This window comes from Pseudomonas sp. TREG-RG-20F-10-E-6-01 (genome assembly GCF_022662455.1).
Classification (GTDB): domain Bacteria; phylum Pseudomonadota; class Gammaproteobacteria; order Pseudomonadales; family Pseudomonadaceae; genus Aquipseudomonas.
The window spans coordinates 339994-396145 of the sequence record NZ_JAKNQP010000002.1 but is presented as its reverse complement, the minus strand read 5'-3'; the positions used below and the strand labels follow the sequence as shown (position 1 = coordinate 396145).

Genomic DNA, 56152 nt, shown 5'->3' with positions numbered 1-56152 from the left:
CCAGCCCGCGCCAGTTCCAGCCATGGCTGAACCAGTAGCGCCCGCCGGTTTCACCGCGAGTGAATACCTGCAAGTCGTCCGGGCAGTAGAAGCCGCGGCGCACAATCAGGCCGATGATCATCATCACCATCCAGGGCGTGGTGCAGGTGATGATCAGCACGGCGAAAGTCGACACGCTCTGCACCAGGTTGGCGGCGAAACGTCCGATAAAGATGAAGGCAATCGACATCACGCCGATCAGCAGCGTGGCCTTGACCCGTGACAGCAGGCGCGGAAACACGCTGGACATGTCCAGGCCGGTGCCATACAGCGAGGTGGTGCCAGTGGACATGCCGCCGATCACCGCGATCAGGCACACCGGCAGGAAGAACCAGGTGGGCGCCACCGCCAGCAAACCGCCGACGTAGTTGTTCGCCGCAATGTAGTCCGGTGCCTTGATCGCCACGATGGTCGCGGTGGCCAGGCCGAACAGAAACGGGATCAACGTAGCGATCTGAGCCAGCACGACCGCCAGCATGATGCGCATTTTCGGCGTCTCACGCGGGATGTAGCGCGACCAGTCACCGAGGAATGCACCGAAGGAAATCGGATTGCTCATGGCCACCAGCGCAGCACCGATAAAGGCCGCCCAAAAGCCGGTCTGGCCGAGGGCGACGGTGCCGGCGAAGTGGCTGTCGAAGGCCGGCGCAAACGCGAAGATGCCCAGCAGGAACAGCAGGCTCGCCGCCCACACCGCGATGCGGTTGACCCACAGCATGAAGCGAAATCCATAGATGCACACGGTGAGCACAAGCAAGGCGAACAGGCCGTAGGCCAGGCCCAGCGTCAGGTCGGTTTCCGGCAGGCCGATCAGCCGTTTCGCACCGCCGACCAACGCATCGCCTGAACTCCACACCGACAGTGAGAAGAAGGCAATCGCCGTCAGCAGCGACAGAAACGAGCCGACAATGCGCCCGTGCACACCAAAGTGCGCACCGGACGACACGGCATTGTTGGTGCCATTGATCGGCCCGAACAGGCCCATCGGCGCCAGGATCAGCGCGCCCACCAGCACGCCCAGCACAATCGCCCAGACGCCGGCCTGGAACGACAAGCCGAACAGCACCGGAAACGAACCCAGCACGGCGGTGGCAAAGGTGTTGGCACCGCCAAAGATCAGTCGGAACAGATCCTTGGGCCCGGCAGTACGTTCGTGGTCCGGGATCTGCTCGACCCCGTTGGTTTCTATCGTTCGAATACTTTTATCGTTGTTTTTATTATTCATGATCAGCTCCGATCACATTGGCTAAGGGGGCGGCAGCCCTTCCGGCATAGCGGACAAATGTTCGTGACAGGCCAGCCACAGGCCTTGTTTTTGTTGTGTGCCAGACCTTTGTCGTGTGAAGACAATGGTCTCGCGCTCCTGGCTAAAAAATTGCTCCCCGTTCATGCGCAGCTCGGTGGCCACGTCATGCATAAAAATCGCCACATCACCTTGCAGGCTGACAAAGGCGTTGCTTGAAGTGCAGGACAGCACCTCAAACCCCTCGTCCTGGCGCCAGCTGTCCCACAACGCCTGGTAGGCATCGCGGCTGAGCAGCGGCTGGGGGAGGGTGTAGAACACAAAGCTGGCATCGGCCGTGAACGCGCCGAAGTAGGCGGCGCGGTCATTGCGGGCGAAGGCCGAGACCAGGTCGGCCGCGGCTTGCAGCACCTCGTGCGTGCTCATCAGCGATGCGCCACGCCGGGCAGTACACACAGCATCTCGTACAGCAGGTTGGCGCCGAGCAGCGAGGTGTTGCCGGTGGTGTCGTAAGGCGGCGAAACTTCTACCAGATCGCAACCAATCAGGTCGAGGCCCTGGCAACCACGGATGATCTCGATCGCCTGGATGGTGGTCAGCCCGCCGATTTCCGGCGTGCCGGTGCCCGGTGCCCAGGCCGGGTCGATGCCGTCGATGTCGAAGCTCAGGTACACCGGGCCGCCGCCGACTTTTTCACGCACTTCGGCCATCAATGGCGCGAGCGAGTGGTGCCAGCATTCTTCAGCCTGGACCACGCGGAAGCCCTGTTTGCGGCTCCAGTTGAAGTCTTCGGCGGTGTAGCCCTGGGCGCGCAGGCCGATTTGTACGACGCGATCGCAATCGAGCAGGCCTTCTTCCACCGCGCGGCGGAAGGTGGTGCCGTGGGCGATTTTCTCGCCGAACATGTGATCGTTGACGTCGGCGTGGGCATCGATGTGCACCAGCCCGACCTTGCCGTGTTTCTTGTGGATCGCCCGCAGGATCGGCAGGGTGATGGTGTGGTCGCCGCCCAGGGTCATCGGGATCACGTTGTGCTCGAGGATCTCATCGTAGGCTTCTTCGATGATGCGCACGGCGTCGAGCAGGTTGAAGGTGTTAATCGCCACGTCGCCGATGTCGGCAACCGACAGGGAGTCGAACGGTGCGGCGCCGGTGGCCATGTTGTAAGGGCGGATCATCACCGATTCGGCGCGGATTTCCCGCGGCCCGAAACGGGTGCCGGCGCGCAGCGAGGTGCCGATGTCCAGGGGCACGCCGACAAAGGCGGCATCCAGGCCTTTGGCCGTTTGCAGGTGGGGAAGTCGCATCATGGTGGCGATGCCGGCGAAGCGCGGCATTTCGTTGCCGCCCAGTGGTTGGTGAAAAATCTTGTCCACGGGATTGCCTCATCGTTGTTTTGTTTATTAGGGGCCGATTCTGCGAAAAGCCCAGGGCGGGAAGAATCGGCAGGGGCAAATACTTAGTTCAGATTTTTCTAAACTAATGCCTGGGGTAAACTCGGTTCAAATGTGGGAGCGGGCTTGCTCGCGAATACGGTGTGTCAGTCACGGATGGTTCGACTGATCCACCGCATTCGCGAGCAAGCCCGCTCCCACAGGTTTATGTTTGCTTCTGGAGAACCCATGGCCAACGCCTTGCCCGACCTGAAACTCCTGCGCATCTTCGTCAGCGTCGTGCGCCACCAGGGGTTTGCCAACGCCCAGCACGAACTCAACCTGTCAACGTCGGCCATCAGCACTTATATGAGCCAGCTGGAGTCGGCGTTGGGCCTGGTGCTGTGCCATCGCGGGCGCGGCGGGTTCAGCCTGACCAGCAAGGGCGAGCTGTTCCATCAGGAAACCCTGCGCCTCTTGGGCGAATTGGAAGGCTTCGAGCAATACGCAGCAGCGCTCAAAGGCGAGTTGCGCGGCACACTGAAGCTGGGCGTGCTCGACTCCACCGTCAGCGACAAGGCGCTGCCGTTCGCTGAGGTGATCGGCGCCTACAGCCAGGAACACCCGGCCGTGCATTTGCACCTCTCGGTGATGAGCCCTTACGAACTGCAACTGGGTGTGCAGGACAATCGTCTGGATGTGGCCATTGGCGCCTTTCCCAACCGCATGAGCGGGCTGATCTACATGCCGCTGTACCGCGAGCAACACTGGTTGTATTGCAGCACCCGCCATACGTTGTTCAACGAACGGCGCATCCCCGAACAAGTGATCACCCAACAGCGCATGGTCGGGCGCGGCTACTGGAGCCAGGCTGAACTGGCGCGCCACGGCTTCAAACACAGCGCGGCAACGGTGGAAAGTATGGAAGCTCAGTTGATTCTGGTGCTGTCCGGCGCCTACATCGGCTACCTGCCCGAGCATTACGCCCAGGCCTGGGCCGACAAGGGCGACCTGCGCGTATTGTTGCCGGCGACCTTCGGCTATCAGGCGCCATTTTCGATGATCATGCGCCGGGGCCGTAGCCGCGAGCCGCTGATCCAGACCTTCCGCGATTTACTCAAAGCACAGCTCAACCAGGCCTGAAACCATGTCCCGACCCCAATGCTCCCGCTGCCTGCGGCCTGTCACCCATTGCCTGTGCGCGCTGATCCCCAGCCTCGACAGCCGCACCCGCGTGTTGCTGTTGCAGCACCCGAGTGAGGTCAACCATGCGCTCAATACCGCGCGGCTGGCAGCGTTGGGGTTGAACAATGCGCAATTGGTGGTGGGCGAGGTGTTTGAGGATTTGCCGACCTTATTGAACCCGCCCGGCTACCAGGCGCGGTTGTTGTTTCCCGCTGAGGATGCGCAGCCTTTACAGGCCTATACCCCGACTGACGAACCTATGCTGCTGGTGGTGCCTGACGGTACCTGGCGCAAGGCGCGCAAATTGTTGCACCTCAATCCGTTACTGGCGGCCTTGCCTCGAGTGACCCTGGCCGAGGGTGCGGTGTCCCGCTACCGGCTGCGCAAGGCGCCCGGGCCAGGTGCGTTGTCGACGGTGGAGGCGATTGTGCAGGCATTGCAGGTGCTGGAGGCTCCGGCGTCTTTTGATGCATTGCTCAAACCGTTTGAGGCGCTTATTGAGGGGCAGATTGCTGCGATGGGAGAAGAGGTGTTTCGTAAAAATCATGGCGACGGGCAGTTGGGGTAGCCGGTTCACCGAGGTGCGGCCTTTGCAGGCAAGCCCGCTCCCACAATGATCGCGGATACCTGTGGGAGCGGGCTTGCCCGCGATAGCGCCGTTGCAGGCCACACACCACTCGCTTATTCCTATAAGCCATAAGCACCATACTTTGCGTGATATGGCCCGCCAGCCTTTCCCGGTATGATGTTCGCCCCCGCAGTCTGGATTGCGAATACGCCATGACCTTGCAGTACCCTACAATCGCCGATTGCGTCGGCAACACGCCCCTGGTCCGCTTGCAACGCATGGCGGGTGAAACCAGCAATACCCTGTTGCTCAAGCTCGAAGGAAACAACCCGGCCGGGTCCGTCAAGGACCGCCCGGCGCTGTCGATGATTGCCCGCGCTGAACTGCGCGGGCAGATCAAGCCCGGCGACACCCTGATCGAAGCCACCTCGGGTAACACCGGCATCGCCCTGGCCATGGCCGCGGCCATCAAGGGTTACAAGATGGTATTGATCATGCCCGACAACGGCAGCGCCGAACGCAAGGCGGCAATGACCGCCTACGGCGCCCAGCTGATCCTGGTCACCCAGGAAGAAGGCATGGAAGGCGCCCGCGACCTCGCCGAGCGCATGGCCGCCGAAGGCCGTGGCGTGGTGCTCGACCAATTTGCCAATGGTGATAACCCGGAGGCGCACTACACCACCACCGGTCCGGAAATCTGGCGTCAGACCCAGGGCACCATCACCCATTTCGTCAGCTCGATGGGCACCACCGGCACCATCATGGGCAACTCGCGCTACCTCAAGGAGCAGAACCCGGCGATCCAGATCGTTGGCCTGCAACCGATGGAAGGCGCGGCTATCCCCGGCATTCGCCGTTGGCCCGAAGAGTACCTGCCGAAGATCTACAACGCGACGCGTGTGGACCGCATCATCGATATGGCCCAGCGCGAAGCCGAAGACACCACCCGCCGCCTGGCGCGTGAAGAAGGCATTTTCTGCGGCGTGTCCTCCGGTGGCGCCGTGGCCGGTATGTTGCGTTTGTCCAAGGAAGTGGAAAACGCAGTGATCGTCGCGATCATCTGTGACCGAGGCGACCGTTACTTGTCGACCGGCATTTTCGACGAACCCAACTGATGGCCAAGCACGAGAGAGGCCTGCGCTTTCAACCGACGGGCGGCAGCCGGGCCCCGCAAATTCCGGTAGGCAAGAAGCAGCGCCTGACCATCGAGCGCCTGGCCAATGACGGCCGCGGCATTGTGTTCTTTGAAGGCCGCACCTGGTTTGTAAATGGCGCGCTCGCCGGCGAAGAGGTCGAAGCACGTGTATTGGGCGCCCACGGCAAAGTGGTCGAAGCCCGCACCGAGCGCGTGTTCACGGCCAGCGAACTGCGCCGTCCGGCACCCTGCGCACATTTTGGCCGCTGCGGCGGTTGCAGCGTGCAGCACTTGCCCCACGCCGAACAACTTGCCCTGAAACAGCGCATGCTCGCCGAACAACTGTCTCGCGTCGCCGGTGTCGAACCGCAGGTATGGGCCGCACCTTTGAGTGGCCCGGAGTTCGGCTACCGCCGACGCGCCCGCGTGGCGGTACGCTGGGATGCCAAGGCGAAAAAACTTGAAGTGGGTTTTCGCGCCGTGGCCAGCCAGGACATCGTCGCCATCGATGATTGCCCAGTGCTGGTACAAGCCTTGCAACCGATCATGCAGCGTTTGCCGAACATGCTGCGCCGCCTGAGCAAACCGCAGGCGCTGGGGCATGTGGAGTTGTTCAGCGGCTCGTCGATTGCCGTGCTGCTGCGGCATATGGCGCCGTTGTCCGAGGCAGACCTGCTGATCCTGCAGGAATTTTGCACCTTCCATGACGCGCAGTTGTGGCTGCATGGCGAGGGCCAGCCGGAGCCGGTCGAGACGGATTCGGCGTTGGGTTATCGGTTGGAACAATGGGATTTGGAGTTGGCTTATCGGCCCGGGGATTTTGTGCAGGTCAACGCCGGCGTCAACGCCGCGATGGTCGCCCAGGCCCTGGAATGGCTGGCGCCTCAGCCCGACGAGCGGGTACTGGATTTGTTCTGCGGGCTGGGCAACTTCGCTTTGCCACTGGCCCGGCAAGTGCGTGAAGTGGTCGCGGTAGAAGGCGTGCAGACCATGGTGGACCGGGCGGCGCAGAATGCCGTCAGCAACAATTTGCATAATGTGCAGTTTTTTCAGGCCGATTTATCCCAGCCTTTGACTGACGCGGAGTGGGCCAAACAGGGCTTTTCTGCGGTACTCTTGGACCCACCCCGTGATGGTGCCCTGGAGGTTGTGCGCAAGCTCGCGACCCTTAAGGCCAAGCGTCTGGTGTATGTGTCCTGCAACCCGGCCACGCTGGCGCGGGACACGGTTGAGTTGGTCAAGCAGGGCTACCGGCTAAAACGTGCCGGGATCCTCGACATGTTTCCGCAAACCGCGCATGTCGAGGCCATGGCGTTATTTGAAGCGGGCTAGGATGCCCGTTTAATCCGACTGGCCTGCATTCTCCAAGGCCGTGACCTGCCAGGGAGTGTGTGTAAGCTTTATTCAGGTAAAGCAGGTCAGCGATGATTTTTGGCGCATTAAAGGTGCGTCGTAGGGAAGGTAAGCAAGATGGTACAGGTGAGAGCACACCAGCCGATCAACACCGACGGCAGTATCAATCTCGAGGCATGGCTGGATCATGCCGTCAGTGTCGACCCGGCACTGGACCGTGAAGCCTTGAAAGCAGCCTGCGAGTTCGCTCGTGAGTCTGAACAACAAGACAATGCGGCCAAAAACCTCTGGGCGGAGGGCACGTCAAGCTTTCGCACCGGGTTGGAAATCGCCGAGATCCTCGCCGATCTCAAGCTCGACCAGGATTCGCTGATCGCCGCCGTGCTCTATCGCGGCGTGCGTGAAGGGCACATCCCGTTGCCGACGGTCAGCCAGCGTTTCGGCGCGGTCGTGGCCAAACTGATCGACGGCGTGCTGCGCATGGCGGCTATCAGTGCCAGCCTCAGCCCGCGCCAGTCGATGGTGCTGGGCACCCAGGGCCAGGTCGAGAACCTGCGCAAAATGCTGGTGGCGATGGTCGACGACGTGCGCGTTGCGCTGATCAAGCTGGCTGAACGCACCTGCGCGATCCGTGCGGTGAAGACCGCCGACGACGAAAAGCGCAACCGGGTGGCCCGCGAAGTCTTCGACATCTACGCGCCGCTGGCGCATCGCTTGGGCATCGGCCATATCAAGTGGGAGCTGGAGGACTTGTCCTTTCGCTACCTCGAGCCCGATCAATACAAACAGATTGCGACGCTGCTGCATGAGCGGCGGCTCGACCGTGAGCGCTTTATCACCGACGTGATGGGCCAGCTGCGTTCCGAGTTGCAGGCCACCGGCGTTGACGCCGACATCAGCGGCCGCGCCAAACACATCTATTCGATCTGGCGCAAAATGCAGCGCAAGGGCCTGGCCTTCAGCCAGATCTACGACGTGCGCGCCGTGCGTGTGCTGGTGCCGGAAATGCGCGACTGCTACACCGCGCTGGGCATCGTCCACACCTTGTGGCGGCACATTCCGAAGGAGTTCGACGACTACATCGCCAACCCCAAGGAAAACGGCTATCGCTCGCTGCACACTGCGGTGATCGGCCCTGAGGGCAAGGTGCTGGAGGTGCAGATCCGCACCCACGCCATGCACGAAGAGGCTGAACTTGGGGTGTGCGCGCACTGGCGCTACAAGGGCACCGACGTCAAGGCCGGGTCCAACCAGTACGAAGAGAAAATCTCCTGGCTGCGCCAAGTGCTCGAGTGGCACGAAGAACTCGGCGACATCGGCGGCCTTGCCGAACAGCTGCGGGTGGATATCGAGCCCGACCGCGTTTATATCTTCACCCCCGACGGCCACGCCATCGACTTGCCCAAGGGCGCCACGCCGTTGGACTTTGCCTACCGCGTGCACACCGAAATCGGTCACAACTGCCGGGGCGCCAAGATCAACGGGCGCATCGTGCCGCTCAACTACAGCCTGCAGACCGGTGAACAGGTCGAGATCATCACCAGCAAGCACGGCACGCCGAGCCGCGACTGGTTGAACCCGAACCTGGGCTACATCACCACATCGCGGGCACGGGCGAAGATTGTTCACTGGTTCAAATTGCAGGCGCGCGACCAGAACGTCGCGGCCGGTAAAACCTTGCTCGAACGCGAGCTGGCGCGCCTGGGCCTGCCGCAGGTGGACTTCGACAAGTTGGCCGAAAAAGCCAACATGAAGATTGCCGAGGACATGTTCGCAGCCCTTGGCGCCGGCGACTTGCGCCTGGCGCAACTGGTCAACCTGGCGCAGCAACTGGTCGAGCCAGAGCGCGGCAGCGAGCAGCTGGAGCTGATCCCGCGCAAAGCCACCGGCTACAAACCGGGCAAGCGCGGCGATATCCAGATTCAGGGCGTGGGCAACCTGATGACGCAAATGGCCGGCTGCTGCCAGCCGTTGCCGGGCGACGCCATCGTCGGCTACATCACCCAGGGCCGTGGCGTAAGCATTCACCGCCAGGATTGCGCCTCAGTGCTGCAACTGGGCGGGCGCGAGCCGGAGCGCATCATCCAGGTCAGCTGGGGCCCGGTGCCGGTGCTCACTTACCCGGTGGACATCATCATTCGCGCCTACGACCGTTCCGGCTTGCTGCGTGACGTGTCGCAAGTGCTGCTCAATGAGCGGATCAACGTGCTGGCGGTCAATACCCGCTCGAACAAAGAGGACAACACGGCGTTGATGTCCCTGACCATCGAGATTCCGGGCCTGGACGCGTTGGGTCGGTTGCTGGGGCGGATTTCCCAGTTGCCGAACATCATTGAGACGCGGCGTAATCGCACGCCATGAGCAGCTGGATGAGCGCGGACTGAAAATGTGGGGCAGTTTTATGTGGGCGCTGGCTTGCCTGCGATAGCATCGCCTGGGTCTGCCAGCTACACCCAGTCGCCTGCATCGCAGGCAAGCCTGCTCCCACTGAACGCGGACAGAGATTGACTGATGTATTCACTTGAAGACCTGCTGCACCTGATGAACCGCCTGCGAGACCCAAAGTACGGGTGCCCGTGGGACATCAAGCAAACCTACGCAACCATCGTCCCGCACACCCTGGAAGAAGCCTACGAAGTCGCTGATGCCATCGAGCGCGGCGACTTTGATCACCTGCAAGGCGAACTGGGCGACCTGTTGTTTCAGGTGGTGTATTACAGCCAGTTGGCGAAGGAAGAAGGGCGCTTTGAATTTGCTGGGGTGATCGACAGCATCACCCGCAAGTTGATTCGTCGCCATCCTCACGTATTCCCGACGGGTGATCTGTATGCGCCGCTGGATATTCCTCAGCTGAGCGAAGAGCAGGTCAAGGAGCGGTGGGAGCAGATCAAGGCTGAGGAGCGCGCGGAAAAGTCCGACGCGCCACAGCAGCTGTCCCTGCTCGATGACGTGCCCACGGCGTTGCCGTCGCTGTCGCGCGCTGCCAAATTGCAAAAGCGCGCCAGCCAGGTCGGCTTTGACTGGCCCGCCGCCTTGCCGGTGGTGGACAACGTGCGCGAAGAGCTGGATGAAGTGCTCGAAGCCATGGCCGATAACGACCCGGTGGCGATTGCCGATGAAGTCGGTGACCTGCTGTTTGCAGCGGTCAACCTGGCCCGGCATCTGAAGGTTGACCCGGAAGCTGCGTTGCGTGGCGCCAATGCCAAGTTCGAACGACGTTTCCGATTTATCGAACAGGCATTGCGCGATACCCACCGTCCCATAGAAGATTGCACCCTCGAAGAGTTGGACGCCCTGTGGGGTGAAGCCAAACGCCAGGAAAAGAATCTGTCCAGCTGCGGTTAAGCAGTTGCCTAAGTGAGTAAGCACCATGAGCCTTTCCCTTCGCGACCAGTTGCTTAAAGCAGGTCTGGTCAACCAAAAGCAGGCCAAGCAGGTCGGCAAAGAGAAACAGAAGCAGCAGCGCCTGGTCCACAAGGGTCAAGCCGAAGTGGACGACACCCAGGCACGCCTGGCCGCCGAGGCGCATGCCGAGAAGGTCAAGCGCGACCAGGAGCTGAACCGCCAGCAGCAGGAAAAAGCCGAGGCCAAGGCCCGTACGGCCCAGGTCAAACAATTGATCGAGACCTCGCGCCTGCCCAAGCTGACCACCGAGGACTACTACAACTTCGTGGATGACAAGAAGGTCAAGCGCCTGTCGGTCAACACGCTGATGCGCAACAAGCTGAGCAACGGCTCCCTGGCAATCGTGCACCATGGCGGCGGTTACGAGGTGATCCCGCGTGAGGCGGCGCTGAAGATTCAGGAGCGTGCGCCGGAGCGTATCGTGCAGCTCAATATCCTCACCGAAAGCCAGGTGCCGGATGAGGATGATCCATACGCCGCGTACCAGATCCCGGATGACTTGATGTGGTAAGGCGTTAAAACAATCGGGCGTGCCAGGCGCGCCCAACGGCAAAGCCTATAAACACAAACCCCGCTCAAAAGGCGGGGTTTGTGTTTATAGGCACCCTGGCTGCGTGGGGCTGGGGGCCTAGCGGATTTCAGTATTCAGGAGCTTTGTGCCTGGCGTTTCATCTCTAGAGATTCGAGCTCGTTTTTATAATTGTGGGCTTCGTTCTCGTTGTGGAACATGCCGACCAGTTGGTCTTGTTGATGGACATCCCAGATGTGAATCCCATGGCCCAGTGCTTCGTGAGACATGTGTGCATCGTCGCGTTCAGTTACTTTTACAGTCATCTGCTTGCTCCAATCTCTGGTTGATCTGCGGCAAGTCGTCGCAGGCCTCTTTTATATGTTTTGTTAGCTTGCTAAGTAAACCGATTTTGCACGCAACAATTCATTGCACAAACTGCAACTGTCCCGCAGGCCCCGTAATCCGCGACATTGCGTCGCAGGGGGCTGAGTTTTATGACAAAAGTTTCATGTTCTTCTTAGGCTTTAGCCTTGTTCTGCCCGCGCCAACGCCATCGCAGGCAAGCCAGCTCCCACCGTTGAAATGCATTCCAGTGTGGGAGCTGGCTTGCCTGCGATAGCGGTAGAAGCTCCAACACACAACCTGCAGGCGAAAAAAAGCCCCGCATTCAGCGAGGCTCGTTTTTCAGCTCATCAGCCGATCAGCTCCCTTTGACAGCCTTGCCGTCAACGGTGCCGTCCAGCAGCATGATGTTGTATTCCTTGCCGTCGGTTTCCACCTGACGCAGGGCAACCAGGATGCCGCCCCAGTCCTTGGCAAACCACATCTGGGTGATGCGCTTGCTCTGGGAAGGGTCGCGCACGCGCTCAACCTTGATCGCATCGATGGCGCCGGCTTTGGTCTGGACCTTTTCCGGGCCGATCACGCGAAAGTCATAAGTATCGACGTCGGTGCCTTCGACCACGCGGTAGCTCATGCTTTTCTTGCCGGCGGCGACGTCGCGCTGCAGGGCAAGCTGATAAGTCGATTTGTCGAGCATGCCACTTTCAAGCGTGACGTTGACCGGGTCCTTGTTTTCGAAACCGGTGACCTTGTTGGCCGCGTGGTCGAAATCCAGGTTGATCTTCTTCGCCTTGCCCAGGCCGCCGCGTTCGAAGCTGTAGCTCTTGGGTTGCAGTGCGTCCTTGTCGAACAGGATCACGCTGGTTTCGGTGAGGCTGGCGATCATCATGGAAGCCTTGAAGTTCAAGGTCCAGGTGCCATTGTCATTCTTGGTCAGGCTGCGTTCGGCCGAACCACTCATGGGCAACTGTTTCCAGTCGGCGGTGTAGCTGGCGGAGAAAGGGTGAAGGTCTGCTGCTTGCACGGCAGGCAAGGCGAACAGCGCAAAAGCGAAGAGCAAGGCGCGACGCATAAAATCTCCTAGGTTCGAATCAAGTGGCCGCTGGCCGCAAGTAATTGGCCGTCCAATAATGCACCGTGATCGCCAAGAATCAACCGCCCCTCGGCAAACCAGCGAACAGCCAGCGGGTAAATCCTGTGTTCCTGGGTGTGAACCCGTTGCGCAAGTGTCTGCGCTGAATCTGCAGACTCTACCGGAACCACTGCCTGTACGACCAGAGGGCCGCCATCGAGTTCCTCGGTCACAAAGTGCACGCTGCAGCCGTGCTCGCTGTCGCCAGCCTCAAGCGCACGCTGGTGCGTGTGCATGCCTTTGTACTTGGGGAGCAGGGAAGGGTGGATATTGAGCAGGCGCCCTTCGTAGTGCCGCACGAAACTGGCGCTCAGAATGCGCATGAAGCCGGCGAGGACCACGAGTTTGGGGTTGAAGGCGTCGATCAGTTCGATCAAGGCGCTGTCGAAGGCCTCGCGGCCTTCGAAAGCCTTGTGATCCAGGGAGCGGGTTTCAATGCCCGCGTCCCTGGCGCGTTGCAGGCCGTAGGCGTCGCTGCGATTGGAGATCACCGCAGCGATGCGCACCGGGCTGTCGCCGGTGCGCGTGCTGTCGATCAGGGCCTGCAAGTTACTGCCGGTGCCGGAAAGCAGCACCACGACATCACAGGTCTGAGACATCAATGAGCCTTGAGGTTCTTCAGTTCAACCTGAGCTGCGCCTTCCGGGGCAGTCGCGATCTGGCCGATGACCCATGGCTGCTCGCCCGCTTCACGCAGAACGTTCAGCGCCGCTTCAACATGCTCTTGAGCCACGCAGATGACCATGCCGACGCCGCAGTTCAGCACGCGGTGCATCTCGGTCTCGTTGACGTTGCCTTTCTCTTGCAGCCAGTCGAATACCGCAGGACGCTGCCAGCTGGCCACGTCGACGATCGCCTGGGCGCCTTTTGGCAGAACGCGTGGGATGTTGTCCAGCAGGCCGCCGCCGGTGATGTGGGCCATGGCTTTGACGGCGCCAGTGTCCTTGATCAGCTTGAGCAGTGGTTTGACGTAGATGCGTGTCGGCGCCATCAGCAGGTCGGTCAGCGGCTTGCCGTCGAGTTGGATGTTCTCGATGTCGGCGCCGGACACTTCGATGATCTTGCGGATCAGCGAGTAGCCGTTGGAGTGCGGGCCCGAGGATGGCAGCGCGAGCAGGGCGTCACCGGCAGCGACTTTGGAGCCGTCGATGATTTCGGATTTTTCGACAACGCCGACGCAGAAACCGGCCAGGTCGTAGTCTTCGCCTTCGTACATGCCTGGCATTTCAGCGGTTTCGCCGCCGACCAGGGAGCAACCCGACAGTTCGCAGCCCGCGCCAATGCCGGTCACGACCTGGGTCGCAGTCTCGACATTGAGCTTGCCGGTGGCGTAGTAGTCGAGGAAGAACAGTGGCTCGGCGCCGCACACCACCAGGTCGTTGACGCACATGGCAACCAGGTCAATGCCGATGCTGTCGTGCTTGTTCAGGTTCAAGGCCAGGCGCAGCTTGGTGCCCACGCCGTCGGTGCCGGAGACCAGCACAGGCTGTTTGTAGCCGGCCGGGATTTCGCAGAGGGCGCCAAAACCGCCCAGGCCGCCCATGACTTCGGGGCGCGCAGTGCGCTTGGCGACGCTCTTGATGCGTTCGACCAATGCTTCACCGGCGTCGATGTCTACACCGGCGTCCTTGTAGCTCAGGGAGGGTTGCTTGCTCATGATCCAGGCCTTTAGGGGGGATTTCTGGGTAACGACCGAGCTGGCGAAGGCTTTCGTGAAGAGGCCCAGCCGTTGACGGTCTGCGAAGGCGCGCGATTTTATCAGGCTTGAGGGGCAGCGGCCATCCTCGGGCCGACGGGCAGGGCCATAAAGGTTAAAAAGCCCGGTTAAAAAATTGCTAATCGTCTCTGTGATGGCGCGTATTAAGGTATAGCCTTTAACCCGCTATCGTTATGACAGTACGAAAACTTACCGCGACCCTGTGAATGTTTTACCGGCTGCTGTGGTCACAGCCTGGCAAGCCGGGTTCACGCGGTCTGTTCCAGCCGCTAAATTTGTCGTTCGGGAATCTTCCATGCGTCTGTGTAAATTCTTCTTTGTAGGCTGCTTGTCGTTGGTCAGCCTGGCGAGTCATGCCGAAACCCTCAATGGCCTGTATCAAGTGCTTGAACCGGTCAGCAGCCAGTCGCCCCAAGAGCGCGACCAAGCGACCCAGCGAGCCGTGCAAACCCTGGTGATCCGCCTGACCGGCGACGCCAAGGCCGCCGAAGGCCCGGGCCTGGCGGCAATTCGCAAAGATCCGCAGCAAATCATCAGCCAGTATGGCTACGACGCTGGCCCACCCGAGAGCCTGCAGGTGGATTTCGACCCGGTGAGCACCGATCGCGCCCTGCGTGCAGCGGGCCTGTCGATCTGGGGCAGTAATCGGCCGTCGATTCTCGGCTGGTGGCTGAACGACTCCACCGAAGGCAGCAGCCTGGTGGGTGATGGTCAAGCCATTGCCGGTGCCCTGCGCCGTGCGGCGCAACACCGGGGTTTGCCGTTGCGCCTGCCGTTGGGTGATCTGGATGAACAGGTCGTCGCCACTGCGCCGAATCTGGAAAGCGCCGATGCCACGCCACTGCGTGCAGCCTCCGAGCGCTACGGGGCCGACGCGTTGCTCGCGGTGCACGCTCGCCAGGAAGGCAACCAGTGGCAGGCCAAATGGCGCCTGTGGCTGGGCGACAAAACTGAGCAGGGCACCGCCCAGGGCGCCGACACGGCTGCCGTGGCCGACGCCGTATTGCTCGCTGTCAGCCAAAAGCTGGCGCCACGTTTTGCGGTCAAGCCCGGCGTGAGCAGTGAGCAATTGCTCGAAGTGCAGGGCATGAACCTGGAGCGCTACGCTGCACTGGGCCATCTGCTCGAACCTTTTGGTGGTCAGCCGCAGTTGGTCGACGGCACTCGCATTGTGTACCGCGTCAACGGCAGTGCTGATCAGTTGCGTACTCAGTTGAGCCTGGCCAAGTTGCAGGAAGTGCCTGCGGGCGAAGCTGCTGTGCAGCCGCCGGTGGCAGAGGGTGCCCAGGCACCCGCAGCACCTGAACCTCAGGCTCAGCTGCGTTTTCGGTGGTAAGTGTTCTTCCTCTATAGATAGAAGCAAATAATGGAGTGGTTTATGGCGGATACGCGTCGTTGGGTGTGGCTTGGCGGGATTGTCCTGCTGTGCGTTTTTGTGTTCTTGCTGCATTCGATCCTGACGCCGTTCCTGGTCGCGCTGCTGCTGGCTTATCTGTTCGATCCCGTGGTGGATCGTCTGGAGAAGGCCGGCCTGTCGCGCACCTTGGGTGTGGTAGCGGTGTTTGCCTTGTTCACGTTGATCATCACCGCGCTGGTATTGGTGCTGGTGCCGATGCTGGCCAAGCAGCTGTTTCGCCTGTATGAACTGGCGCCGCAGATGCTTGACTGGTTGCAGCACACGGCAATGCCGTGGGCGCAGGCCAAGCTGGGGCTGGCGGACGGTTTCTGGAAGTTCGACAAGGTCAAGGCGGCGATCAGTGAGCACATGGGGCAGACCACCGATATCGTCGGTGTCGTGCTCAGTCAGGCCACGGCGTCCAGTTTGGCGTTGATCGGCTGGTTGACCAACCTGGTGCTGATCCCGGTGGTGGCGTTCTACCTGCTGCGTGACTGGGACATCATGATGGCCAAGATCCGCGGCCTGCTGCCGCGCAACAACGAGGAGCGCATCGTCTCCCTGGCGGAAGAGTGCCATGAGGTGCTGGGCGCGTTTGTGCGGGGCCAGTTGCTGGTGATGCTCGCGCTGGGGATCATCTACGCCGCGGGGTTGATGGCGATCGGCCTGGAGCTGGGCCTGTTGATCGGCTTGATTGCCGGTCTGGCTGCCATCGTGCCGTACATGGGCTTTGTGATCGGGATTGGCGCGGCGCTGGTGGCGGGGTTGTTCCAGTTTGGCGGCGACCTGTACCCGATGCTGGGGATTGTTGCGGTGTTTATGGTCGGCCAGGCCCTTGAAGGGATGGTGTTGACGCCCTTGCTGGTGGGCGACCGGATCGGCCTGCACCCGGTGGCGGTGATCTTCGCGATTCTGGCAGGCGGTGAGCTGTTTGGCTTTACGGGTATCCTGTTGGCGCTGCCGGTGGCGGCGGTGATCATGGTGCTGGTGCGCCATGTGCATGATCTGTACAAGGATTCGGATGTGTACACCGGGGTTGAAGACCCCGACCTGTAACCGCTTCGTCACAAACCCGGCCCAGGCCGGGTTTGTTGTTTCTGCGGGCGGTGTGTCAAACAATTTGCGCAAATCGCCCAAGTTAACGCAAACCTTTGATTTTGCTTGTGGTCTGCTGCATTGTGCGCCCGGCGTCACGGGTATAAACTTTGCAAACTTTACACAGAGGCCACTAACGGTTCGTTTGGAGCCGTTCAGTCAGCATGAAACCGATTCAGCTGCCCTTGGGTGTGCGTCTGCGTGACGACGCCACCTTTATCAATTACTACCCAGGCGCCAATGCCGCTGCACTCGGCTATGTCGAGCGGCTTTGCGAAGCCGACGCCGGGTGGACTGAAAGCCTGATCTATCTGTGGGGCAAGCACGGCGTGGGGCGTACCCACCTGTTGCAGGCGGCGTGCCTGCGCTTCGAGCAAATGGGCGAACCGGCGGTTTACCTGCCGTTGGCGGAGTTGATGGACCGTGGTATCGGCATCTTCGACCACCTGGAGCAATACGAACTGGTGTGCCTGGATGATCTGCAGGCGATTGCTGGCAAGGCGGATTGGGAAGAGGCGCTGTTCCACCTGTTCAATCGGCTGCGTGACAGCGGCCGGCGCCTGTTGATCGCCGCGTCTACCTCGCCGCGTGAATTGCCGGTGAAGCTGGCCGACCTCAAGTCGCGCCTGACCCTGGCGCTGATTTTCCAGATGCGCCCATTGTCCGACGAGGACAAATTGCGTGCCCTGCAATTGCGTGCATCCCGTCGCGGCCTGCACCTTACCGACGAAGTCGGGCATTTTATTCTCACTCGCGGCACCCGTAGCATGAGTGCATTGTTCGATTTGCTCGAACAGCTCGATCAGGCCTCGTTGCAGGCCCAGCGCAAGCTGACCATCCCCTTCCTCAAGGAAACCCTCGGCTGGTAGCCAGCCCTTGTAATGCGCGGCTTTCGGCAAATTTCAGGCGCCAGAAAACCTGCGTTTGGGCCGCTTTGGCCACGCAAAAGGCATGTAATGGGTGTTAAGCGGTTAGATGTCATCGTTCAAACAAGAAGTCACATAGATCACGATTGAATTTGCAAATCGATGTGATAGTGGGCATAGTCTCGACTTCTTTACATACCAGCCACGGTCGTGCCCATGCTAAATCGCTTCGCACCCCTCGTGCCTCTCGCACTCGTTACCCTGTTGTTTGGTTGCGCCACCCACACTCAAAACGTGGCTGAGCAGCAAAAACCAGCACAACAGTCCCAGGCAAAATTCGTTGCAACGCAGTCTTCCACTGTTTACGAGGAAGAAGTTGCAACTGAAAAAGAACTCGCCGACTTCGCCGGCAGCAAGCCTTACCAGCTTCCAGTTCTGGCCGACAGCATTCTTGAACGCGGCATGTCCCTGATCGGTACCCGTTACCGTTTCGGCGGTACCTCTGAGGCCGGTTTCGACTGCAGCGGCTTCATCGGCTACCTGTTTCGTGAAGAAGCCGGCATGAACCTGCCTCGCTCGACCCGCGAAATGATCAACGTGGATGCACCGTTGGTCGCACGCAATAACCTCAAGCCCGGCGATCTGCTTTTCTTTAGTACGGCGGGCCGTGGTCGTGTGAGCCACGCCGGTATCTACTTGGGCGATAACCAGTTTATTCACTCCAGCAGCCGTCGCAGTGGTGGTGTGCGCGTCGACAACCTGGGTGACAGCTACTGGAGCAAAACCTTCATCGAAGCCAAGCGCGCACTCGCCATGGCCCCGACGACGGTTACCGCTAGTAAGTAAAGTTAAAGTGATACTTGAAGTTTGACGTGTAAGCGCTAGAATCCCTGGATATTGTTGTAATCCGTTCGCGCGAGCTTTGCTTGCGCGTTCTGGTTTTCAGCGTTCGGCAGCGAAAAGCCGCATCCAGACCAGGATTGTTCTGCCCATGTCGACCTCAGCCCGCCTCATTCTTCTTGTTTGCGCCGCGCTCCTCAGCGCCTGCGCAAGCCGTCCACCGCCGCCCGCTCCCGTAGCGGTCAAGCCCAAGCCGGTGTTCAATTACTCCACGCAGAATTTCTCGCCGGCAGCCGAAGACGTGCTCTTTCGTGCGCTGGGCCTGGTCGGCACGCCTTATCGCTGGGGCGGCAATACGCCGGACTCCGGGTTTGATTGCAGCGGCCTGATCGGGTTTGTCTACCGTGACGCCGCGGGCATCAGCCTGCCGCGCACCACCCGTGAATTGATCGTGATGCGTGCCCAGGACGTGAGCGAAAATAACCTGCAGACCGGCGACCTGATTTTTTTCGCCACTGGCGGCGGCTCAAAGGTGAGCCACGCGGGCATCTACGTGGGCGAAGGGCGATTCGTGCATGCACCGCAGACCGGCGGCACGGTGAAGCTGGATACGCTGTCCAAAGCCTATTGGCAAAATGCCTACCTGAGCGCCAAGCGCGTGTTGCCGGCGAGTCTGGCGCGTAACCCGTAAGGCGAGTGCAGATCCCAATGTGGGAGCGCGCAAACTCGCTCCCACATTGGTTTTAGGCTGTACCCGAGTTCGGCTATTTGGCTGGCGACACCCGCCACACCTTATTCCCCACGTCATCGGCCACCAGCAAATCTCCCTGCTGATCAATCACCACGCCGACCGGTCGGCCCATGGCTTTCTCATCGCTGTTGAGAAACCCGGTCAGCACATCCACCGGCTGGCCTTTGGGTTGGCCGCCTTCGAACGGCACGAAGATCACCTTGTAGCCACTGTGCGGTTTGCGGTTCCACGAACCGTGCTGGCCGATAAACGCGCCGTTGTTGAACTGCGCCGGCAGTTTGCTGCCCTCGGCGAAGGTCAGGCCCAATGATGCGGTGTGCGGCCCCACGGCATAGTCCGGAGCGATGGCCTTGGCGACCAGGTCCAGGTTCTGCGGTGTGACGCGCACATCCACGTGTTGCCCGTAGTAGCTGAATGGCCAGCCATAAAACGCGCCATCCTTGACTGACGTGATGTAGTCCGGCACCAGGTCGCTGCCGATCTCGTCGCGCTCATTTACCGCCGTCCACAGCTTGCCGCTCTGCGGTTCCCAGGCCATGCCGTTGGGGTTGCGCAGGCCGGAGGCAAAAATCCGGTGCTGGCCTGTGGCGCGGTCGACTTCCCAGATCGCCGCGCGGCCTTCTTCGGCTGCCAGGCCGTTTTCGCCGACGTTGCTGTTGGAGCCAACACTCACGTACAGCTTGCTGCCGTCCTTGCTGGCCACCACGTTTTTCGTCCAGTGGTGGTTGATGCTGCCGCCCGGCAGGTCAACCACCGTGGTGCCGGCAGCCTTGATCGCGGTTTCGCCCGGTTGATAGGGGAAGCGCAGCAGTTTGTCCGAGTCCGCCACGTACAGGTCGTTGCCGACCAGGGTCATGCCGAACGGCGAGTTGAGGTTCTCCAGGAACACGGTGCGGGTCTCGGCCACGCCATCGTGATCGGCATCGCGCAGCAGGGTGATGCGGTTCGGGCTCGGCACGGCCGCACCGGCGCGCCCCATGACCTTCTCCATCACCCAGCCGCGAATGCCCTTGGCATCATCCGGCTTGGGCGGCGCGTTGGTTTCTGCCACCAGCACGTCGCCGTTGGGCAATACATACAACCAGCGCGGGTGATCCAGGCCTTCTGCAAACGCCGCGACCTGAGTGCCGGCGGCGGCCGTAGGCTTCGCGCCGTCTGGCCAGCCAATCGCCGGGGCAATGTTTACGGTGGGGATCAGGGTTTTGTTCGGCTCCGGCAGCTTGGGCGAAGGCCCGGTGCCGTCGGACACCTGCAGGGTAGAGCTTTCGCCGCAGGCGGCGAGGGTGCCTGCGAGCATGATCAGTAAGGCAAGTCTGGTTTTATGCATGGTTTTCTCCTTGATACCTGTAAGGGTAGAGGCGTTTGCCGGTCCGATCGTTCAAGTGCAAGGCCGGCTTTAATTGACGCTCCACCCCCAACCCACTAACCTTCGCGGCTTGTTCCAGGTGCTCTGTGACCTGTGGGTCGACAGAGTGAAACAGGGAAGCCGGTGAGTGAGCGCACTTGTACACAGTGCTGCCGCGATTCCGGCGCTGCCCCCGCAACGGTAAATGAGTCAAAACGGTGCCTTTTGCCACTGTATCCGCGTGATATGGGAAGGCGCGCCGTCGGCCTGCTCGCTCGCTGAGCAAGCGCCACTCATGAGTCCGGAGACCGGCCTGGATCATCCAACAGCATCACGGTGGGCGATGCTTGGCTGTCTGTTTGTCTATTTTCCTGCCCGCCGTTTTTTGTCCAGCCCCAACGGAGAGCTGCCATGACCGATTCCCCCGACCGCGACGAACGCCACCTGGCGCGCATGCTGCGCAAAAAAGCCGTGATCGACGAGCGTATCGCCAACTCCCCGAACGAATGCGGCTTGCTGCTGGTATTGACCGGCAACGGCAAAGGCAAAAGCAGCTCGGCGTTTGGCATGCTTGCCCGCGCCTTGGGCCACGGCATGCAATGCGGCGTGGTGCAGTTCATCAAGGGGCGTAACAGCACCGGCGAGGAGTTGTTCTTCCGCCGCTTTCCCGAGCAAGTGCGCTTTCACGTGATGGGCGAAGGCTTTACCTGGGAAACCCAGGACCGCCAGCGCGATATCGCCGCCGCCGAAGCCGCCTGGGCAGTGTCCCGCGCAATGCTGCAAGACCCTTCCATCGGCCTTGTGGTGCTGGATGAACTGAACATCGCCCTCAAGCACGGCTACCTTGATCTGGACCAAGTACTCAGCGACTTGCAAGCCCGCCCGCCCATGCAGCACGTGGTGGTCACTGGCCGTGGCGCCAAGCCTGAGTTGATCGAAATGGGCGACACCGTCACCGAAATGGGCATGCTCAAGCACGCGTTCCAGGCCGGTATCAAGGCACAGAAGGGCGTCGAACTTTGAATCAGCCCCGTCATTGCCCGGCCGTACTGATCGCCGCACCGGCATCCGGCCAGGGCAAAACCACCGTCACCGCCGCGCTCGCCCGTTTGCACCGCAACCTGGGGCGCAAGGTGCGCGTGTTCAAGTGTGGGCCGGACTTCCTCGACCCGATGATTCACGAGCGCGCCAGCGGTGCGCCGGTGTACCAGTTGGACATGTGGATGGTCGGCGAGCAGGAAAGTCGCCGTTTGCTGTGGGAAGCGGCGGGCGAGGCTGACCTGATCCTGATCGAAGGCGTGATGGGCCTGTTCGACGGCACGCCCTCCAGCGCCGACCTGGCGCGGCACTTTGGTGTGCCGGTGCTGGGCGTGATCGACGGCACCGCCATGGCCCAGACCTTCGGCGCGCTGGCCTTGGGCCTGGCGCGCTATCAGCCGGACCTGCCGTTCGCCGGCGTGCTGGCCAACCGCGTTGGCACCCTGCGCCATGCACAATTGCTTGAAGGGAGCCTCACTGAAGGCCTGCGCTGGTACGGTGCGTTGTCGCGTGAAACCGGCATCGAGTTGCCCAGCCGCCACCTGGGCCTGGTGCAAGCCAGCGAATTGAATGACCTCGATATGCGCCTGGACGCCGCCGCCAAAGCCCTGGGCAGCAGCTGCGAAGTCGCCGTGCCGCCACCGGTGACGTTCGCCGCGCCCGAAGTGATCGAGGCCGAGCCGCTGCTGGCGGGCGTGCGCATCGCCGTGGCCCGCGACGAAGCCTTTGCGTTTACCTACGGTGCAAGCCTTGACCTGCTGCGTGCGATGGGCGCCGAGTTGCGCTTCTTCTCGCCGATTCACGATAGCCAATTGCCTGAGGCCGACAGCCTCTATCTGCCCGGTGGCTACCCGGAATTGCACCACCAGGCGCTGTCGGAAAACACCCCGATGCTTAACGCCATTCGCGCGCATCACGCGGCGGGCAAACCGTTGCTCGCCGAGTGCGGCGGCATGCTCTACCTGCTGGACTCGCTGACCGATGTCGACGGCACCCGTGCCGAATTGGTTGGCCTGCTGCAGGGCGACGCGGTGATGCAAAAGAAGCTGGCGGCGCTGGCTTTGCAAAGTGTCCAGTTGCCGGAAGGCGTGCTGCGCGGCCATACCTATCACCATTCGCTGACCAGCACCGAGTGGCAGCCGATCGCCCGAGGCTTGAGCCCTAACGGCGGGCGTGGCGCCGAGGCGGTTTATAGGCAGGGGCGGATGACGGCTTCCTACGTGCACTTTTACTTCCCCTCCAACCCGGCGGCGGTGGCTGCATTGTTTGCGCCTGGCCCTGAGACCGCTATCGCGGGCAAGCCCGCTCCCACAACTGACCAAGTTGAAACTCAATCCAATGTGGGAGCGGGCTTGCCCGCGATAGGGCCATGACAGACAACGCCTTCCCCGAAGCCGAGCGCCAGGCCGTCTACCGCGCCATCGCCGAACGCCGTGATATGCGCCACTTCACCGGCGGCAGCGTGGCCCCCGAGTTGCTGCAACGCCTGCTCCAGGCCGCACACCAGGCGCCCAGCGTCGGCTTGATGCAACCGTGGCGATTCATCCGCATCAGCGACCGCGCCCTGCGCGGCCAAATCCAGCAACTGGTGGAAGAAGAGCGCGTGCGCACCGCCGAGGCCCTGGGCCAGCGCTCCGACGACTTCATGAAGCTCAAGGTCGAAGGCATCCACGACTGCGCCGAAGTGCTGGTGGCTGCGCTGATGGATGATCGCGAGCGCCACATCTTTGGCCGGCGCACCTTGCCGGAAATGGACATGGCCTCGTTATCCTGTGCAATCCAGAACCTGTGGCTGGCCGCCCGCGTCGAAGGCCTTGGGATGGGCTGGGTTTCGTTGTTCGAACCCCAGGCCCTGGCCGACCTGCTGGGGTTGCCGGCGGGTGCAAAGCCCCTGGCCGTGTTGTGCCTGGGCCCGGTGGCCGAGTTCTACCCGGCACCGATGTTGCAACTCGAAGGCTGGTCCGATCCACGGCCGCTGAGTGACATGGTGTATGAGAATGTGTGGGGAGTGAGTCAATGAGTGTGGCCTTGCTGTGTGTCGCTGCGGTGGCGCTGGATGCGCTGCTGGGCGAGCCCAGGCGCTGGCATCCGCTGGTGGCGTTCGGCAACTTTGCCGGGCGCATCGAAAAACGTTTCAACAGCGGCGGCCGCGGGTGGCGCAGCCACGGCGTGACCGCATGGTTTATCGCAGTGGTGCCGCTGACGTTGCTGGCCACCGCGCTGTCGTGGGCGCCGTATATCGGCTGGGTGCTGGAGATTCTGGCGCTGTACATGGCGCTGGGCATGCGCAGTCTTGGCGAGCACGTGATTCCCGTCGCCCAGGCGTTGCGCAGCGGTGACCTGGATGAAGCGCGTAAACGCGTGAGCTACCTCGTCAGCCGTCAGACCAGCGAACTGGACAGCACTGAAGTCGCGCGCGCCGCGACTGAATCGGTGCTCGAGAACGGCAGCGATGCGGTGTTCGCCGCGCTGTTCTGGTTTGTCGTGGCCGGCGTGCCCGGCGTGGTGCTTTATCGCTTGAGCAACACCCTTGATGCCATGTGGGGTTATCGCAACGAGCGCTTTGAGCGTTTCGGCTGGGCGGCGGCAAAAATCGACGATGTGCTCAACTACATTCCTGCGCGTCTGGTGGCGTTGACCTACGCGGTACTCGGCAAAACCCGCCTGGCGCTTAAATGCTGGCGCACCCAGGCGCCGACCTGGGACAGCCCCAACGCCGGGCCGGTGATGGCGGCGGGTGCGGGCGCTTTGGGTGTTGAATTGGGCGGCGCGGCGATTTATCACGGCGAACTGCATCAGCGTGCGCAGTTGGGCGAAGGCCCGGCGGCTGATGCCGACGCCATCGACCGTGGCTGGCAACTGGTGCAGCGCGGCGTATGGTTATGGCTGTTGATCCTGTGCGCGGGGGCGCAATTTTATGCTTGAGCACGGTGGCCGGCTGCGCAGGGCAGTGATTCAGTACGGGATTGCCGAGGCGGACTGGCTCGACCTGTCCAGCGGCCTGGCGCCCTGGCCGTGGCCGATTCCCGAGATTCCGCTGCGGGCCTGGGCGCGATTGCCGGAAACCGACGACGGCCTGGAAAAGGCCGCCAGCGAGTACTACGGCGCCGCCCACGTGTTGCCGGTGGCGGGTTCCCAGGCGGCGATCCAGTTGCTGCCGCGCTTGCGTCGCTCCGGCAAGGTCGGCGTGTTGTCGCCGTGTTATGCCGAACACGCCGAAGCCTGGCGCCGCGCCGGTTACGTGGTGCGCGAAGTGCAGGAGCAGGAAGTCGACTTTTTTCTCGACGGCCTCGACGTGCTGGTGGTGGTCAATCCAAATAACCCCACCGGCCTGAGTCTGCCGCCGCAGCGCCTGCTCGACTGGCACTCACGGTTGGCCCAGCGCGGCGGCTGGCTGGTGGTGGACGAAGCGTTTATGGACGTGACCCCGCAATTGAGCCTCGCCAGCCAGGCCCATCAAGTCGGCCTGATTGTGTTGCGCTCATTCGGCAAGTTCTTCGGCCTGGCCGGTGTGCGCCTGGGCTTTGTGCTGGCGGAACGCAAGCTGCTCAAGTTGTTGGCCGAACAGCTCGGTCCGTGGGCAGTCAGTGGGCCGACACGGGTGCTTGGCCAGGTGTGCCTGCGCGATACGGCCGGGCATGCCGAGCAGCGTCATCGCTGTATCGAGGCTGGCCAGCGCTTGTTTGCGCTGCTTGAGCGCCACGGCTTTGAGCCTCAGGGCGGTTGCGCGTTGTTCCAATGGCTGATCACCCCGCACGCCGAACGCCTGCACGAATTCATGGCCCAGCGCGGCATCCTGCTGCGCCTGTTTGTCCACGACAGCAGCCTGCGCTGCGGTCTGCCCGACACGGAGGCCGATTGGTTGCGACTCGATGAGGCCCTGGCCGCTTACAAGGACGCCGCATGAGTACGCTGATGGTGCAAGGCACCACGTCTGACGCCGGTAAAAGTACGCTGGTGACCGCGCTGTGCCGTTGGCTGGTACGCCAAGGCATTGGCGTGGTGCCGTTCAAACCGCAGAACATGGCGCTCAACAGCGCCGTCACCGCTGAGGGCGGCGAGATCGGCCGCGCCCAGGCCGTGCAGGCCCAGGCCGCCAACCTGGCGCCGCACACCGACATGAACCCGGTGCTGCTCAAACCCAACAGTGACACCGGCTCCCAAGTGATTATCCATGGCCGTGCCGTGACCAGCATGAACGCCGTGGCCTATCACGACTACAAGGCCATTGCGATGCAGGCGGTGCTCGCCTCCCATGCACGGTTGAGCGAGGCCTACCCGGTGGTGATGGTGGAAGGCGCGGGCTCCCCGGCGGAAATCAACCTGCGCGCCAATGACATTGCCAATATGGGTTTCGCCGAGGCCGTGGATTGCCCGGTGCTGCTGATCGCCGATATCAATCGCGGCGGGGTGTTTGCGCATCTGGTCGGCACCCTCCAATTGCTGTCGCCGACCGAGCAGGCGCGGGTCAAAGGCTTCATTATCAATCGCTTTCGCGGTGATATCGCGCTGTTGCAGCCGGGGCTCGATTGGCTCGAAGCGCACACCGGCAAGCCGGTGGTGGGCGTGCTGCCCTACGTGATGGACCTGCACCTGGAAGCCGAAGACGGCATCGACCAGCGCCAGATCGACAAGGCCGCCCAAGTACTCAAGGTGGTGGTGCCGGTGTTGCCGCGCATCAGCAACCACACGGATTTTGACCCGCTGCGTTTGCATCCCCAGGTGGATTTACAGTTTATCGGCCCTGGCCAGGCCATTCCGGCTGCCGACCTGATCATCCTGCCGGGCTCGAAAAGCGTGCGCAGCGATCTGGCCTATTTGCGCGCCAACGGCTGGGACACTGCCGTTGCGCGGCACTTGCGCTATGGCGGCAAGGTGCTGGGGATTTGCGGCGGCCTGCAGATGCTCGGCGAGCAGGTGCATGACCCGCTCGGCCTGGAAGGGTTGGCCGGTTCCAGCGAGGCCCTGGGGTTGCTGGCGTTCAGCACCACGCTGGAACAAGAGAAACAATTGCGCAATGTGCGCGGACGGTTGCTGCTGGAAGATGCCGAAGTCAGTGGTTATGAAATCCATGCGGGCGTGACCGCCGGCAGTGCCCTGGCGAACGCCGCCGTGCTGTTGGATGACGGCCGCAGTGACGGCGCCCTGAGTGAAGACGGTCAGATTCTTGGCACGTATCTGCACGGCGTGTTCGAGACCCCGGCGGCGTGCAGTGCGTTACTGCGCTGGGCCGGGTTGCAGGATGTGCAAGAGGTGGATTACCACGCCCTGCGCGAGCGCGATATTGAGCGCCTGGCGGACCTGGTGGAGCACCATCTGGACACCGAACTGTTGCGCAAGCTATGCGGGATCTGACGGTGTACACCCAATCCCCCAGCAGGCGCCGGCCCGCCTGCGATGGCGCCCGGCCAGCCAACCCCGGTTCAACTGATGCACCTCACCTCAGCAGCGGGAGCGGGCTTGCTCGCCAATGGGGTGCTTCAGTGACAAATCGGCTGACTGACACACCGCGTTCGCGAGCAAGCCCGCTCCCACACGGGGCAGTGCCCGCCTCACCCTATCAGCCGGCCGGCACAGGTGCCTTCCCATGTATCAACTGATCCTCGGTGGCGCCCGTTCCGGCAAGAGCCGCCTCGCCGAAAAGCTGGCGAGTGAGTGTGGCTTGCATGTCACCTACATCGCCACCAGCCAGCCGCTGGACGGCGAGATGAACGAGCGCGTCGCACTGCATCGCCAGCGCCGTCCCGATCATTGGGGGCTGATCGAAGAACCCATCGAGCTGGCGCGTGTACTGCGCGAAAGCGCCGCCGACGACCGCTGCCTGCTGGTGGATTGCCTGACCCTGTGGCTCACCAACTTGCTGATGCTGGAGAACCCCGCACGCCTGGCGTTCGAGCGCGATCAACTGCTGCAAACCCTGGCCTCGCTGCCAGGTGAAATCATTTTTGTCAGCAACGAAACCGGAATGGGTGTCGTGCCGCTGGGTGAATTGACTCGCCGCTATGTGGATGAAGCCGGTTGGCTGCATCAAGCCTTGGCCGAGCAGTGTCAGCGTGTGGTCCTGACCGTCGCCGGCCTGCCCCTGACTTTGAAAGGTACTGCGTTATGACTGACTCCTGGTGGCTCAACCCCTGCAAGGCCGTGAACACTTCTGCGCATGAACACGCGCTGGCTCGCCAGCAGCAACTGACCAAGCCAGCCGGCTCGCTCGGCCAGCTCGAAGCCATCGCGGTGCAATTGGCCGGCTTGCAAGGCCAGGTCAAACCTGCGGTGGATCAGGTGTGGATCGCCATCTTTGCCGGTGACCATGGCGTGGTTGCAGAAGGCGTATCGGCATTTCCACAGGAAGTGACCGGCCAGATGTTGCACAACTTTGTCACCGGTGGCGCGGCCATCAGCGTATTGGCGCGGCAGTTGAATGCGCAGCTGGAAGTGGTCGACCTCGGCACCGTCACGCCGTCGTTGGATCTGCCGGGTGTGCGTCATCTGAATATCGGCGCCGGCACGGCCAATTTCGTCAACGGCCCGGCGATGACCGCAGCGCAAGGGCGACTTGCCCTGCAAGCCGGGCGTGACAGTGCGCACCGTGCGTTGCAAAACGGCGCACAGCTGTTTATCGGCGGCGAGATGGGCATCGGCAATACCACCGCCGCCAGCGCCTTGGCGTGCGCGTTGCTCGATTGCCAGGTGAGCGACCTGACCGGCCCGGGCACCGGCTTGAACGCCCAGGGCGTCAGCCACAAAGTGGCGGTGATTGAACGCGCGCTGGCCTTGCATGCGGCGCAACGTGACGACGCGCTGAACACGTTGTTCAACCTGGGTGGTTTCGAAATTGCCGCGTTGGTGGGGGCTTATCTGGCCTGCGCCCAGGAGGGCATCGTGGTGCTGGTGGACGGGTTTATCTGCACGGTCGCGGCGCTGGTGGCTACACGCCTGAATCCGGCGTGCCGTGAGTGGTTGGTGTTCGGCCACCGCGGCGCAGAGCCCGGTCATCGTCATGTGCTGCACAGCCTCGACGCGCAACCGCTGCTGGAACTGGGCCTGCGCCTGGGTGAGGGCAGCGGTGCGGCGCTGGCGGTGCCATTGTTGCGCCTGGCGTGCGCGCTGCACGGGCAGATGGCGACGTTCGCCGAAGCCGCCGTGGCAGACCGCCCGGCATGACCTTGCACCTGGACCTGCTGCGCCACGGCGAAACCGAGCTGGGCGGCGGCCTGCGCGGCAGCCTGGACGACGCGCTCACCGCCAAAGGCTGGGAGCAGATGCGCACCGCCGTGGCAAAGCAGGGGCCGTGGGACCGGTTGGTCAGTTCGCCACTGCAACGCTGCGCGCTGTTCGCCCACGAGCTGGGCGCACGGCTTGGGGTGCCGGTGAGCCTGGAAAAGGATCTGCAGGAGCTGCACTTCGGCGCCTGGGAAGGGCAGAGCGCGGCGGCGCTGATGCAAACCGATGCCGAAGGACTGGGCCGGTTCTGGGCTGATCCCTACAGCTTTACACCGCCTGAAGGCGAGCGCGTCAGCGACTTTTCTGCACGCGTTCTCGGCGCCGTCTCACGTTTGCATCAGGCATATGCCGCACAGCGCGTGCTGTTGATCAGCCATGGTGGCGTGATGCGGCTGCTGCTGGCGCAGGCGCGCGGTTTGCCACGTGAGCAGCTGCTGAATGTCGAAGTCGGCCACGGTGGGCTGTTCAGCCTGCAGGTGATGGCCGACGGTCTGCTGAAGGAAGGCGTCTGAGGATGCTGGCATTCTGGATCGCCCTGCAATTTCTCAGCAGCCTGCCAATTCGCCTGCCCGGCATGCCGCAGCCTCAGGAATTGGGGCGTTCGTTGCTGTTTTACCCGGTGGTGGGGTTGCTGTTCGGGCTGCTGTTGTGGGCCCTGAACACCGCCCTGATGGGCGCACCGTTATTGCTGCATGCGGCGCTGGTGCTGACAGCCTGGGTGTTGCTCAGTGGCGGCTTGCATCTGGACGGCCTGGCGGACAGCGCCGATGCCTGGCTCGGTGGCTTTGGCGACCGCGAGCGCACGCTGACTATCATGAAAGACCCGCGCAGCGGGCCGATTGCCGTGGTCACTCTGGGGCTGGTGTTGTTGCTCAAATTCACCGCACTGGTGGCCTTGATCGAGCAGCACAACGGCACGGCGCTGATTCTGGCGCCGCTGATCGGGCGTGCTTCGATGCTGGCGCTGTTCCTTACCACGCGCTACGTGCGTGCAGGCGGTTTGGGCCAGGCACTGTCGGATCATTTACCCAGAATCGTCGGCCAACAGGTGCTGATCCTCAGCGGTCTGGCCTGTGTGTTGATCGGCGGTTTCAGTGGCGGGATCGCTGTTTTACTCGCTGCGCTGTGCTTTATCGGGCTGCGTCAGTTGATGGTCAACCGGCTGGGTGGCACCACGGGTGACACGGCCGGCGCATTGTTGGAGTTGCTGGAAGTCGCGGTTTTGGTCGGCCTGGCGCTGTAACACTTTCTTGCATTTTCATAATCGCGGGTATATACACGCTCCATGCTTGCCTCCCAATGTTTATGCACCAACCTGCGACGTGCCGCCCGTGGCGTCAGCAGGCATTACGACGGCGCTCTCGACGGCTTCGGGATCAACGTTGCCCAGTATTCTTTGCTGTGTAACCTGCAGCGCCTCGATCAACCGAGCATTTCCAGCCTGGCCGAAGCCATGGGCCTGGACCGCAGTACCCTGGGGCGCAACCTGCGGGTATTGGAGGGCGAGGGTTTGGTGCAGTTGGTCGAGGGTGATGACTTGCGCAACCGCTTGGTGGTGTTGACCGTCGCCGGCGAAGAACGCCTGGCTGCCGCGTTGCCGGCTTGGGAGGCGGCGCAGCAGAAATTGATAGATCAGTTGGGCGCCGAGAAGCGCGAAACCTTGTTGGCCTTGCTGGACGAACTCGCCTGAGCGCGGGTTTGTTCGACTACAAGCGGGTATATACCCGCGAGCGGAGAATAAGAAATGACCTCGATGTGGCGCACCAGTGGCTGGGTTCTTGTGGGAAGTGCGCTGATCCTGGCGTTGTCGTTGGGCGTGCGGCACGGCTTTGGTCTGTTCCTGTCGCCGATGAGCATGGAATTTGGCTGGGGCCGTGAAACCTTTGCCTTCGCCATTGCCCTGCAAAACCTGATCTGGGGCCTGGCGCAACCGTTTACCGGCGCCTTGGCCGACCGCTTTGGCGCGACCAAGGCGGTGTTTGTCGGTGGGGTTTTGTACGCCGCGGGGCTGGTGTTGATGGGCATGTCTGATTCGGCGTGGTCGCTGTCGCTCAGTGCGGGTTTGCTGATTGGGATCGGCCTGTCGGGCACTTCGTTCTCGGTGATTCTCGGTGTGGTCGGCCGCGCCGTGCCGCCGGAAAAACGCAGCATGGCCATGGGCATTGCCAGCGCCGCAGGTTCGTTCGGCCAGTTTGCGATGGTGCCGGGCACCTTGGGCCTGATCAGTTGGCTGGGCTGGTCGGCCGCCTTGTTGGCGTTGGGCCTGATGGTGGCGCTGATTCTGCCGTTGGTGGCGATGCTCAAGGACAAACCGCTGCCGGCGATGGTCGGCCAGCAAACCCTGCGCGAAGCCTTGAAAGAGGCCTGCTCGCACTCCGGCTTCTGGCTGCTGGCGTTCGGTTTTTTTGTCTGCGGTTTCCAGGTGGTGTTTATCGGCGTGCACTTGCCGGCGTACCTGGTGGACCAGCATCTGCCGGCCACGGTGGGTACCACGGTATTGGCGTTGATCGGCCTGTTTAACGTGTTTGGCACTTATACCGCTGGCTGGCTCGGCGGGCGCATGTCCAAGCCGCGTTTGCTCACCGGCTTGTACCTGTTGCGCGCGGTGGTGATTGTGCTGTTCCTGTGGGCGCCGGTGACCGAAGTGACGGCCTACCTGTTCGGCATGGCCATGGGCTTTCTGTGGCTGTCCACCGTGCCGCTGACCAACGGCACTGTCGCGACGCTGTTTGGCGTGCGAAACCTCTCGATGCTCGGTGGGATTGTGTTTCTGTTCCACCAGCTCGGTTCGTTCCTCGGCGGCTGGTTGGGCGGGGTGGTCTATGATCGAACCGGCAACTACGATTTGATCTGGCAGGTGGCGATTCTTTTGAGCCTGCTCGCTGCGGCCCTCAACTGGCCGGTGCGCGAGCGGCCGGTGGCGCGCTTGCAGGCGCAGATGGAGGCGGCATGAGTTTGACGGCAAGAGGGTTGCTGATCTCGGCAGGTCTGGTTCTGTTGCTGCTGGCCTGGTGGGGCTGGCAGCACGGCGGGCTGGCATTGATGCAACTGGGGATGTCGAACTGTTAAGTTCTGTGTCTGATCTGACTCAAGGACTTTCGACATGCTGATGCGCTGGCTCGCTGTACCCGTCCTGATGGCTGTAGGCAGTCTGGCCATGGCCGCCAACTGTCCGCCGTTGCTGGAGGGGCAATTGCCCAAGTTGCGGGCCAAGGAATCCATCGATTTGTGCCAGCGCTTTGCCGGCAAACCCCTGGTCATCGTCAATACCGCCAGCTTTTGTGGTTTCGCGCCGCAATTCAAAGGCCTCGAAGCCTTGTATCAGCGCTACAAGGGCCAGGGGCTGGAAGTGATCGGCGTGCCGTCCGACGACTTCAAGCAGGAAGCCAAGACCGGTGAAGAGACCGCCAAAGTTTGCTACGTGAATTACGGCGTGACCTTCACGATGACCGAGCCGCAGACGGTCAAGGGGCCGGATGCGGTGCACCTGTTCAAAATTCTGGCGCAGCAGACCAGCGCGCCGAAGTGGAATTTCTATAAGTACGTGGTGGATCGCCAGGGCAAGGTGATTGCCAACTTTTCCAGTTTGACCAAGCCGGACAGCCCGGACCTGATCAAGGCGGTGGAGGCAGCGCTGGCCTCGAAGCCCTGATCGCCGGCCATTAAAAAGCCCCGCCTCCTGTGCAGGAGAGCGGGGCTTTTTTATACGCGTTGGATCAGAACTTGTACGTCACACCCAGGCCGAAGCCGTTGGCGCTGTTTTCGTACTTGGCGCTGTAGGACGAACCCAGTGCGTTGGTCTTGTTGACCTTGACTGGCTCTTCCTTCAGGTAGGAGTAAGCCACGTCGACGATCATGTTCGGCATTACTTCGTAGCCCAGGCCAACACTGAAAATGGTCCGGTCGCCGGTAGGGATGCGTGGCGAACGGTCGGTGTTGTTGGTTGGCGACTGGTCGAAAGTCAGGCCGGTACGCAGTACCACTTGTTTGGTGACTTGGTACGAAGTACCCAAGGCATAGGCCCAGGTGTCATGCCAGTTCTGTGGCTCGGTGATGGTACCCACGATCTGCGGAGCGACCAGGCCGCCAGCTCGGGTAACGCCCTCGTTGTCGACAGTGATGTCTTTCAGGCGGCTCCAGCGAGTCCAGGTGGAACCGGCGTAGAGTTTCCAGGCATCGCTCAGGTCCTGTGTCACGGACAGGTCGTAAGACTCAGGCGTATCAATGCTCAACGACGCATCGTAGCGGCCGCTTGCCAGCAGTGGAGCCGTCGGAGTCGGTGCCGATACTTCGGTGTGGCCTTCAAGCTTGTAGCTGACTTTGGAGTGGTAAGTCAGGCCCACGCGCGTGGTATCGGTGGCTTGTACCAGCACGCCGACGTTGAAGCCAACAGCCGTGTCGTCACCTTTGATCGTGACGTTGGTATTCGGGACAGCCGGGTTTGTCGACAGAGCCAACTCAGATTCCAGCTTGCCGGAAATACGGTTGATGGTCGGGCCAAAACCGATGGAAACACGATCGTTGAAGGCGTAGCTGACGGTTGGCTGCAAGGTGATGACCGACACTTTGCTGTAGCTGCCGAACGAGCGACCCTGGAAGCCCCTCTCATAATCGGTAACCAGGCCGAAAGGTGCATAAACACCAACGCCGACGGCCCACTGATCATTGAGTTTGTTGGTGTAGAAACCAAACGGGACCGCCGTGAAGGGCACCATGTCGCCTTTGTTACTGCCGAAAGAACGGCCGCTGGCGTTTTTGATGTCAGTCGAGGCATCGATAGCGGCTACACCACCGGTAATCTGCTGGCCTTCGAGGCGGGCCATACCGGCAGGGTTACCGTACACAGTGCTGGCGTTATCGGCAGAAGAAGAGCGGCCTGCGAACCCCGTACCCATACCGGCGACGTCTTGTTCGTTCAGGGCAAAGCCGCTTGCGAACAGTTGGGAGGATGCCATGGCAACGGTGAGGCTAAGTGTGGTCTTGAGCATTACTTTTTTCATTATTAGAACTCCGTGGTGATCACCGCTGCGGAAAGTATCAATAATTTTAAGTTAGCGCTATAGGCCGTAATGTCGGAGATAGAGCGGTTTTGTAGGACAATCCGACCAGATTCGAAGGTTTTAGCCGAATCTTGCAAAACGCCTGATCAACAAATGGCCTGATTCATGGGTAAAACACAGGTTTGCCAGGCTTGGGTGAAATCCCGCAGCCGACCTTGAGGGTGAAATATTTCTTTCCAGATACGTGCCATGGCCAGTACGTCACCCGGTGGCGGCAGGGCAGGACGATGCTGTTCTACCAGCAGCCAGGCAATGGCGGTGGCGTAGCGCAGGTTGACGGTCAGCTCAAGCTGGGGCGCGCTGAGGAATGCATGTTGACTGGCCAGCCCGCGTACCAGGCTGGCGCGTTCGGGGTCTTGGGCGAGGTAATCGTCCCACAGGGCGCGGTGACGAGGTTCGGTGATGCTGTACAGGCCGTGGCCGCGCCGATCATGCAGGGCGGAGCCGAGTTCCGATTGGCTGGCGGCAATGCCCAGCAGCAGGGATTCAGCTGTCGGGTTATGGCGGCCGAGATAAATCAACGTCGGCCTGATCACATAACGACACAATTCGCTGGCGGCGATACCCATACGAGCCTCAATCCATGGAAGTGGTCGACGAAGCCTGAGAGGGGAGCTTGGCAGCAGTGAATCGGACCTCAGGCTCGTCGCAAGCGGATCATGCCGCTTGAGTTGAAGTGTAGTGTCATATTTGTGATGTAAAGGACTGTTTTTAAAACATCTTCTTCATTTAGTTATAACGTTTATATCTATTCGAACTTAGTGCAAGTACTCAAAAGCCGAATTTCGGGCAATAAAAAACCCTGCGTTTCAAGCAGGGTCTTTTGGGGTTCAGCGACTCGGGTCGATCAGGCAATCAATGCCTGACGGGTACGCTCGATCACGGCCTGCAGCGGCTCTGCGCTGGAGTATTGATCGGGGTACAGGCGTTCGCTGTGACGAGCGATGCCGTGTTCGTTGACCAGGGTGAAGCTGAAGCAGCCTTTGCGAGCGGCCATGATCAGGCAGTTCATTGGTGCAAAAGCGTTGGTGAGGGTGCGAATGGCATCCTGAGTGTGGATTTGAGCGGACATATTATTGGTGTTCCTACAAATGACACGGTTAAGAACCGTGCAACGTTAAAACGTTCCAGTAACGTTGATCACCATTGATCAAACGAAGAACCCGACTGGAACAAAGCAGCCAGTTTGAAGCGCTAATAAGTTAGGCGCGCTTGGGCTGGCAGGTAGGTACTTAGGAGGGCAGGCAACACAACAGGGGCAAAGGTTCTGGGCCCGGGGTGAAGATCCTGATCAATTTGCAGGCTGGTTCGTTCAGAGTATTGAAACTTCGCGGCACCCTTTGCTTGTTCAAAGGCAGTGTCGTCGCAAGGAATACCTGGAAACCATCGAGGTGGTCGATCCCGTGTTGTTCAGGGGAGTTGTTCGACCAGAATTGACTTTCAGCTTGGTACTAACGCCGCGGATAGTAACGGATTGAAACACGGAAGGGAAGTGTGCTAGCCAAAAAAGCTTAATTCAGCCGCCCAACAACCCGCGATAGACCAGCACGGTGGCCGCCGCGGCCAATGAGCAGCCGAGTCCGTAGGCCGCCAGGGTCAAGCGCCAGGACCGGCCGGTCTCGATCACATTCATCACCTCGCGCATGTCGTTGATTCGGCCTTCACTCAACTCTATGCACAGCATTACGGCAGTAAACGCCGCTGATACCAGGATGGCGATGGCAAACAGCGCGCCGTCGGGGGAGGGCAGCGCGGCATTGACCGCCAATGAAGTTACACAGATGGCCAGCAGCAACACGGCGAATAAGAGGATTCCTTTCATCGAGCCTTGGTAGGTTGCGTGTGGGAGTGGGCCAGTGTGGCGAGCCGGCGAGGATTTGAAAAGTGCCTGGTTTGGCCTGTCGGTAACATTTTTAGGACGTGTCGAAGCAAAAAACCGGCGCCATATAGCCAGTGGGTGGGTACTTGTGCACATTAGTTGCGAGGTATGTAACCCGTCTGTCAACGGCCTGGAAGCGCCGCCATTTGCCTGCAATGAAAATTTAAGTCAATGAAAAATATCGCTTTTTTTTATTGGTGAAAAAATCGTCAGTTTGACTGCGGCCCCCGTTCCATGGGCCTTTGCGCGCGTTAAAGGTGGGTTGTCCACTGAGTTATCCACAGCTTCTGTGGATTGTCCCAAGCGCTTGCTCTAGAACGGGCGTGCAGGGATTTTTCAGCTTTACCTGTAGGAAAAAAAGAGTAGAGTGGCGCGCCTTCCGTTCTGTCCCGCAGTGCTTTATGAAGTTTCGCTCAGTATCACCATCTGTTACCGACACCCCTCAGACTGTTACCGCACCCAAGCGTTTCTCCTTGAAAGTCGCCTTGTGGCTGCTCGACAGCCCGCGCCTGGGGCACAGCACCAACGTCAAGCACTTCGCCGGGCGCTTGCTCAAGCAGCCGGCCCGTGAAGGTGTGGTTGCCGCGCAGAGCCGCCTGGGCCAGCTGATGTGCCGTGAGTGCGGCAACGCCCGCGACCGCCGCATCGGCCATGACCTGTTGCGCCTGGCTGCCCGTGCCGGCGACCGCCGCGCCCAGCGCGAACTGGGGCAGGTCGAAGACTGAGCTGTCCTCAAGCCCCACGCTTGGTTAACCTTGCTCTTTTTCGGTGATGGCAGAAATGGCGATGGCTTTTGACTGGACCAGTATTGCCTTGGGCCTGGCTGGCGCTGCAGTGCCTTTATTGGCCCTGTGCTGGCAGCTCCAACGGCGGCTGAGCGCGCGCATGACCGGCTGGGAACTGCTCGAAGAGCGCCTGGCCACCGCGCAACTGGCCCAGGAAGGGCTGGCCGCGCAACTCGACGCCAGCCGCGACGAGATCAGTGACCTGAGCCAGGCCAACGCCGCCAAACAAGCTGACCTGGCCGCCGTTCGCCGTGAAGTCGAATTGCTCCAGATCGACCGCGATAACGCCCGCGACGCCGCCCACGCCTGGAACCTCGACCGCAGCGCCAAGGAAACCGAGCTGCGCCGCCTCGATGCGCTGTCCTCGGCGTTGCGCGCCGAACTGCGCGAACAACAGGAAAGCCATCAACAACGCCTTGCTGACCTGCAAGGCTCGCGGGACGAGCTGCGTGCGCAGTTCGCCGAGCTTGCCGGCAAGATTTTCGATGAGCGCGAGCAACGGTTTGCCGAAACCAGCCAGGAACGCCTGGGCCAATTGCTCGACCCGCTCAAGGAACGCATCCAGTCGTTCGAAAAGCGCGTGGAAGAGAGCTACCAGAATGAAGCGCGCGAGCGCTTCTCCCTGGCCAAGGAGCTTGAGCGCCTGCAGCAACTGAACCTGCGACTGTCGGACGAGGCCACCAACCTCACGCGCGCGCTTAAGGGCCAGAAAACCCAGGGCAACTGGGGCGAGCTGATTCTTGAGCGCGTGCTTGAACATGCCGGGCTGGAGAAGGGGCGCGAGTATCAGACCCAGGTCAGCCTCAAAGGCCCGGACGGCGAGCGCTTCCAGCCGGACGTGTTGATCATGCTGCCCGGCGACAAGCAGGTGGTGGTCGACTCCAAGGTCAGCCTCACCGCCTATCAGCAGTACGTTGCAGCGGATGACGATGTGATCGGCCAGGCGGCGCTGAAACAGCACGTGCTGTCCCTGCGCAATCACGTCAAAGGCTTGGCCGGCAAGGATTACAAGCGCCTCGAAGGTCTGCACAGCCTGGATTTCGTGCTGTTGTTCGTGCCGATAGAAGCCGCGTTCTCCGCCGCGTTGCAGGCTGAGCCGAACCTGTTCCAGGAAGCGTTCGACCGCCATATCGTGATCGTCAGCCCCACCACCTTGCTGGCCACCCTGCGGGTGATCGACAGCCTGTGGAAGCAGGAGCGCCAGAGTCAGAACGCGCGGGAAATTGCCGAGCGCGCCGGCTGGCTGTATGACAAGTTCGTACTGTTTATTCAGGATCTGGATGAAGTCGGCAACCGCCTGCAGCAGCTGGATAAGGCCTACAGCGCGGCGCGAAACAAGCTGACGGATGGCCGTGGAAATCTGGTCAGCCGAACCGAGCAGCTAAGGTTGCTGGGTGCGCGTGCGAGCAAGAGCCTGCCGGCGGATTTGCTCGAACGGGCGATGACCGACTCCGATGGCGTCGCACACTTACCGGAGTAGCACAGGGTCAATGTGGGAGCTGGCCCGCCTGCGATAGCGGTGGTGACTGCTCCACTGCTAGCGCAGGCAAGCCAGCTCCCACAAGGGGATTGAGTTCGGTCATTCCTACAATGGCAAATGCCGACTCAACAACGCGCGCAACGCCGCAGGCTTTACCGGCTTGGCCAAATAATCCAACCCTGCGGCATGCACCTCGGCCACCATTTCCGGGCGCCCATCGGCGCTGATCACTACCCCGGGAATCGGCTCCGCCAGTTGCGCGCGCAGCCAGCCCATCAACTCAGTGCCTGTCTCGCCGTGGTCCAGGTGGTAGTCCACCAGCGCCAGTTGCGGGCGCACGCCCTCGGCCAGCAACGCCGCACATTGCGCCTGATCGGTAGCGGTCCACACCTCGCATCCCCAGCGCGTGAGCAGGCTGCGCATGCCGATCAGGATGCTTTCTTCATTGTCCACACACAGCACCTGGGCCCCGCTCAACGGCAGCCCGTTATCCTGCGTGGTCTTGACCTTGGGGCTGGCCTGGTTACGCGCCAACGGCACACGCACGCTGAACACGCTGCCTTTGCCTGGCCACGAACGCACGCTCAAACGATGGCCGAGCACTCGGCACAGGCCGTCGGCGATTGCCAGGCCCAGGCCCAGGCCCTTTTCGGCGCGGGTCTGGTGGCTGTCCAGGCGCTTGAACTCTTCGAAGATCACCTGTTGTTTATCCAGCGGGATGCCAGGGCCGCGATCCCACACTTCCAGGCACAGTTCGCCCTTGCGTCGGCGTACGCCAAGTAGCACCGGGCCGTCGGCGTAGCGGAATGCGTTAGTAAGAAAGTTCTGCAGGATTCGTCGCAGTAACTTGATGTCGCTGTCCACCCGCAAACGGCTGCCGCGCAGGCGAAAACGCAGGCCTTGCTCGTGGGCCAGTGCCTTGAATTCTGCTCCCAGGGTGTCGAACAACTCGTTGAGGACGAAGGGCTGTCGCTGGGGATTGATCTTGCCGTTTTCCAGACGCGAGATATCCAGCAGGTCGCTGATCAGGTCTTCGGCAGAGCGCAGCGAGCTGTCCAGGTGCTGCACCAACTGGCGGGCTTCGGCAGACAGGCCGTCGTTCTGGTGGGAGAGGGCAGCGGAGAACAATCGTGCCGCGTTCAACGGCTGCATCAGGTCGTGGCTCACTGCTGCCAGAAAGCGCGTCTTCGATTGGCTGGCGGATTCGGCCACGCCTTTGGCGTCGGTGAGCGCCACATTCAGTTGCGACAGTTCATGGGTGCGTTCGGTCACCCGTTGTTCCAGGCCCTCGTTGGCTTCGGTCAGGGCTTGTTCGGCCTCACGGAACGCGGTGATGTCGGTGAAACTCATGACGAACCCGCCGCCGGGCATCGGGTTGCCGATCAGCTCGATCACGCGCCCATTCGGAAACAGGCGCTCGGAGGTGTGCGCACGGCCCTGGCGCATCCAGTGCAGGCGTCGCGCCACGTGCACTTCGGCTTCCCCTGGCCCGCACAGGCCGCGCTCGGCGTTGTAGCGAATGATGTCGGCAATCGGCCGGCCCACACTGATCAAACCGTCGGGGTAGTTGAACAGCTCCAGATAGCGGCGGTTCCAGGCCACCAACTTCAGCGACTGGTCGACCACGCTGATGCCCTGGGTGATGTTTTCGATGGCGCCTTGCAGCAGCGCGCGGTTGAACTGCAGCACTTCGGAGGCTTCGTCGGCGATACGTACGACGTCCTCCAGTTGCATTTCCCGCCCTTCAATTGCGGCTTTTACGACGGCGCGTGTCGAAGAGGCGCCGAGCACGCCCGCCAACAGGCGTTCGGTATGGGCAATCCAATCGTTGTCGGCATTCTGGTTGGGGTTGAAACCTTTGCCCTGGCGATAGGCGAAGCGGATAAAACTCTGCTGGGCACGTTCTTCACCGACAAAGCGCGCCGCCAGGCTCAGCAGGTCGCTGATCTGCACCGACAACATCGAGCGCGCGCTGGCGCGTTGGCTGATTTCCTGGCCGATAAAGCGTCCGGCCTGCCAATGCTCCGAGACCCGTGTGCGCGACAGCATCGAGACCCACACAAACAGCGTGAAGTTACCCGCCAGCGAAAACACGGTACCCAAGGTCAGCGAGGTCACGGAGAAGCCAAACGGGTGTGAATGCATCCACGTCAGCCCAGGGAAAAGGCTCAGCGACCAGCCCAGACTTTTCGCCGTGACCGGTAGGACCAAGGTGTAGAACCACAAAAACGTGCCCGCCGCCAACCCAGCGAACACGCCGCGCCGGTTCGCCTGCTTCCAGTACAGCGCGCCCAGCATCGCCGGGGCCAGTTGGGTAACTGCCGCGAAGGCGATCTGGCCGATGGTCGCCAGGCTCGCGGTGGAGCCGAGCAGCCGGTAACTCACGTAGGCCAGCAGCAGGATGATCACAATGCTGACCCGGCGCACCGAGAGCATCCAGTGGCGGAACACTTCGAACGGCCGCTCGGCACTGGAGCGTCGCAGCAGCCACGGCAGCAACATGTCGTTGGACACCATGGTCGACAGGGCGATGCTGGCTACGATTACCATGCCGGTCGCTGCCGATGCGCCGCCAATAAACGCCAGCACAGCGAGGGCCGGGTGTGCCTCGGCCATGGGCAGGCTGATCACGTAGGAGTCCGGCAATACCGAGCCGGGCAGCAGCATTTTGCCGCCAAGCGCGATGGGGATGACGAACAGCGCGGCGAGGATCAGGTAGGCCGGGAACACCCACTTGGCCAGGCGTAAGTCTTGCGGGTCGATGTTTTCCACGACGGTGACGTGGAACTGCCGGGGCAGGCAGATAATCGCCATCATTGCCACGCCGGTTTGCACCACCATTGACGGCCAGTTGATGGTTTCTTTCCAGTATTCCTCAAGGCGCGGCGCCAGCATCGCCTGGCTGAACAGGTCGCCGAATCCGTCGTACAAGCCGTAGGTCACAAACGCGCCGACAGCCAGAAAGGCGAACAGCTTGACCAAGGATTCAAAGGCAATCGCCAGCACCATGCCACGGTGGTGCTCGGTGGCGTCGAGGTTGCGCGTACCAAACACGATGGTGAACAGCGCCAGCACCAGCGACACGATAAGGGCCGTGTCCTGGGCGCGTGTGCCGGTGGTGTCGGGGCCGGAGCCGATCAACAGGTTCACGCCCAGCACGATGCCTTTGAGCTGCAAGGCGATGTAGGGCAACACGCCGACCAGGCAAATCAGCGCCACTACCACCGCCAGCGACTGGGATTTGCCGTAGCGCGCGGCGATGAAGTCGGCGATGGAGGTAATGTTTTCCTGCTTGCTGATCAGAATCATCTTCTGCAGCACCCAGGGTGCCAACACCAGTAGCAGCACCGGTCCTAGATAGATCGGTAAAAATGCCCACAGCTGTTCGGCGGCCTGGCCTACCGCGCCGAAGAAGGTCCAACTGGTGCAGTAGACGGCCAGCGACAGGCTGTACACCCAGGCGCGTACTTTCGGCGGCAACGGCGCATGGCGGCGGTCACCGTAAAAGGCGATAGCAAACATAATGGCCATATAGGCCAGGGCAACGGCGGCGATCAGCCCGCTGGACAGCGTCATGGTAACTCCGAGCATAAGAACACCCAGGCATTCCAGGCCCGGTGGGACAGTCTCGCATGATGCTTGGGGTTAGTCAGTGTCGACCAAGGTCGTGTGCAGGATCTGGCTTATGTAGCTGCTGGCTGGTGTGGGAGCTGGCTTGCCTGCGATTCAGGCGCTGCGGTGTGAACGTTGCACCGTGGCGATGCTATCGCGGGCAAGCCCGGCTCCCACCCAAGCCCGCGCCTACAGTTCGCGGGGCGGCAGGTTTTTTTGGCGCAGGATATAGACAGTCACCAGCACGGCACTGGTCAGCATGAAACCGCGTGCCCACGGCAGCGGCACCAGGTAGCAGGAGAAACCAATGCTCAACCACATCAGGCCGAGTGCGTAGACCTTGCCCTTGAGCGGAATGCCATTGCCGTCCAGGTAGTCTTTGATCCACGGGCCCAGGCGCGGGTGTTCCACCAGCCAGTGGTAGAAACGCGGGGAGCTTCGAGCGAAGCAGGCGGCGGCGAGTAGCAGGAAGGGCGTGGTCGGCAATACGGGAAGGAAGATGCCAATCACTCCCAGCGCCACGCTCAACCAGCCGATGGCCAGCAGTGCGTAACGCAGGAGCAGCGAGCGATTGCCCATGGGGGACACGGGCAAACGACTCAGTGGTGACGTGGCTTGAGGATCGCCGGTTTTTCGTCAGGGGCGTTGCACAACAGGTACAGGGCGGTTAGGGCTTCCGGGATCTGTACGATCATGTCGTCCATCAGGTTGGCGTCGGAAGCGATGTCGGAGAATTCCGGCTGGTCGTCGAACAGACCCGAACCGACCATGATCGGCAGCAGCATTTCGCTGACTTCTTCCTCGGCGGTTTCGAACCAGGCCGCTTCGCGCAGGAACACACCTTCCATGAAACCGATGCACCAGCCGCGCAGGTCGGAGTCATCCGGGTCTTCGCCCAGGTCCAGCTCGCAAGGCAGCTCGAATTCCTCGTCGGAAGCCAGCTGGCGACCGATGTGGGCCTTGAGGGCCAGCAGGGTGGATTCGATTTCTTCGCGTTGGGCGGCATCGGCGTAGTGCGGCTCTTCGGCGAACAAGGCGTCGATCCACTCACGGTCCGGCACGATGTCGGAAGAGATCGACAGGGCGGTCAGGTAGCCGTGGGCGGCCACGTAGTCCAGCGCCTCGTCATGCAGCTCATCGGCGTCGAGGAAGGCTTGCAGGCGGGTTAGTTGCTCAGCGAAGGACATTACGGCATACCTTGGGAATAAACGATGCGCAATTCTAGGCTTTCTTGAGCCCCCAGGCCAGCTGCAAGGCATATTTGCCAGGTTTAGATAGCAGTCGCTGTTCGTCAGTGGCGCCCTTTGCGGACCGACGCTCGGGTATACTGCCGCGTTTTGTGATGCCCCTGCAGGCCCAGCGCCCACCCGCGAAAACTTCGCTTACGGATTATTTCCCGTGAAGCCGGGGTTTTTCGGCCAGCCTGTACAGAGGGATTTCGGCACCATTTTGGAGTTTTACATGCTCGAGCAGGCTCAACGCGTCCTCAAGGACATCTTCGGCTACGACAGTTTTCGTGGCCGCCAGGGTGCGATCATTGAGCGCGTGGCCAGTGGCGGTGATGCCCTGGTGCTGATGCCTACCGGCGGCGGCAAGTCGTTGTGCTTCCAGGTGCCGGCGCTGTTGCGTAACGGCCTGGCCGTGGTGGTGTCGCCGCTGATTGCGTTGATGGACGATCAGGTCGCCACCCTTGAAGAGCTTGGTGTCGCCGCCGCGTCGTTGAACTCCACCCTCAGCGCCGAGCAGCAGCGCGATTTGGCCGCGCGCATCAAGCGCGGCGAAGTGAAGATGCTTTACCTGGCCCCTGAGCGTCTGGTGCAGCCGCGCATGCTGGCGTTTTTGCAGAGCCTGGAAATCGCCCTGTTCGCCATCGATGAAGCCCACTGCGTATCGCAATGGGGCCACGATTTCCGTCGCGAATATTTGCAGCTGGGCCAGTTGGCGGAATTGTTCCCCGACGTCCCGCGCATCGCGTTGACGGCCACTGCCGACAAACGCACCCGTGAAGAAATCGTCGAGCGCCTGCATTTGCAGAACGCCGAGCGCTTTCTGTCGAGTTTCGACCGGCCGAACATCTTCTACCGCATCGTGCCCAAGGAGCAGCCGCGCAAGCAGTTGCTGGCGTTCCTGTCGGAGCGGCGCAGCGATGCGGGCATCGTCTATTGCCTGTCGCGCAAGAAGGTCGATGAAGTGGCCGCGTTCCTCTGCGAGCAAGGCTACCCGGCGCTGCCTTACCATGCGGGCCTGCCCAATGAAACGCGCTCTGCCCACCAGAAGCGCTTTCTCAACGAGGAAGGCCTGATCATGGTGGCGACCATCGCGTTCGGCATGGGCATCGACAAATCCAACGTGCGCTTCGTCGCGCACATGGACCTGCCCAAGTCCCTCGAGGCGTATTACCAGGAAACCGGTCGCGCTGGCCGTGATGGCCTGCCGGCGGATGCCTGGATGGTCTATGGACTGCAAGACGTGGTGATGCTCAAGCAGATGCTGCAGAACTCCGAGGGCGACGAGCGTCACAAGCGTTTGGAGCAACACAAGCTCGACGCGATGCTGTCGCTGTGTGAAGAGACGCGCTGCCGCCGCCAAACGCTGCTGGCGTACTTCGACGAAGACATGCCCGAGCCGTGCGGCCACTGCGACAACTGCGTGGACGGCGTGCAGACCTGGGATGCCACCGAGCCGGCGCGCCAGGCGTTGTCGGCTATTTATCGCACCGGCCAGCGTTATGGCGTGGGCCATCTGGTGGATGTGTTGCTGGGCAAGGACAACGAAAAAGTGCGCAGCTTCGGCCACGAAAAACTCTCGGTCTATGGCGTCGGCAAAGCCCGCGCTGAAGGTGAGTGGCGCTCATTGTTCCGCCAGATGGTCGCCCGCGGCCTGGTGGACATCGACCTCGAAGGCTATGGCGGCCTGCGCCTGAACGACAGTTGCCGGCCATTGCTCAAGGGCGAAGTGAGCCTGGAGCTGCGTCGCGACCTCAAACCGCAGACCACGGCCAAGAGCAGCACCAGCCAGGCCAGCCAGTTGGTCCGTGGCGAAGAGCGCGAGCAATGGGAAGCCTTGCGCACCCTGCGACGCAAACTTGCGCAGGAACACAGTGTGCCGCCTTACGTTATTTTCCCCGACTCCACGTTGCTGGAGATGCTGCGCGAGCAGCCGACCACCATGGCCGAAATGGCCCGGGTCAGCGGCGTCGGCGCGCGCAAGCTGGAACGCTACGGGCAAGCCTTCCTCGAAGTGCTCGGCGGCCAGGCCGAGGCGCCGAAGGAAGTCGCCGATATTCGCCACGAACTGATCAGCCTGGCGCGTGCCGGCATGACCCCGATCCAGATTGCCGGTCAACTGCAATGTTCGGAAAAAAACGTCTATACCCTGCTGGCCGAATCCATCGGCAAGCAGCAGTTGTCGTTGGAGCAAGCCCTTGATTTGCCGGAAGATCTGCTCGGTGAAATCCAGGATGCATTCCTCGACGGAGAGGGCGAATTGCCACCAGTTGCGGAGATCGCGCCGCTGTTTACCGGGCGTGTGCCTGAGGGTGTTTTGTATTGCGTGCGGGCTGCTTTGCAGTCGGAATTCGAAATTTAGTGTGCCAATTGCGCCAATGTAACGAATCAGTACATAGCGGCCCTTGCCTCCTGGCATGGCTCATGCTTAGCTGACTAATAATTAGCCACACTTTATTTTCAGTCTAAACCATGAGTTTTTTATGCCTTTAACCGATCAACACCGCTTTGGCATGCAGTTGGCGCAAATGTCCCGAGGTTGGCGCGCCGAACTGGACCGCCGCTTGGCGGGGCTGGGTTTGTCCCAGGCGCGTTGGCTGGTGCTGTTGCACCTGGCCCGTTTTGCGGAAGCGCCCACTCAGCGCGAGCTGGCTCAAAGTGTTGGCGTCGAAGGGCCGACGCTGGCCCGCCTGCTCGACAGCCTTGAAGGCCAGGGTCTGGTGCAACGCCAGGCGGTGCTTGAAGACCGTCGTGCCAAACGCATATTGCTGTGCGACACCGCCCGCCCATTGATCGACCAGATTGAAACCATTGCCACAGCGTTGCGCCATGAGCTGTTTGTGGGCGTGGATGAAGAGGATTTGCGCGTGTGCATGCGTGTGCATGGGCACATCCTGGCGAACCTGGAAAAGTCCTGATCCGGGATTCACCAGAAATTAAAAAGTGGGAGCTGGCTTGCCAGCTCCCACTTTTTTTGTGCGCTGGCTAGAACGTCTGGCCGAGGTTCAGGTACACCGCCTGCTGATTGTCATCATTTAACCCATAGCTGAAATTCAGCGGCCCCAGCGGCGTATCAAACCCCAGGAAAACACTCGCAGCGTTGATGTAACCGCTGTCGAATTGATTGTCGTTGTTCCACGCCCGGCCGCGTTCCACCGAGGCACCCAGGTACAGCGGGAAATCCAACGGCAGGTACGAGCGCGGCGTCAGGCGGCGGTAGTACACCGCGCGCATCAGGGCGATGTTCTGCCCCGAGATTGCATCTTCGCGAAAGCCCGACAATTGCCGCGCACCGCCCAGCAGGAAGCTGGACACCACCACGTCGGATTTGTCCAGCGTGCGCCCGTAACGGCCGCCCAGTATGAGCGTGTCCGGGCCGCGGCTCATGGCCTTGTCCAGTTTGAACTCCCACTGTCGATAGCGCTGGTCCGAGCCTAACCCGGGCTCGAATTCGCGAAACGCCAGGCCGATGTCTTCGCCGGTGTGCGGGAAGTACACGTTATCGAGCGAGTCGAACGAGTACTTCAGTTCATAGAAGCCCTCGCTGAAGCTCACGCTCGGCAGGTCGCGGTCGCCGATGCGCACGTCCGCCTTGCCCCAGGCTTCGCCGACGCCGAAGCGGATCTCGCCGCTGTTGCCGATCTGGCGGCCGACGTTCAAGCCAAACCCATAACGCTCCAGGCGGTATTCGGAGATTGGGTCGTTGTCCAGAGTCAGTTCAACGTTCTGCGCCTGGGCACTGATATAGGGCGCGACGAAATAGCGTGAGCCGACATCCAGTGGCTGGTAGAACTCGCTGTACAGCTCTTGGCGATCACCGATCTGCACCCGCGTCAGCCATTCGGCGCCGAGGCGGTTGATGCCATTCATGCGGTAACTGGCGCCGAGGTTGAAGGCGCTGTCGCCGCGCATGTCATCCGACAGATTCAGGCCCAGGCGCAAGTAGTCGGTGCCGCTGCGTTTGCCGCGTGCACTGATCACCAGGGTATTGTCCTGGCCCTTTTTCACCACGCGGTATTGCACCTGCTCAAAGTAGTCCAGGCCGTACAGGGTGCCCATGTCGGTTTGTAGACGGCCCAGGTTCAGCGGCTCGCCCAGGTTTTGGCGGATGTAGTAGCGGATCACGTCATCGCTGACCTTCGAGTCGTTCTCCACCTTGATGGCGGTGATCACGGGCGTGCGCTCGCCGGGTGTGCGGGCCGCGATCAGTTGCGGGTCGACAGGCTCAGCAGGGCGCAGGTGCGCCAGGCGTACATCAAGCGCGCGGGTGGCGCGGTAGCCGGCGTCGATCATGTCCTTGGCGCGGCCGAAGTCCGTCACGCCGTAGGCCGCCAGCGGCGGTTGGATCAGCACATCCTTGGGGTGCAGCGCCTTGAGTTGCTCTTCGGAGTTGCGCCGGGTCATCAGGGTGATCGACTGGTTGAGCACATCGACCACAGTGGCAAGTTGCTTGCGCGAACGCAGCGGGGTGCCGATGTCGACCACGATGGCGATGTCGACGCCCATCTCGCGGGCCACGTCCAGCGGGATGTTGTCGGTCATGCCGCCGTCCACCAGCAGCCGGCCGTCGATTTCCACCGGGGCGAACACCGCCGGGATCGACATGCTCGCGCGGATCACCTGGGGCAGGTGGCCTTTGTTGAACACGACTTTTTCGCCGGTGGTGATGTCGGTGGCCACTGCGCGGAACGGGATCGGCAGCTTGTCGAAGTTACGCGTGTTGCTGCTGTGGGCGAACATGCTTTCCAGCAGCAGTGCCAGGTTCTGACCCTGAATCACGCCGAGTGGCAGGCCGAGGCTGCCGTCGTCACGGAAACTGAGCTTCTGTTTGACCAAAAAGTCGCGGTCGTCCTGTTTGCGTCGAAACGGCACGTCTTCGCGTGGCGGTGCGTCGGACAGCGCTTGTTGCCAGTCAATATTCAGCGCGAGCTTTTCCAGCTCATCAATCTTGTAGCCCGAGGCGTACAGCCCGCCAATCACCGCGCCCATGCTGGTACCGGCAATCGCATCGATCTGGATCCCTTGCTCCTCCAGGGCCTTGAGCACACCAATATGCGCAAGGCCACGCGCGGCGCCGCCGGACAGCACGAGGCCGATTTTGGGGCGGGGTGTTTCAACGGCGTCGGCGAGCAGTGGAAGCAAACACAGAAACAGACAAGACAACAGGCGGCGCATCATGAATCTCGAGGCTGGGCGAAAGGCCGGTATTATAGCCACCCGATCCACCCAGCCCGTTATGCCAGGAACCTCTCAAATTATGTCGCTGAGCAAACCCGAGATCGTCATCACCTATTGCACCCAGTGCCAGTGGCTGTTGCGCGCCGCGTGGCTGGCCCAGGAGTTGTTGAGTACGTTTGCCGATGACCTGGGTCGTGTGGCGCTGGAGCCGGCCACCGGCGGCGCCTTTCGCATCACCTGCGATGGCGTGCAGATCTGGGAGCGCAAGGCCGACGGTGGCTTCCCCGAAGCCAAGGTGCTCAAGCAGCGCGTGCGTGACCAGATCGACCCGCAGCGCGATCTGGGCCACAACGACCGCAAAGCCTGAGCATCAGGCCGTCGCCGCAGGCGCTTTGGCCTGGCTGGTGCTGCCCATCAGCCCGGAAAGCACGATGGCGACGATGATCAGCGCGCCGCCCAGCAGCATGCGCAAGGTTGGGGTTTCGGCAAACAGCACCCAGGCCGCGGTGATGCCGTAGACCGGCTCCATGGCAAACACCACAGAGGCGGTGCGCGCCTTGATCACCGCCAGGCTGGCGACAAACAGGCTGTGGGCCAGGCCGGTACAGAACACCCCGAGCAGCCCGATCCACAACCAGTCAATTGCCCGCACATCCGCCAGTCCGGGTGCCGCCACCGGCAGCAGACAAGCCGCGACCACCAGGTTCTGACACAGCGCCGCCTGCACCGCGGGAATGCGCCCGGAGCTGGCGCGGTTGTTCAGCGACAGCAACGAGAACAGCAAACCCGAGGCAATGCCCCAGAGCAGGCCGCCGGTGGCTGCGCTGGCGAGGTTGAAGTCTGGCGTCACCAGGATCAGGCCGACACTGACCAGTACCACCAGCAGCACTTCATTGGCGCGAATGCGCTCGCGGAAGATCAGCCCTTCGAGAATCACGGTAAATGCCGGGAACGCGGTAAACCCAAGCGTGGCGACGGCCACGCCGGCGACTTTGACCGCGATGAAGAAGGTCACCCAGTGCGCCGCGAGCAGTACGCCGCTGATCAGCAGGCGGCGCCAGTCGCGCATCTGGAGTGTTTTCCAGGTGGTATTGCTGGCGAATCGCGCAAACACGGCGAGTGCCACCACGGCGAAGGCCGCCCGGCCGAAGACGATGATGGCGGGCGAGGCCGCCGCCAGCTTGCCGAATACGCCGGTGAGGCCAAACATCAGTGCGCCGATATGCAGGGCGCCGAGGGCTGAGCGGTGAGTCATTGCGATCCTTGAACCAACGGGGTGACAGAATCGCAGTCTAGAGGTTGGAGGTGTGGGCGTCTGTCGTCCGGCTCGCGTTTTTTGTCGCAAGACTATGATGAGCGCCGCAATGCGCCCGGTGATGCGCCAAATTCGCGCAACATCGCGGCGGCAAACGCACTTTGCGAGCTGTAGCCGACGCGCTCGGCAATGTCGCCGATGGGCAGCGGCGTGTTGCGCAACAGGTTCAAGGCCATCTGCAGGCGGCGCCCGCGAATGTAGTCCATCGGCGTCTGCCCGCACTCGGCGATAAAGCGCGCGTGCAGGCGCGCGACCGACAGGCCGGCAATGCGCGCAAGGTCCGCGACCTGCAACGGATGCGCAACGTGTCGCTCGATATGCGCATCAAACGCCGCATACGGCAGGCGGCGCCCCGGTACCGGTTGGGCCAGCGGGTGATTGAGGCTGGCCAATAACAGCACCGCGCCTTGCTGCACGATCAACGGGTCATCCACCGGGCTGTGCGCCAGCCATTGCACCAGCTGGCTTTGCCGCGAGTCCAGAGTCAGGCGCGCCGGTTGATCGAGCAGGCGGCGGCTGGCGTCGGCATGCTCGCCCAAGGAGTGCAGCACCCAGTGTTCGGTGGGTACATCCAGCACCAGGCACCGGCTGCCATCGCGGCTGCCGCAGGCGTGGTGAGCGGAAAAGGGCAGCACCATCACGCTGCTTTCGCGCACCTGGCTGCCCCGGCCATCGACTTCCAGATCCAGGTGCCCGGACAGGCCGAACACCAACTGCGCATGGTCATGGCTGTGGGCAAGAGGCTCTTCGAGGTAGTGGCGCAGCGTGAGCGTCGGTCTCATCGCGGTCTCCTGAGGGTGCAGGGCGCCAGTCTACAACGCTTCACGGGCATCAGGCGCTGTCATCAGACTGACGCACCGCTGTCATGGGCTGTTAACCACCAGGGCGCAAGCTCGCTAAAACAGCGTCGAGGGATGCCCATGACCCGTGCCGAATTCGCCAAACCCGGTCCTAAACAACGGGTTCGTACCTTGTGGATTTCCGACGTGCACCTGGGCACGCGGGACTGCCAGGCCGAACACTTGTCGCGGTTTCTCAAGGGCTACCACGCCGACAAGGTGTACCTGGTGGGCGACATCATTGACGGCTGGAAAATGCGCGGCGGCATGTATTGGCCCCAGGCCCATACCAATGTGATCCGCCGCCTGCTGACCATGGCCAAGCGTGGCACCGAGGTGATCTATGTCACCGGCAACCATGACGAGTTCCTGCGGCGCTATTCCAAGCTGATCCTGGGCAATATCCAACTGGTGGACGAAGCGGTGCACGTCACCGCCGATGGCCGTCACTTGCTGGTAATTCACGGCGACCAGTTTGATGTGATCACCCGTTACCACCGCTGGCTGGCGTTTCTCGGCGACTCGGCCTACGAGTTCACGCTCACGCTGAACCGCTGGCTCAATCACTGGCGGGCGCGGTATGGCTACGGCTACTGGTCGCTGTCGGCGTACCTCAAGCACAAGGTCAAGACGGCAGTGAGCTTTATCAGCGACTTTGAGGAGGCGATCGCCCACGAAGTCACCAGGCGCGAGCTGCATGGCGTGGTCTGCGGGCATATTCACCACGCTGAAATTCGCAAGGTGGGCGAGGTGGATTACCTCAACTGCGGGGACTGGGTGGAGTCGTGCACGGCGCTGATCGAGCACTGGGACGGGCAGATCGAGTTGTATCGGTTGGCGGATGCGCAGGCGAAAGAGGCGCAGCTCAAAGCCGAGATGGTTGCGGGCTAAAGGCCTCACTCCGTTCAAATGTGGGAGCTGGCTTGCCCGCGAATGCGGAGTGTCAGTCAATATATTGGGTGACTGTCACACTGCATTCGCGGGCAAGCCCGCTCCCACATTTATTCCTTGTTTCTTCAGTTGCAGACGTCGGCGATGGCCTCGGCCAGCAGGGTCAGGCGCGTCGCGTCGATGCCCGCCACGTTAGCCCGCCCCGAACTGACCATATACACGCTGTGCTTCTCGCGCAGTTGCTTGACTTGTTCGGCACTCAAGCCGGTGTAGGAAAACATCCCGCGCTGCGCACCGATATGCGCAAAGCGTTCGGCCAGCCCGTGGGGCGCCAGCGCTTCTACCAAGCCGGAACGCAGCTGCGCGATCCGTGAGCGCATGGCTTCGACTTCGTCGCTCCAGCGCTTTTTCAGCTCGGCATCCCCAAGGATGGTCGCGACCACGGCGGCGCCATGATCCGGCGGCGTCGACCACAGATTACGCGCGGTGTTTGCCAGCTGGCTGCGCACATCCGTGAGCTTTTCAGCATCCGCCGCGCACACGATCAACGCGCCGACACGGTCGCGGTACAGGCCAAAGTTTTTCGAGCAGGAGCTGGTGATCAGCACTTCCGGCAGCTCGGCGGCAAACAGTCGCACGGCCCAGGCGTCTTGCTCCAGACCGTCGCCGAAGCCTTGATAGGCGAAGTCGATCAGCGGCAGCAATTGGCGCTCGCGCACGATCTGCAGCACCTGGCGCCAGTCGGCCTGGGACAGGTCAAAACCGGTCGGGTTGTGGCAGCACGCATGCAGCAACACCACGTCGCCCTCGGGCACCGTGGCGAGTGTTGCCAACATCGCGGCCACATCCAGGCGGTTGTCGGCGCCCACATAGGGGTAGTGACTGACCTTGAGCCCGGCCTTGGCGAAGATGGTTTCGTGGATCGGCCAGGTCGGGTTGCTCAGCCACACGCCACGCCCCGGCAGGTTATGGGCGATAAAGTCCGCGCTCAGGCGCAGGGCGCCGGTGCCGCCTGGGGTTTGCGTTGCGCCGGCGCGGCGGTCGCGGATCAAGGCCGAGTCGGCGCCGAGCACCAGTTCGCTGATCAACGCACCGAATGCCGCATCGCCGTGGCCGCCGATGTAGGTCTTGGTGGTCTGGGTGTCTACCAGCCGCTGTTCGGCGAGTTTTACCGAGTGCGGAATCGGCGTGAGGCCCTGGTCGTCTTTATAGACGCCGACACCCAGGTCGAACTTGTTCGGGTTGCTGTCCTGGGCATACAGGTCCATCAGCCCGAGGATCGGGTCGCCAGGCACGCGGCCAATCGCATCGAAATGCATTACTTGCGGCCCTCGGCGTCCTTGGCCACTTCGTCCGTGCGCGCGGCCATGATGAAGTCGTTGCGGTGCAAGCCTTTGATCGAGTGGCTCCACCAGGTCACGGTGACTTTGCCCCACTCGGTGAGCAGGCCTGGGTGGTGGCCTTCGGCTTCAGAGATTTCACCCACGGCGTTGGTAAAGGCCAGGGCAAATTTGAAGTTCTTGAACAGAAAAACCTTTTCCAGCTGCATCACGCCGTCGCGGACTTCGATGTTCCAGTCGGGAATCTGCTTGATCAGTACCGGCAACTCTTCATCGCTGACTTGCGGGGCGTCGGCACGGCAGGCTTCGCAGTGGGCTTGGTTCAAGGTGGTCATGGGAAGTGTCCTGAATTCGAGTGTTTGAAAAACGGTCGTCAGTGGCGTCACCCTAAAGCAACGCGCGGCCAGGGAACAGACTCACCTGGCCTGAAAACATAAGGTTCAAGCCGCTTTGGGTTTGGGCGGAAATTTCGGCGCGTGCAGACCCAGCTGCATACCGCGCTCGACCATGCCCATGATGTCTTCCTGCGCCACGTCGAACAGGCGCTTGAGCTCAGGCAGGACGAAATACAGCGGTTGCAGGATGTCGATCCGATACGGCGTGCGCATCGCTTCGAGCGGATCGAAGGCTTGGTGCTCGGGCTCATCCGACAGGCAGTACACGCTCTCCTTGGGCGACGACAGAATGCCGCCACCGTAGATGCGCCGGCCTTGCGGGGTGTCCACCAGGCCGAACTCGATGGTCATCCAGTACAGGCGCGCCAGGTACACGCGCTGTTCCTTGGTCGCGGCCAGGCCGAGCTTGCCGTAGGTGTGGGTGAATTCGGCGAACCAGGGGTTGGTCAGCAGCGGGCAGTGGCCGAAGATCTCGTGGAAAATATCCGGCTCTTGCAGGTAGTCCAGTTCTTCGCGGGTCCGAATAAAGGTCGCCACCGGAAACTGCTTGCTGGCGAGTAATTCGAAGAAGGTCTGGAAGGGGATCAGCGCCGGCACGCGGGCGACTTGCCAGCCGGTGGTCTCGGCCAGCACCTGGTTGATTTCACCCAGTTGCGGAATGCGGTCCAGCGGCAGGCCGAGCTTGTCGATGCCGTCCAGGTATTCCTGGCAGGCGCGACCCTCGATCACTTTCAACTGGCGCGTGATCAGAGTGTTCCACACCGCGTGTTCTTCCGGCGGGTAGTGGATAAAACCTTGCGCATCGGGCTCGCGGGCCACGTAGTGCGTTTGCTTCATACGGCTCTCCTGCTAGGCATTCGTTCTTGTTATGTCCTGCGATGAGCCTATTGATAACCCTTGAGGCGCCGGATTCCATCGGGCTGCGGCTTAATGCTGTAGGAAATGTTACCGTTTTTTGTAAAGTATTCGTTACGATAGTCCGTCTCATCCTTGTCTTGGGCTGTGAAATGCTCACGGGCTGTCACATAATCTTGACGACTATCTGCGCCCAGCGGCAAAAAGACGCGGCGCCTTCCCACCTTTCGGGCTTTTTCATGCGTATTAAAGTGCACTGCCAGAACCGCATCGGCATCCTGCGGGACATCCTCAACCTGTTGGTGGAGTACGGCGTCAACGTCGCGAAGGGCGAGGTCGGCGGCGAACATGGCAATGCGATTTACCTGTTTTGCCCCAACCTGGTGAACATGCAATTCCAGGCGCTGCGCCCGCAATTTGAAGCCATTGCCGGGGTGTTTGGCGTCAAGCGGGTAGGGCTGATGCCCAGCGAGCGTCGGCATATGGAGCTCAATGCGCTGCTCGGCGCCCTGGAGTTTCCGGTGCTGTCGATCGACATGGGCGGCTCCATCGTTGCCGCCAACCGCGCGGCGGCGCAGTTGCTCGGGGTGCGCGTGGACGAGGTGCCGGGCATTCCACTGTCGCGCTATGCCGAAGACTTCGATCTGCCGGAACTGGTGCGGGCGAGCAAGTCGCGGATCAATGGCTTGCGGGTCAAGGTCAAGGGTGACGTATTCCTGGCGGACATCGCGCCGCTGCAATCCTCCGAACACGATGACAGCGAAGCCATGGCGGGTGCCGTGCTGACCCTGCACCGCGCCGACCGCGTCGGGGAGCGCATCTACAACGTGCGCAAGCAGGAACTGCGTGGTTTCGACAGCATCTTCCAGAGCTCCAGGGTCATGGCGGCCGTGGTGCGTGAGGCGCGGCGCATGGCGCCTTTGGATGCGCCTCTATTAATAGAAGGCGAAACCGGCACCGGCAAAGAGCTGCTGGCCCGCGCTTGTCACCTGGCCAGCCCGCGTGGGCAGTCGCCATTGATGGCGCTCAATTGCGCAGGCTTGCCGGAGTCAATGGCCGAGACTGAGCTGTTTGGCTACGGGCCCGGTGCGTTTGAAGGCGCGCGGGCCGAAGGCAAGCTGGGTCTGTTGGAGCTGACGGCAGGCGGTACGTTGTTTCTCGATGGCGTCGGCGAAATGAGCGCGCGTCTGCAGGTGAAATTGCTGCGTTTTCTGCAGGACGGATGCTTTCGCCGGGTGGGCAGTGATGAAGAGGTTTACCTGGATGTACGGGTGATCTGTGCGACGCAGGTGGACTTGTCTGAGCTTTGCGCCCGCGGCGAATTCCGCCAGGACCTTTATCACCGCCTCAATGTGCTGTCGCTGCATATCCCGCCGCTGCGCGAATGCCTGGATGGGTTGGCGCCGTTGGTTGAGCATTTCCTCGATCAAGCCAGCCGGCAGATCGGCTGCCCGCTGCCCAAGCTGGCACCGGCTGCGATGGACCGGCTCAGCCACTATCACTGGCCGGGCAATGTGCGTCAGCTGGAAAACGTGCTGTTTCAGGCGGTGTCGTTGTGCGAAGGCGGGACGGTCAAGGCTGAGCATATTCGCTTGCCGGATTACGGCGTGCGTCAGCCGCTTGGCGATTTCTCGTTGGAGGGCGGGTTGGAGCAGATCGTCGGCCGGTTCGAGAAGGCAGTGCTGGAGGCTTTATATGCCGAGCATTCCAGCAGCCGGCAACTGGGCAAACGCTTGGGCGTGTCGCACACCACCATCGCCAATAAGCTGCGTGATTACGAAATTCTCAAGGCCGACAAGTGAACGCATCCCCTGTGGGAGCTGGCAAGCCAGCTCCCACATTTGTTATTTGTCATCTTCAAGACCTGTGCTTGCCGCAGGCGGCAGTAGTCCGCCGTTTTTTCGACTCTCGTCCAGCCTCACAATCTCCGTGCCTCCCCGCAAACCCCCGTACTGCCTGGACTTTTCCTCGTTTTTAAAAGTTGGTTCGCAAATTGCTTAAGCCTCATCAGTACAGCGGTGGGCGGCAAGCGTCCGTCAGAAAGAGGATAGAGCGTGGACAAGTACCTTTATGTGGCAATGACCGGCGCCAGCCAGAATGCACTGGCGCAGAAGGCCCATGCCAACAATCTGGCGAACATCTCCACCAACGGTTTTCAGCGTGACCTGGAGCAGGCGCGTTCGATGCCGGTGTTTGGTGACAGCTTTCCGGCGCGCGCGTTTGCCATGACCGAGCGTCCGGGCACCGACTTCTCCCCGGGCGCCATGATCGAAACCGGTCGTGACCTCGATGTAGCGGTCAGCGGCGACGGTTGGATGGCCGTGCAAACCCCCGATGGCAGTGAAGCCTACGTGCGCAGCGCAAGCATGAATGTGGATGCGCTGGGCGTGCTGCGGGCCGGCAACGGTATGCCGATCATGGGCAACGGTGGCCCGATTGCGGTGCCGCCGCAGCAGAAAATCGAAGTGGGGGCCGACGGCACCATCAGCATCCGCGCCATGGGCGAAGGCCCGCGGGTCATGGCTGAAGTGGACCGCATCAAGCTGGTCCAGCCGGACCTCAAGAACATGACCAAGGGCCTGGACGGCACCATCCACACCAAGGATGGCCAGCCGGCCCAGGCGAACGCCAACGTCACGCTGACGTCGGGCTTCCTGCAGGCAAGCAACGTCAACGCCGTTGAAGAAATGACCGCGGTGCTGTCGCTTTCCAAGCAGTTCGAGCTGCACATCAAGATGATGA

The 56152-nt window shown here is 61.6% G+C and carries 54 protein-coding genes and 1 riboswitch (2 of these 55 running past the window's edge); of the genes, 33 read left to right on the top strand and 21 right to left on the bottom strand.

Annotation, left to right across the window (positions count from 1 at the left end; genetic code table 11):
• The 3 genes in view from L8K08_RS08225 to speB are tightly spaced (at most 21 nt apart) and all read right to left on the bottom strand, a layout consistent with a single transcriptional unit that may run on beyond the window.
• Positions 1-1264, bottom strand: partial view of a cytosine permease gene (locus L8K08_RS08225; protein WP_242195706.1) — the 5' portion only. It extends 251 nt beyond the left edge of the window; only the first 1264 of its 1515 coding nucleotides appear in the window; it begins with the start codon at positions 1262-1264; its stop codon lies beyond the left edge, outside the window.
• A gap of 21 nt (positions 1265-1285) precedes the next feature.
• Positions 1286-1708 carry a nuclear transport factor 2 family protein gene (locus tag L8K08_RS08220; RefSeq protein WP_242195703.1) on the bottom strand — a complete coding sequence of 141 codons (423 nt, stop codon included), beginning with the start codon at positions 1706-1708 and terminating at the stop codon, positions 1286-1288.
• On the bottom strand, positions 1708-2658 hold the full coding sequence (gene speB / locus L8K08_RS08215; RefSeq protein ID WP_064453522.1) for an agmatinase: 951 nt from the start codon (positions 2656-2658) through the stop codon (positions 1708-1710). Before speB ends, L8K08_RS08220 begins: the two co-directional genes overlap by 1 nt.
• Before the next feature lie 246 nt (positions 2659-2904).
• Here speB and L8K08_RS08210 point away from each other — a divergent pair, with 246 nt between their 5' ends.
• From L8K08_RS08210 to L8K08_RS08180, 7 genes are all read left to right on the top strand, one after another.
• The gene (locus L8K08_RS08210) at positions 2905-3798 is read left to right on the top strand and encodes a LysR family transcriptional regulator (protein ID WP_242195700.1); all 894 of its coding nucleotides are present in this window, start codon (positions 2905-2907) and stop codon (positions 3796-3798) included.
• A gap of 4 nt (positions 3799-3802) precedes the next feature.
• Positions 3803-4408 carry a DTW domain-containing protein gene (locus L8K08_RS08205; RefSeq protein ID WP_242195698.1) on the top strand — a complete coding sequence of 202 codons (606 nt, stop codon included), beginning with the start codon at positions 3803-3805 and terminating at the stop codon, positions 4406-4408.
• A gap of 212 nt (positions 4409-4620) precedes the next feature.
• Positions 4621-5523, top strand: a complete 903-nt coding sequence (gene cysM / locus L8K08_RS08200; protein WP_145158973.1) for a cysteine synthase CysM — start codon at positions 4621-4623, stop codon at positions 5521-5523.
• Positions 5523-6875, top strand: a complete 1353-nt coding sequence (rlmD, locus tag L8K08_RS08195) for a 23S rRNA (uracil(1939)-C(5))-methyltransferase RlmD (RefSeq protein WP_124418194.1) — start codon at positions 5523-5525, stop codon at positions 6873-6875. Before cysM ends, rlmD begins: the two co-directional genes overlap by 1 nt.
• Positions 6876-7013: 138 nt before the next feature.
• Entirely contained in the window at positions 7014-9257 is a 2244-nt protein-coding gene (relA, locus tag L8K08_RS08190) for a GTP diphosphokinase (protein WP_017134872.1), read from the top strand.
• Positions 9258-9407: 150 nt separating this feature from the next.
• On the top strand, positions 9408-10241 hold the full coding sequence (mazG, locus tag L8K08_RS08185) for a nucleoside triphosphate pyrophosphohydrolase (RefSeq protein ID WP_242195696.1): 834 nt from the start codon (positions 9408-9410) through the stop codon (positions 10239-10241).
• A 25-nt stretch (positions 10242-10266) separates the two neighbouring features.
• A complete protein-coding gene (locus tag L8K08_RS08180) occupies positions 10267-10812 on the top strand; it encodes a DUF2058 domain-containing protein (protein ID WP_014719402.1) in 546 nt (181 codons plus the stop codon).
• A 134-nt stretch (positions 10813-10946) separates the two neighbouring features.
• Here the strand turns inward: L8K08_RS08180 and L8K08_RS08175 are convergent, their stop codons facing one another.
• The 4 genes from L8K08_RS08175 to purM form a co-directional block, all read right to left on the bottom strand.
• Positions 10947-11135 (bottom strand): hypothetical protein, encoded by a 189-nt coding sequence (locus L8K08_RS08175; protein ID WP_145158967.1) that lies wholly within the window; start codon positions 11133-11135, stop codon positions 10947-10949.
• Positions 11136-11512: 377 nt separating this feature from the next.
• A complete protein-coding gene (locus L8K08_RS08170; protein WP_106576404.1) occupies positions 11513-12226 on the bottom strand; it encodes a DUF3108 domain-containing protein in 714 nt (237 codons plus the stop codon).
• 8 nt (positions 12227-12234) lie between these two features.
• The gene (purN, locus tag L8K08_RS08165; RefSeq protein WP_242195693.1) at positions 12235-12885 is read right to left on the bottom strand and encodes a phosphoribosylglycinamide formyltransferase; all 651 of its coding nucleotides are present in this window, start codon (positions 12883-12885) and stop codon (positions 12235-12237) included.
• Positions 12885-13943, bottom strand: a complete 1059-nt coding sequence (gene purM, locus L8K08_RS08160; protein WP_145158963.1) for a phosphoribosylformylglycinamidine cyclo-ligase — start codon at positions 13941-13943, stop codon at positions 12885-12887. The genes purN and purM overlap by 1 nt, the downstream gene beginning before the upstream one ends.
• Positions 13944-14298: 355 nt before the next feature.
• Here purM and L8K08_RS08155 point away from each other — a divergent pair, with 355 nt between their 5' ends.
• The 5 genes from L8K08_RS08155 to L8K08_RS08135 all read left to right on the top strand — a co-directional run bounded on the left by L8K08_RS08155 (position 14299) and on the right by L8K08_RS08135 (position 18891).
• Entirely contained in the window at positions 14299-15339 is a 1041-nt protein-coding gene (locus L8K08_RS08155; RefSeq protein ID WP_242195690.1) for a DUF2066 domain-containing protein, read from the top strand.
• Positions 15340-15381: 42 nt separating this feature from the next.
• Positions 15382-16455 (top strand): AI-2E family transporter, encoded by a 1074-nt coding sequence (locus L8K08_RS08150; RefSeq protein WP_242195687.1) that lies wholly within the window; start codon positions 15382-15384, stop codon positions 16453-16455.
• Between the two features lie 203 nt (positions 16456-16658).
• Positions 16659-17363: a DnaA regulatory inactivator Hda gene (hda, locus tag L8K08_RS08145; RefSeq protein ID WP_017134884.1), complete on the top strand. Its 705-nt coding sequence runs from the start codon at positions 16659-16661 to the stop codon at positions 17361-17363.
• 213 nt (positions 17364-17576) lie between these two features.
• Positions 17577-18206: an NlpC/P60 family protein gene (locus L8K08_RS08140; protein WP_106576408.1), complete on the top strand. Its 630-nt coding sequence runs from the start codon at positions 17577-17579 to the stop codon at positions 18204-18206.
• A gap of 145 nt (positions 18207-18351) precedes the next feature.
• Positions 18352-18891: a C40 family peptidase gene (locus L8K08_RS08135; RefSeq protein WP_145158957.1), complete on the top strand. Its 540-nt coding sequence runs from the start codon at positions 18352-18354 to the stop codon at positions 18889-18891.
• A gap of 73 nt (positions 18892-18964) precedes the next feature.
• On the opposite strand, the gene L8K08_RS08130 is transcribed toward L8K08_RS08135, so the two are convergent.
• Positions 18965-20278 carry a sorbosone dehydrogenase family protein gene (locus L8K08_RS08130; RefSeq protein WP_242195683.1) on the bottom strand — a complete coding sequence of 438 codons (1314 nt, stop codon included), beginning with the start codon at positions 20276-20278 and terminating at the stop codon, positions 18965-18967.
• A 99-nt stretch (positions 20279-20377) separates the two neighbouring features.
• Positions 20378-20628, top strand: a riboswitch (cobalamin riboswitch).
• 79 nt (positions 20629-20707) lie between these two features.
• On the opposite strand from L8K08_RS08130, the gene cobO reads away from it, so the two are divergent.
• From cobO to L8K08_RS08065, 13 genes are all read left to right on the top strand, one after another.
• Complete coding sequence (gene cobO, locus L8K08_RS08125; RefSeq protein WP_242195680.1) at positions 20708-21319, top strand: cob(I)yrinic acid a,c-diamide adenosyltransferase; 612 nt, start codon at positions 20708-20710, stop codon at positions 21317-21319.
• Positions 21316-22707 carry a cobyrinate a,c-diamide synthase gene (locus L8K08_RS08120; protein WP_242195678.1) on the top strand — a complete coding sequence of 464 codons (1392 nt, stop codon included), beginning with the start codon at positions 21316-21318 and terminating at the stop codon, positions 22705-22707. The genes cobO and L8K08_RS08120 overlap by 4 nt, the downstream gene beginning before the upstream one ends.
• A complete protein-coding gene (bluB, locus tag L8K08_RS08115; protein ID WP_242195675.1) occupies positions 22704-23354 on the top strand; it encodes a 5,6-dimethylbenzimidazole synthase in 651 nt (216 codons plus the stop codon). The genes L8K08_RS08120 and bluB overlap by 4 nt, the downstream gene beginning before the upstream one ends.
• Positions 23351-24259 (top strand): adenosylcobinamide-phosphate synthase CbiB, encoded by a 909-nt coding sequence (gene cbiB / locus L8K08_RS08110; protein ID WP_242195673.1) that lies wholly within the window; start codon positions 23351-23353, stop codon positions 24257-24259. The genes bluB and cbiB overlap by 4 nt, the downstream gene beginning before the upstream one ends.
• Complete coding sequence (gene cobD / locus L8K08_RS08105; protein WP_242195670.1) at positions 24252-25241, top strand: threonine-phosphate decarboxylase CobD; 990 nt, start codon at positions 24252-24254, stop codon at positions 25239-25241. The genes cbiB and cobD overlap by 8 nt, the downstream gene beginning before the upstream one ends.
• Positions 25238-26689 (top strand): cobyric acid synthase, encoded by a 1452-nt coding sequence (locus tag L8K08_RS08100; protein ID WP_242195666.1) that lies wholly within the window; start codon positions 25238-25240, stop codon positions 26687-26689. The genes cobD and L8K08_RS08100 overlap by 4 nt, the downstream gene beginning before the upstream one ends.
• A gap of 232 nt (positions 26690-26921) precedes the next feature.
• Positions 26922-27443, top strand: coding sequence for a bifunctional adenosylcobinamide kinase/adenosylcobinamide-phosphate guanylyltransferase (cobU, locus tag L8K08_RS08095; protein WP_242195663.1), 522 nt, complete (start codon positions 26922-26924; stop codon positions 27441-27443).
• A complete protein-coding gene (cobT, locus tag L8K08_RS08090) occupies positions 27440-28495 on the top strand; it encodes a nicotinate-nucleotide--dimethylbenzimidazole phosphoribosyltransferase (RefSeq protein ID WP_242195661.1) in 1056 nt (351 codons plus the stop codon). Before cobU ends, cobT begins: the two co-directional genes overlap by 4 nt.
• Positions 28492-29067: an alpha-ribazole phosphatase family protein gene (cobC, locus tag L8K08_RS08085; protein WP_145158937.1), complete on the top strand. Its 576-nt coding sequence runs from the start codon at positions 28492-28494 to the stop codon at positions 29065-29067. The genes cobT and cobC overlap by 4 nt, the downstream gene beginning before the upstream one ends.
• A 2-nt stretch (positions 29068-29069) precedes the next feature.
• Positions 29070-29798: an adenosylcobinamide-GDP ribazoletransferase gene (locus L8K08_RS08080; RefSeq protein ID WP_124418180.1), complete on the top strand. Its 729-nt coding sequence runs from the start codon at positions 29070-29072 to the stop codon at positions 29796-29798.
• 42 nt (positions 29799-29840) lie between these two features.
• On the top strand, positions 29841-30245 hold the full coding sequence (locus tag L8K08_RS08075; RefSeq protein WP_106576421.1) for a MarR family winged helix-turn-helix transcriptional regulator: 405 nt from the start codon (positions 29841-29843) through the stop codon (positions 30243-30245).
• Between the two features lie 63 nt (positions 30246-30308).
• On the top strand, positions 30309-31508 hold the full coding sequence (locus L8K08_RS08070) for an MFS transporter (protein WP_242196390.1): 1200 nt from the start codon (positions 30309-30311) through the stop codon (positions 31506-31508).
• Positions 31509-31658: 150 nt separating this feature from the next.
• A complete protein-coding gene (locus L8K08_RS08065) occupies positions 31659-32207 on the top strand; it encodes a redoxin domain-containing protein (protein WP_145158931.1) in 549 nt (182 codons plus the stop codon).
• 64 nt (positions 32208-32271) lie between these two features.
• Here L8K08_RS08065 and L8K08_RS08060 read toward each other — a convergent pair whose 3' ends face one another.
• The 4 genes from L8K08_RS08060 to L8K08_RS08045 form a co-directional block, all read right to left on the bottom strand.
• Positions 32272-33555 (bottom strand): outer membrane protein transport protein, encoded by a 1284-nt coding sequence (locus L8K08_RS08060; protein ID WP_242195659.1) that lies wholly within the window; start codon positions 33553-33555, stop codon positions 32272-32274.
• 146 nt (positions 33556-33701) lie between these two features.
• Positions 33702-34184, bottom strand: a complete 483-nt coding sequence (locus tag L8K08_RS08055) for a hypothetical protein (RefSeq protein ID WP_106576425.1) — start codon at positions 34182-34184, stop codon at positions 33702-33704.
• Between the two features lie 278 nt (positions 34185-34462).
• A complete protein-coding gene (locus tag L8K08_RS08050; protein ID WP_106576426.1) occupies positions 34463-34687 on the bottom strand; it encodes a hypothetical protein in 225 nt (74 codons plus the stop codon).
• 444 nt (positions 34688-35131) lie between these two features.
• Positions 35132-35437 (bottom strand): hypothetical protein, encoded by a 306-nt coding sequence (locus tag L8K08_RS08045; RefSeq protein ID WP_242195657.1) that lies wholly within the window; start codon positions 35435-35437, stop codon positions 35132-35134.
• A gap of 458 nt (positions 35438-35895) precedes the next feature.
• Between L8K08_RS08045 and L8K08_RS08040 the strand changes: the two genes are divergently transcribed.
• Both L8K08_RS08040 and rmuC read left to right on the top strand, forming a co-directional pair.
• Positions 35896-36219: a hypothetical protein gene (locus L8K08_RS08040; protein ID WP_043293316.1), complete on the top strand. Its 324-nt coding sequence runs from the start codon at positions 35896-35898 to the stop codon at positions 36217-36219.
• 175 nt (positions 36220-36394) lie between these two features.
• A complete protein-coding gene (gene rmuC / locus L8K08_RS08035) occupies positions 36395-37759 on the top strand; it encodes a DNA recombination protein RmuC (protein ID WP_178119661.1) in 1365 nt (454 codons plus the stop codon).
• 105 nt (positions 37760-37864) lie between these two features.
• Here rmuC and L8K08_RS08030 read toward each other — a convergent pair whose 3' ends face one another.
• The 3 genes from L8K08_RS08030 to L8K08_RS08020 form a co-directional block, all read right to left on the bottom strand.
• Complete coding sequence (locus L8K08_RS08030) at positions 37865-41335, bottom strand: PAS domain-containing hybrid sensor histidine kinase/response regulator (RefSeq protein WP_145158923.1); 3471 nt, start codon at positions 41333-41335, stop codon at positions 37865-37867.
• Positions 41336-41560: 225 nt separating this feature from the next.
• The gene (locus L8K08_RS08025; RefSeq protein WP_242195655.1) at positions 41561-41950 is read right to left on the bottom strand and encodes a YbaN family protein; all 390 of its coding nucleotides are present in this window, start codon (positions 41948-41950) and stop codon (positions 41561-41563) included.
• A 20-nt stretch (positions 41951-41970) separates the two neighbouring features.
• On the bottom strand, positions 41971-42558 hold the full coding sequence (locus L8K08_RS08020) for a YecA family protein (protein ID WP_106576431.1): 588 nt from the start codon (positions 42556-42558) through the stop codon (positions 41971-41973).
• Positions 42559-42832: 274 nt separating this feature from the next.
• On the opposite strand from L8K08_RS08020, the gene recQ reads away from it, so the two are divergent.
• Positions 42833-44959 carry a DNA helicase RecQ gene (gene recQ, locus L8K08_RS08015; protein WP_053258024.1) on the top strand — a complete coding sequence of 709 codons (2127 nt, stop codon included), beginning with the start codon at positions 42833-42835 and terminating at the stop codon, positions 44957-44959.
• Between the two features lie 121 nt (positions 44960-45080).
• Positions 45081-45515, top strand: a complete 435-nt coding sequence (locus L8K08_RS08010; protein WP_106576432.1) for a MarR family transcriptional regulator — start codon at positions 45081-45083, stop codon at positions 45513-45515.
• A gap of 67 nt (positions 45516-45582) precedes the next feature.
• Here the strand turns inward: L8K08_RS08010 and L8K08_RS08005 are convergent, their stop codons facing one another.
• Positions 45583-47772, bottom strand: a complete 2190-nt coding sequence (locus tag L8K08_RS08005) for a patatin-like phospholipase family protein (protein WP_242196387.1) — start codon at positions 47770-47772, stop codon at positions 45583-45585.
• Positions 47773-47854: 82 nt separating this feature from the next.
• Here L8K08_RS08005 and L8K08_RS08000 point away from each other — a divergent pair, with 82 nt between their 5' ends.
• On the top strand, positions 47855-48142 hold the full coding sequence (locus L8K08_RS08000) for a SelT/SelW/SelH family protein (protein ID WP_242195653.1): 288 nt from the start codon (positions 47855-47857) through the stop codon (positions 48140-48142).
• 3 nt (positions 48143-48145) lie between these two features.
• On the opposite strand, the gene L8K08_RS07995 is transcribed toward L8K08_RS08000, so the two are convergent.
• Both L8K08_RS07995 and L8K08_RS07990 read right to left on the bottom strand, forming a co-directional pair.
• Positions 48146-49030 (bottom strand): DMT family transporter, encoded by an 885-nt coding sequence (locus L8K08_RS07995; RefSeq protein ID WP_242195651.1) that lies wholly within the window; start codon positions 49028-49030, stop codon positions 48146-48148.
• A gap of 92 nt (positions 49031-49122) precedes the next feature.
• Positions 49123-49872, bottom strand: a complete 750-nt coding sequence (locus tag L8K08_RS07990; protein ID WP_242195648.1) for an AraC family transcriptional regulator — start codon at positions 49870-49872, stop codon at positions 49123-49125.
• Positions 49873-50010: 138 nt separating this feature from the next.
• Here L8K08_RS07990 and L8K08_RS07985 point away from each other — a divergent pair, with 138 nt between their 5' ends.
• Positions 50011-50820, top strand: a complete 810-nt coding sequence (locus L8K08_RS07985) for a UDP-2,3-diacylglucosamine diphosphatase (protein ID WP_145158911.1) — start codon at positions 50011-50013, stop codon at positions 50818-50820.
• 125 nt (positions 50821-50945) lie between these two features.
• Here the strand turns inward: L8K08_RS07985 and L8K08_RS07980 are convergent, their stop codons facing one another.
• From L8K08_RS07980 to phhA, 3 genes are all read right to left on the bottom strand, one after another.
• Positions 50946-52139 (bottom strand): amino acid aminotransferase, encoded by a 1194-nt coding sequence (locus tag L8K08_RS07980; protein WP_242195645.1) that lies wholly within the window; start codon positions 52137-52139, stop codon positions 50946-50948.
• On the bottom strand, positions 52139-52495 hold the full coding sequence (locus L8K08_RS07975) for a 4a-hydroxytetrahydrobiopterin dehydratase (RefSeq protein WP_106576439.1): 357 nt from the start codon (positions 52493-52495) through the stop codon (positions 52139-52141). The genes L8K08_RS07980 and L8K08_RS07975 overlap by 1 nt, the downstream gene beginning before the upstream one ends.
• 105 nt (positions 52496-52600) lie before the next feature.
• Positions 52601-53392: a phenylalanine 4-monooxygenase gene (gene phhA / locus L8K08_RS07970; protein ID WP_145158906.1), complete on the bottom strand. Its 792-nt coding sequence runs from the start codon at positions 53390-53392 to the stop codon at positions 52601-52603.
• A 257-nt stretch (positions 53393-53649) separates the two neighbouring features.
• Here phhA and L8K08_RS07965 point away from each other — a divergent pair, with 257 nt between their 5' ends.
• On the top strand, positions 53650-55212 hold the full coding sequence (locus L8K08_RS07965) for a sigma-54-dependent transcriptional regulator (RefSeq protein ID WP_106576441.1): 1563 nt from the start codon (positions 53650-53652) through the stop codon (positions 55210-55212).
• Positions 55213-55464: 252 nt separating this feature from the next.
• A protein-coding gene (locus L8K08_RS07960; protein WP_242195642.1) for a flagellar basal body rod protein FlgF crosses the window boundary here: on the top strand, positions 55465-56152 show its 5' portion. The gene runs 53 nt beyond the window's last position; 688 of the gene's 741 nt are visible here — the first part of the coding sequence; its start codon is at positions 55465-55467; its stop codon lies beyond the right edge, outside the window.

Coding starts and splice junctions, on each gene's coding strand:
- L8K08_RS08050 (WP_106576426.1), bottom strand. CDS start 34,687: ATGTCCGCTCAAATCCACACTCAGGATGCCATTCGCACCCTCACCAAC.
- L8K08_RS08020 (WP_106576431.1), bottom strand. CDS start 42,558: ATGTCCTTCGCTGAGCAACTAACCCGCCTGCAAGCCTTCCTCGACGCC.
- L8K08_RS08060 (WP_242195659.1), bottom strand. CDS start 33,555: ATGAAAAAAGTAATGCTCAAGACCACACTTAGCCTCACCGTTGCCATG.
- L8K08_RS08175 (WP_145158967.1), bottom strand. CDS start 11,135: ATGACTGTAAAAGTAACTGAACGCGACGATGCACACATGTCTCACGAA.
- L8K08_RS08180 (WP_014719402.1), top strand. CDS start 10,267: ATGAGCCTTTCCCTTCGCGACCAGTTGCTTAAAGCAGGTCTGGTCAAC.
- bluB (WP_242195675.1), top strand. CDS start 22,704: ATGACAGACAACGCCTTCCCCGAAGCCGAGCGCCAGGCCGTCTACCGC.
- L8K08_RS08000 (WP_242195653.1), top strand. CDS start 47,855: ATGTCGCTGAGCAAACCCGAGATCGTCATCACCTATTGCACCCAGTGC.
- L8K08_RS08045 (WP_242195657.1), bottom strand. CDS start 35,437: ATGAAAGGAATCCTCTTATTCGCCGTGTTGCTGCTGGCCATCTGTGTA.
- L8K08_RS08155 (WP_242195690.1), top strand. CDS start 14,299: ATGCGTCTGTGTAAATTCTTCTTTGTAGGCTGCTTGTCGTTGGTCAGC.
- L8K08_RS08080 (WP_124418180.1), top strand. CDS start 29,070: ATGCTGGCATTCTGGATCGCCCTGCAATTTCTCAGCAGCCTGCCAATT.
- L8K08_RS08135 (WP_145158957.1), top strand. CDS start 18,352: ATGTCGACCTCAGCCCGCCTCATTCTTCTTGTTTGCGCCGCGCTCCTC.
- L8K08_RS07985 (WP_145158911.1), top strand. CDS start 50,011: ATGACCCGTGCCGAATTCGCCAAACCCGGTCCTAAACAACGGGTTCGT.
- L8K08_RS08010 (WP_106576432.1), top strand. CDS start 45,081: ATGCCTTTAACCGATCAACACCGCTTTGGCATGCAGTTGGCGCAAATG.
- cobD (WP_242195670.1), top strand. CDS start 24,252: ATGCTTGAGCACGGTGGCCGGCTGCGCAGGGCAGTGATTCAGTACGGG.
- L8K08_RS08170 (WP_106576404.1), bottom strand. CDS start 12,226: ATGCGTCGCGCCTTGCTCTTCGCTTTTGCGCTGTTCGCCTTGCCTGCC.
- L8K08_RS07975 (WP_106576439.1), bottom strand. CDS start 52,495: ATGACCACCTTGAACCAAGCCCACTGCGAAGCCTGCCGTGCCGACGCC.
- L8K08_RS08140 (WP_106576408.1), top strand. CDS start 17,577: ATGCTAAATCGCTTCGCACCCCTCGTGCCTCTCGCACTCGTTACCCTG.
- relA (WP_017134872.1), top strand. CDS start 7,014: ATGGTACAGGTGAGAGCACACCAGCCGATCAACACCGACGGCAGTATC.
- cobT (WP_242195661.1), top strand. CDS start 27,440: ATGACTGACTCCTGGTGGCTCAACCCCTGCAAGGCCGTGAACACTTCT.
- L8K08_RS08150 (WP_242195687.1), top strand. CDS start 15,382: ATGGCGGATACGCGTCGTTGGGTGTGGCTTGGCGGGATTGTCCTGCTG.
- recQ (WP_053258024.1), top strand. CDS start 42,833: ATGCTCGAGCAGGCTCAACGCGTCCTCAAGGACATCTTCGGCTACGAC.
- phhA (WP_145158906.1), bottom strand. CDS start 53,392: ATGAAGCAAACGCACTACGTGGCCCGCGAGCCCGATGCGCAAGGTTTT.
- purN (WP_242195693.1), bottom strand. CDS start 12,885: ATGTCTCAGACCTGTGATGTCGTGGTGCTGCTTTCCGGCACCGGCAGT.
- L8K08_RS08040 (WP_043293316.1), top strand. CDS start 35,896: ATGAAGTTTCGCTCAGTATCACCATCTGTTACCGACACCCCTCAGACT.
- cysM (WP_145158973.1), top strand. CDS start 4,621: ATGACCTTGCAGTACCCTACAATCGCCGATTGCGTCGGCAACACGCCC.
- L8K08_RS07990 (WP_242195648.1), bottom strand. CDS start 49,872: ATGAGACCGACGCTCACGCTGCGCCACTACCTCGAAGAGCCTCTTGCC.
- L8K08_RS07965 (WP_106576441.1), top strand. CDS start 53,650: ATGCGTATTAAAGTGCACTGCCAGAACCGCATCGGCATCCTGCGGGAC.
- cobC (WP_145158937.1), top strand. CDS start 28,492: ATGACCTTGCACCTGGACCTGCTGCGCCACGGCGAAACCGAGCTGGGC.
- L8K08_RS08070 (WP_242196390.1), top strand. CDS start 30,309: ATGTGGCGCACCAGTGGCTGGGTTCTTGTGGGAAGTGCGCTGATCCTG.
- L8K08_RS08220 (WP_242195703.1), bottom strand. CDS start 1,708: ATGAGCACGCACGAGGTGCTGCAAGCCGCGGCCGACCTGGTCTCGGCC.
- L8K08_RS08075 (WP_106576421.1), top strand. CDS start 29,841: ATGCTTGCCTCCCAATGTTTATGCACCAACCTGCGACGTGCCGCCCGT.
- L8K08_RS08025 (WP_242195655.1), bottom strand. CDS start 41,950: ATGGGCAATCGCTCGCTGCTCCTGCGTTACGCACTGCTGGCCATCGGC.
- L8K08_RS08130 (WP_242195683.1), bottom strand. CDS start 20,278: ATGCATAAAACCAGACTTGCCTTACTGATCATGCTCGCAGGCACCCTC.
- hda (WP_017134884.1), top strand. CDS start 16,659: ATGAAACCGATTCAGCTGCCCTTGGGTGTGCGTCTGCGTGACGACGCC.
- L8K08_RS08210 (WP_242195700.1), top strand. CDS start 2,905: ATGGCCAACGCCTTGCCCGACCTGAAACTCCTGCGCATCTTCGTCAGC.
- purM (WP_145158963.1), bottom strand. CDS start 13,943: ATGAGCAAGCAACCCTCCCTGAGCTACAAGGACGCCGGTGTAGACATC.
- L8K08_RS08065 (WP_145158931.1), top strand. CDS start 31,659: ATGCTGATGCGCTGGCTCGCTGTACCCGTCCTGATGGCTGTAGGCAGT.
- L8K08_RS08205 (WP_242195698.1), top strand. CDS start 3,803: ATGTCCCGACCCCAATGCTCCCGCTGCCTGCGGCCTGTCACCCATTGC.
- L8K08_RS08030 (WP_145158923.1), bottom strand. CDS start 41,335: ATGACGCTGTCCAGCGGGCTGATCGCCGCCGTTGCCCTGGCCTATATG.
- cobU (WP_242195663.1), top strand. CDS start 26,922: ATGTATCAACTGATCCTCGGTGGCGCCCGTTCCGGCAAGAGCCGCCTC.
- L8K08_RS07980 (WP_242195645.1), bottom strand. CDS start 52,139: ATGCATTTCGATGCGATTGGCCGCGTGCCTGGCGACCCGATCCTCGGG.
- mazG (WP_242195696.1), top strand. CDS start 9,408: ATGTATTCACTTGAAGACCTGCTGCACCTGATGAACCGCCTGCGAGAC.
- L8K08_RS07995 (WP_242195651.1), bottom strand. CDS start 49,030: ATGACTCACCGCTCAGCCCTCGGCGCCCTGCATATCGGCGCACTGATG.
- L8K08_RS08005 (WP_242196387.1), bottom strand. CDS start 47,772: ATGCGCCGCCTGTTGTCTTGTCTGTTTCTGTGTTTGCTTCCACTGCTC.
- L8K08_RS08055 (WP_106576425.1), bottom strand. CDS start 34,184: ATGGGTATCGCCGCCAGCGAATTGTGTCGTTATGTGATCAGGCCGACG.
- cbiB (WP_242195673.1), top strand. CDS start 23,351: ATGAGTGTGGCCTTGCTGTGTGTCGCTGCGGTGGCGCTGGATGCGCTG.
- rlmD (WP_124418194.1), top strand. CDS start 5,523: ATGGCCAAGCACGAGAGAGGCCTGCGCTTTCAACCGACGGGCGGCAGC.
- cobO (WP_242195680.1), top strand. CDS start 20,708: ATGACCGATTCCCCCGACCGCGACGAACGCCACCTGGCGCGCATGCTG.
- L8K08_RS08100 (WP_242195666.1), top strand. CDS start 25,238: ATGAGTACGCTGATGGTGCAAGGCACCACGTCTGACGCCGGTAAAAGT.